The 56416-nt window shown below is 68.8% G+C and carries 59 protein-coding genes and 1 riboswitch (2 of these 60 running past the window's edge); of the genes, 28 read left to right on the top strand and 31 right to left on the bottom strand.

The window, feature by feature from the left end; genetic code table 11:
• The 3 genes in view from EQ874_RS08030 to EQ874_RS08020 are tightly spaced (at most 11 nt apart) and all read left to right on the top strand, a layout consistent with a single transcriptional unit that may run on beyond the window.
• Nucleotides 1-545, top strand: the 3' portion of a protein-coding gene (locus EQ874_RS08030; RefSeq protein WP_129976452.1) for an error-prone DNA polymerase. The gene continues 2707 nt to the left of window position 1, outside the view; 545 of the gene's 3252 nt are visible here — the last part of the coding sequence; its start codon lies off the left edge, out of view; the stop codon is at nt 543-545.
• An 11-nt stretch (nt 546-556) separates the two neighbouring features.
• Nucleotides 557-1414: a DUF4349 domain-containing protein gene (locus EQ874_RS08025; protein WP_129976451.1), complete on the top strand. Its 858-nt coding sequence runs from the start codon at nt 557-559 to the stop codon at nt 1412-1414.
• Nucleotides 1407-1715 (top strand): rhodanese-like domain-containing protein, encoded by a 309-nt coding sequence (locus EQ874_RS08020; protein ID WP_129976450.1) that lies wholly within the window; start codon nt 1407-1409, stop codon nt 1713-1715. The genes EQ874_RS08025 and EQ874_RS08020 overlap by 8 nt, the downstream gene beginning before the upstream one ends.
• Here the strand turns inward: EQ874_RS08020 and EQ874_RS08015 are convergent.
• On the bottom strand, nt 1712-2176 hold the full coding sequence (locus tag EQ874_RS08015; RefSeq protein WP_081494076.1) for a tRNA (cytidine(34)-2'-O)-methyltransferase: 465 nt from the start codon (nt 2174-2176) through the stop codon (nt 1712-1714). The genes EQ874_RS08020 and EQ874_RS08015 overlap by 4 nt on opposite strands.
• A gap of 124 nt (nt 2177-2300) precedes the next feature.
• Here EQ874_RS08015 and EQ874_RS08010 point away from each other — a divergent pair, with 124 nt between their 5' ends.
• Nucleotides 2301-2915, top strand: coding sequence for a maleylpyruvate isomerase N-terminal domain-containing protein (locus EQ874_RS08010; RefSeq protein WP_129976449.1), 615 nt, complete (start codon nt 2301-2303; stop codon nt 2913-2915).
• 10 nt (nt 2916-2925) lie between these two features.
• Here the strand turns inward: EQ874_RS08010 and EQ874_RS08005 are convergent, their stop codons facing one another.
• The gene (locus tag EQ874_RS08005; protein ID WP_129976448.1) at nt 2926-4140 is read right to left on the bottom strand and encodes a glycosyltransferase; all 1215 of its coding nucleotides are present in this window, start codon (nt 4138-4140) and stop codon (nt 2926-2928) included.
• A 120-nt stretch (nt 4141-4260) separates the two neighbouring features.
• On the opposite strand from EQ874_RS08005, the gene EQ874_RS08000 reads away from it, so the two are divergent.
• From EQ874_RS08000 to EQ874_RS07990, 3 genes are read left to right on the top strand one after another with little or no spacing between them, the layout of a single operon-like run.
• On the top strand, nt 4261-5736 hold the full coding sequence (locus EQ874_RS08000; protein ID WP_129976447.1) for a wax ester/triacylglycerol synthase domain-containing protein: 1476 nt from the start codon (nt 4261-4263) through the stop codon (nt 5734-5736).
• Between the two features lie 5 nt (nt 5737-5741).
• The gene (locus EQ874_RS07995; protein ID WP_207213515.1) at nt 5742-6596 is read left to right on the top strand and encodes a bifunctional methylenetetrahydrofolate dehydrogenase/methenyltetrahydrofolate cyclohydrolase; all 855 of its coding nucleotides are present in this window, start codon (nt 5742-5744) and stop codon (nt 6594-6596) included.
• 25 nt (nt 6597-6621) lie between these two features.
• Nucleotides 6622-6906: a DUF3017 domain-containing protein gene (locus EQ874_RS07990; protein ID WP_064063856.1), complete on the top strand. Its 285-nt coding sequence runs from the start codon at nt 6622-6624 to the stop codon at nt 6904-6906.
• On the opposite strand, the gene EQ874_RS07985 is transcribed toward EQ874_RS07990, so the two are convergent.
• Nucleotides 6903-8030, bottom strand: a complete 1128-nt coding sequence (locus EQ874_RS07985) for a homoserine O-acetyltransferase (protein WP_064063857.1) — start codon at nt 8028-8030, stop codon at nt 6903-6905. The genes EQ874_RS07990 and EQ874_RS07985 overlap by 4 nt on opposite strands.
• 134 nt (nt 8031-8164) lie before the next feature.
• Nucleotides 8165-8276: riboswitch (SAM riboswitch) on the bottom strand.
• A gap of 268 nt (nt 8277-8544) precedes the next feature.
• Here EQ874_RS07985 and EQ874_RS07980 point away from each other — a divergent pair.
• From EQ874_RS07980 to EQ874_RS07955, 6 genes are all read left to right on the top strand, one after another.
• Nucleotides 8545-9762, top strand: a complete 1218-nt coding sequence (locus tag EQ874_RS07980) for an NADP-dependent isocitrate dehydrogenase (RefSeq protein ID WP_016933203.1) — start codon at nt 8545-8547, stop codon at nt 9760-9762.
• Between the two features lie 148 nt (nt 9763-9910).
• Nucleotides 9911-11188, top strand: a complete 1278-nt coding sequence (locus EQ874_RS07975) for a hypothetical protein (RefSeq protein WP_129976445.1) — start codon at nt 9911-9913, stop codon at nt 11186-11188.
• A gap of 43 nt (nt 11189-11231) precedes the next feature.
• A complete protein-coding gene (locus EQ874_RS07970; protein ID WP_026003076.1) occupies nt 11232-12035 on the top strand; it encodes an exodeoxyribonuclease III in 804 nt (267 codons plus the stop codon).
• Nucleotides 12036-12110: 75 nt separating this feature from the next.
• Nucleotides 12111-13151, top strand: a complete 1041-nt coding sequence (gene trpS / locus EQ874_RS07965; protein WP_026003075.1) for a tryptophan--tRNA ligase — start codon at nt 12111-12113, stop codon at nt 13149-13151.
• A 16-nt stretch (nt 13152-13167) separates the two neighbouring features.
• Nucleotides 13168-14196, top strand: a complete 1029-nt coding sequence (yhjD, locus tag EQ874_RS07960) for an inner membrane protein YhjD (RefSeq protein WP_064063859.1) — start codon at nt 13168-13170, stop codon at nt 14194-14196.
• Between the two features lie 114 nt (nt 14197-14310).
• A complete protein-coding gene (locus EQ874_RS07955) occupies nt 14311-14496 on the top strand; it encodes a LapA family protein (RefSeq protein ID WP_242496675.1) in 186 nt (61 codons plus the stop codon).
• A gap of 102 nt (nt 14497-14598) precedes the next feature.
• Here EQ874_RS07955 and EQ874_RS07950 read toward each other — a convergent pair whose 3' ends face one another.
• From EQ874_RS07950 to sdhC, 4 genes are read right to left on the bottom strand one after another with little or no spacing between them, the layout of a single operon-like run.
• The gene (locus tag EQ874_RS07950; RefSeq protein WP_064063861.1) at nt 14599-15375 is read right to left on the bottom strand and encodes a succinate dehydrogenase iron-sulfur subunit; all 777 of its coding nucleotides are present in this window, start codon (nt 15373-15375) and stop codon (nt 14599-14601) included.
• Nucleotides 15375-17126, bottom strand: a complete 1752-nt coding sequence (gene sdhA / locus EQ874_RS07945; RefSeq protein WP_016935300.1) for a succinate dehydrogenase flavoprotein subunit — start codon at nt 17124-17126, stop codon at nt 15375-15377. The genes EQ874_RS07950 and sdhA overlap by 1 nt, the downstream gene beginning before the upstream one ends.
• A gap of 15 nt (nt 17127-17141) precedes the next feature.
• Nucleotides 17142-17582, bottom strand: coding sequence for a succinate dehydrogenase hydrophobic membrane anchor subunit (locus EQ874_RS07940; protein WP_016935299.1), 441 nt, complete (start codon nt 17580-17582; stop codon nt 17142-17144).
• A gap of 1 nt (nt 17583) precedes the next feature.
• Nucleotides 17584-17991: a succinate dehydrogenase, cytochrome b556 subunit gene (gene sdhC, locus EQ874_RS07935; protein WP_084421704.1), complete on the bottom strand. Its 408-nt coding sequence runs from the start codon at nt 17989-17991 to the stop codon at nt 17584-17586.
• A 253-nt stretch (nt 17992-18244) separates the two neighbouring features.
• Here sdhC and EQ874_RS07930 point away from each other — a divergent pair, with 253 nt between their 5' ends.
• Genes EQ874_RS07930 through EQ874_RS07920 form a run of 3 tightly spaced genes read left to right on the top strand, consistent with a single transcriptional unit; the run spans nt 18245 to nt 21082 of the window.
• A complete protein-coding gene (locus tag EQ874_RS07930; protein WP_026003522.1) occupies nt 18245-18664 on the top strand; it encodes a cytidine deaminase in 420 nt (139 codons plus the stop codon).
• Nucleotides 18657-19940, top strand: coding sequence for a thymidine phosphorylase (locus tag EQ874_RS07925; protein WP_064063863.1), 1284 nt, complete (start codon nt 18657-18659; stop codon nt 19938-19940). The genes EQ874_RS07930 and EQ874_RS07925 overlap by 8 nt, the downstream gene beginning before the upstream one ends.
• A gap of 56 nt (nt 19941-19996) precedes the next feature.
• Entirely contained in the window at nt 19997-21082 is a 1086-nt protein-coding gene (locus tag EQ874_RS07920) for an adenosine deaminase (RefSeq protein ID WP_064063864.1), read from the top strand.
• Between the two features lie 45 nt (nt 21083-21127).
• On the opposite strand, the gene EQ874_RS07915 is transcribed toward EQ874_RS07920, so the two are convergent.
• From EQ874_RS07915 to EQ874_RS07895, 5 genes are all read right to left on the bottom strand, one after another.
• Nucleotides 21128-22366 (bottom strand): primosomal protein, encoded by a 1239-nt coding sequence (locus EQ874_RS07915; protein ID WP_129976444.1) that lies wholly within the window; start codon nt 22364-22366, stop codon nt 21128-21130.
• Between the two features lie 60 nt (nt 22367-22426).
• Nucleotides 22427-22774, bottom strand: coding sequence for a YbaB/EbfC family nucleoid-associated protein (locus EQ874_RS07910; RefSeq protein ID WP_129976443.1), 348 nt, complete (start codon nt 22772-22774; stop codon nt 22427-22429).
• On the bottom strand, nt 22771-23085 hold the full coding sequence (locus EQ874_RS07905; protein ID WP_016933799.1) for a hypothetical protein: 315 nt from the start codon (nt 23083-23085) through the stop codon (nt 22771-22773). The genes EQ874_RS07910 and EQ874_RS07905 overlap by 4 nt, the downstream gene beginning before the upstream one ends.
• Before the next feature lie 61 nt (nt 23086-23146).
• A complete protein-coding gene (locus EQ874_RS07900) occupies nt 23147-24145 on the bottom strand; it encodes a C40 family peptidase (RefSeq protein ID WP_129976442.1) in 999 nt (332 codons plus the stop codon).
• A complete protein-coding gene (locus tag EQ874_RS07895) occupies nt 24142-24477 on the bottom strand; it encodes a type VII secretion target (protein ID WP_084421706.1) in 336 nt (111 codons plus the stop codon). Before EQ874_RS07895 ends, EQ874_RS07900 begins: the two co-directional genes overlap by 4 nt.
• Before the next feature lie 113 nt (nt 24478-24590).
• Between EQ874_RS07895 and upp the strand changes: the two genes are divergently transcribed.
• On the top strand, nt 24591-25214 hold the full coding sequence (upp, locus tag EQ874_RS07890; protein WP_016933796.1) for a uracil phosphoribosyltransferase: 624 nt from the start codon (nt 24591-24593) through the stop codon (nt 25212-25214).
• A 218-nt stretch (nt 25215-25432) separates the two neighbouring features.
• Nucleotides 25433-26080: an MspA family porin gene (locus tag EQ874_RS07885; protein ID WP_016933795.1), complete on the top strand. Its 648-nt coding sequence runs from the start codon at nt 25433-25435 to the stop codon at nt 26078-26080.
• A 21-nt stretch (nt 26081-26101) separates the two neighbouring features.
• Here EQ874_RS07885 and EQ874_RS07880 read toward each other — a convergent pair whose 3' ends face one another.
• Both EQ874_RS07880 and EQ874_RS07875 read right to left on the bottom strand, forming a co-directional pair.
• Nucleotides 26102-27601, bottom strand: a complete 1500-nt coding sequence (locus EQ874_RS07880; protein WP_064063870.1) for a phospho-sugar mutase — start codon at nt 27599-27601, stop codon at nt 26102-26104.
• The gene (locus EQ874_RS07875) at nt 27598-28410 is read right to left on the bottom strand and encodes a purine-nucleoside phosphorylase (protein ID WP_064063871.1); all 813 of its coding nucleotides are present in this window, start codon (nt 28408-28410) and stop codon (nt 27598-27600) included. Before EQ874_RS07875 ends, EQ874_RS07880 begins: the two co-directional genes overlap by 4 nt.
• Nucleotides 28411-28476: 66 nt before the next feature.
• Here EQ874_RS07875 and EQ874_RS07870 point away from each other — a divergent pair, with 66 nt between their 5' ends.
• The 3 genes from EQ874_RS07870 (at nt 28477) to EQ874_RS07860 (ending at nt 31592) form a co-directional block, all read left to right on the top strand.
• On the top strand, nt 28477-29175 hold the full coding sequence (locus tag EQ874_RS07870) for an enoyl-CoA hydratase/isomerase family protein (protein WP_129976441.1): 699 nt from the start codon (nt 28477-28479) through the stop codon (nt 29173-29175).
• 102 nt (nt 29176-29277) lie between these two features.
• Nucleotides 29278-30438 carry a M20 family metallopeptidase gene (locus EQ874_RS07865; protein WP_064063872.1) on the top strand — a complete coding sequence of 387 codons (1161 nt, stop codon included), beginning with the start codon at nt 29278-29280 and terminating at the stop codon, nt 30436-30438.
• Entirely contained in the window at nt 30435-31592 is a 1158-nt protein-coding gene (locus EQ874_RS07860; RefSeq protein ID WP_016933250.1) for a M20 family metallopeptidase, read from the top strand. The genes EQ874_RS07865 and EQ874_RS07860 overlap by 4 nt, the downstream gene beginning before the upstream one ends.
• 51 nt (nt 31593-31643) lie before the next feature.
• Here EQ874_RS07860 and EQ874_RS07855 read toward each other — a convergent pair whose 3' ends face one another.
• A complete protein-coding gene (locus EQ874_RS07855) occupies nt 31644-32114 on the bottom strand; it encodes a gamma-glutamylcyclotransferase (RefSeq protein WP_016933249.1) in 471 nt (156 codons plus the stop codon).
• Nucleotides 32115-32304: 190 nt separating this feature from the next.
• Here EQ874_RS07855 and EQ874_RS07850 point away from each other — a divergent pair, with 190 nt between their 5' ends.
• Nucleotides 32305-33702 (top strand): NAD(P)H-quinone dehydrogenase, encoded by a 1398-nt coding sequence (locus tag EQ874_RS07850; RefSeq protein WP_129976440.1) that lies wholly within the window; start codon nt 32305-32307, stop codon nt 33700-33702.
• A 39-nt stretch (nt 33703-33741) separates the two neighbouring features.
• On the opposite strand, the gene glpK is transcribed toward EQ874_RS07850, so the two are convergent.
• Nucleotides 33742-35256 (bottom strand): glycerol kinase GlpK, encoded by a 1515-nt coding sequence (gene glpK / locus EQ874_RS07845; protein WP_129976439.1) that lies wholly within the window; start codon nt 35254-35256, stop codon nt 33742-33744.
• A gap of 116 nt (nt 35257-35372) precedes the next feature.
• On the opposite strand from glpK, the gene glpD reads away from it, so the two are divergent.
• Nucleotides 35373-37103 carry a glycerol-3-phosphate dehydrogenase gene (gene glpD, locus EQ874_RS07840; RefSeq protein WP_129976438.1) on the top strand — a complete coding sequence of 577 codons (1731 nt, stop codon included), beginning with the start codon at nt 35373-35375 and terminating at the stop codon, nt 37101-37103.
• A gap of 39 nt (nt 37104-37142) precedes the next feature.
• Here the strand turns inward: glpD and EQ874_RS07835 are convergent, their stop codons facing one another.
• Nucleotides 37143-37664: a hypothetical protein gene (locus tag EQ874_RS07835; RefSeq protein WP_129976437.1), complete on the bottom strand. Its 522-nt coding sequence runs from the start codon at nt 37662-37664 to the stop codon at nt 37143-37145.
• A 54-nt stretch (nt 37665-37718) separates the two neighbouring features.
• A complete protein-coding gene (locus EQ874_RS07830; RefSeq protein ID WP_277986179.1) occupies nt 37719-38735 on the bottom strand; it encodes an oxygenase MpaB family protein in 1017 nt (338 codons plus the stop codon).
• A 52-nt stretch (nt 38736-38787) separates the two neighbouring features.
• On the opposite strand from EQ874_RS07830, the gene EQ874_RS07825 reads away from it, so the two are divergent.
• On the top strand, nt 38788-39429 hold the full coding sequence (locus EQ874_RS07825) for a TetR/AcrR family transcriptional regulator (RefSeq protein ID WP_129976436.1): 642 nt from the start codon (nt 38788-38790) through the stop codon (nt 39427-39429).
• Here the strand turns inward: EQ874_RS07825 and EQ874_RS07820 are convergent.
• From EQ874_RS07820 to EQ874_RS07805, 4 genes are read right to left on the bottom strand one after another with little or no spacing between them, the layout of a single operon-like run.
• Nucleotides 39399-40199, bottom strand: coding sequence for a DNA-formamidopyrimidine glycosylase family protein (locus EQ874_RS07820; protein WP_064065315.1), 801 nt, complete (start codon nt 40197-40199; stop codon nt 39399-39401). The two genes, EQ874_RS07825 and EQ874_RS07820, sit on opposite strands and share 31 nt — an antisense overlap.
• 1 nt (nt 40200) lies before the next feature.
• A complete protein-coding gene (locus tag EQ874_RS07815; protein ID WP_129976435.1) occupies nt 40201-44763 on the bottom strand; it encodes an ATP-dependent helicase in 4563 nt (1520 codons plus the stop codon).
• 28 nt (nt 44764-44791) lie between these two features.
• Nucleotides 44792-45352, bottom strand: coding sequence for a hypothetical protein (locus EQ874_RS07810; protein WP_064065313.1), 561 nt, complete (start codon nt 45350-45352; stop codon nt 44792-44794).
• A gap of 37 nt (nt 45353-45389) precedes the next feature.
• Nucleotides 45390-46760, bottom strand: a complete 1371-nt coding sequence (locus EQ874_RS07805) for an FAD-linked oxidase C-terminal domain-containing protein (RefSeq protein WP_129976434.1) — start codon at nt 46758-46760, stop codon at nt 45390-45392.
• 100 nt (nt 46761-46860) lie between these two features.
• Here EQ874_RS07805 and EQ874_RS07800 point away from each other — a divergent pair, with 100 nt between their 5' ends.
• Nucleotides 46861-47118, top strand: coding sequence for a Rho termination factor N-terminal domain-containing protein (locus EQ874_RS07800; protein ID WP_006550162.1), 258 nt, complete (start codon nt 46861-46863; stop codon nt 47116-47118).
• A gap of 114 nt (nt 47119-47232) precedes the next feature.
• Here EQ874_RS07800 and EQ874_RS07795 read toward each other — a convergent pair whose 3' ends face one another.
• On the bottom strand, nt 47233-48738 hold the full coding sequence (locus EQ874_RS07795; protein ID WP_129976433.1) for an aldehyde dehydrogenase family protein: 1506 nt from the start codon (nt 48736-48738) through the stop codon (nt 47233-47235).
• 36 nt (nt 48739-48774) lie between these two features.
• Between EQ874_RS07795 and EQ874_RS07790 the strand changes: the two genes are divergently transcribed.
• The 3 genes from EQ874_RS07790 to EQ874_RS07780 all read left to right on the top strand — a co-directional run bounded on the left by EQ874_RS07790 (nt 48775) and on the right by EQ874_RS07780 (nt 51520).
• Nucleotides 48775-49239, top strand: a complete 465-nt coding sequence (locus EQ874_RS07790; protein WP_016934244.1) for an Lrp/AsnC family transcriptional regulator — start codon at nt 48775-48777, stop codon at nt 49237-49239.
• Between the two features lie 67 nt (nt 49240-49306).
• A complete protein-coding gene (gene lat, locus EQ874_RS07785; protein WP_129976432.1) occupies nt 49307-50641 on the top strand; it encodes an L-lysine 6-transaminase in 1335 nt (444 codons plus the stop codon).
• Between the two features lie 48 nt (nt 50642-50689).
• Nucleotides 50690-51520 (top strand): tyrosine-protein phosphatase, encoded by an 831-nt coding sequence (locus tag EQ874_RS07780; RefSeq protein WP_129976431.1) that lies wholly within the window; start codon nt 50690-50692, stop codon nt 51518-51520.
• A 3-nt stretch (nt 51521-51523) separates the two neighbouring features.
• Here EQ874_RS07780 and EQ874_RS07775 read toward each other — a convergent pair whose 3' ends face one another.
• The 8 genes from EQ874_RS07775 to EQ874_RS07740 form a co-directional block, all read right to left on the bottom strand.
• Nucleotides 51524-52462 (bottom strand): hypothetical protein, encoded by a 939-nt coding sequence (locus EQ874_RS07775; protein WP_129976430.1) that lies wholly within the window; start codon nt 52460-52462, stop codon nt 51524-51526.
• The gene (locus EQ874_RS07770; protein ID WP_242496674.1) at nt 52449-53585 is read right to left on the bottom strand and encodes a hypothetical protein; all 1137 of its coding nucleotides are present in this window, start codon (nt 53583-53585) and stop codon (nt 52449-52451) included. The genes EQ874_RS07775 and EQ874_RS07770 overlap by 14 nt, the downstream gene beginning before the upstream one ends.
• A gap of 2 nt (nt 53586-53587) precedes the next feature.
• Nucleotides 53588-53869: a hypothetical protein gene (locus EQ874_RS07765; protein ID WP_129976428.1), complete on the bottom strand. Its 282-nt coding sequence runs from the start codon at nt 53867-53869 to the stop codon at nt 53588-53590.
• The gene (locus EQ874_RS07760) at nt 53866-54183 is read right to left on the bottom strand and encodes an SAV_915 family protein (RefSeq protein WP_026003312.1); all 318 of its coding nucleotides are present in this window, start codon (nt 54181-54183) and stop codon (nt 53866-53868) included. The genes EQ874_RS07765 and EQ874_RS07760 overlap by 4 nt, the downstream gene beginning before the upstream one ends.
• A gap of 97 nt (nt 54184-54280) precedes the next feature.
• Complete coding sequence (locus tag EQ874_RS07755; protein ID WP_129976427.1) at nt 54281-54643, bottom strand: VanZ family protein; 363 nt, start codon at nt 54641-54643, stop codon at nt 54281-54283.
• Nucleotides 54644-54646: 3 nt separating this feature from the next.
• Nucleotides 54647-55081 carry a DUF1707 domain-containing protein gene (locus EQ874_RS07750; RefSeq protein ID WP_064065330.1) on the bottom strand — a complete coding sequence of 145 codons (435 nt, stop codon included), beginning with the start codon at nt 55079-55081 and terminating at the stop codon, nt 54647-54649.
• 104 nt (nt 55082-55185) lie between these two features.
• The gene (locus tag EQ874_RS07745) at nt 55186-55566 is read right to left on the bottom strand and encodes a DUF1707 domain-containing protein (protein ID WP_064065304.1); all 381 of its coding nucleotides are present in this window, start codon (nt 55564-55566) and stop codon (nt 55186-55188) included.
• Nucleotides 55567-55701: 135 nt separating this feature from the next.
• A protein-coding gene (locus EQ874_RS07740) for an acetyl/propionyl/methylcrotonyl-CoA carboxylase subunit alpha (protein ID WP_064065303.1) crosses the window boundary here: on the bottom strand, nt 55702-56416 show its end. Its footprint extends 1076 nt past the window's final position; only the last 715 of its 1791 coding nucleotides appear in the window; its start codon lies beyond the right edge, outside the window; its stop codon occupies nt 55702-55704.

The following is a 56416-nucleotide window of genomic DNA, read 5'->3' as shown; positions in this document are numbered from 1 at the left end:
CCACCGCGGGAGCGTTCTCCTCGTTCGGCATCACCCGCCGCGAAGCTCTCTGGGGTGCGGCTCCGGCGGCGGCGCAACGCCCCGGGCGGCTTCCCGGGGTCGGGACGGTGCCGACTCCGGCCCTGCCGGGGATGAGCGCTCTCGAACTCGCCGCCGCCGACGTCTGGGCCACGGGAATCTCGCCCGACAGCTATCCGACGCAATTCCTGCGCAAGAGGCTCGACGAACTCGGGGTGATCCCGGCCGCGGAACTGCCGCAGGTCCCCGACGGGACGCGCATCCTCGTCGGCGGGGCCGTGACCCACCGGCAGCGACCTGCAACCGCCGCCGGTGTCACCTTCCTCAACCTCGAGGACGAGACCGGGATGGTGAACGTGGTGTGCTCGGTGGGGTTGTGGGCGCGCTACCGCACCGTGGCCCACACCGCACCCGCCCTGCTCGTCCGTGGTCGGCTCCAGAACGCCGAAGGGGTGGTCGCCCTCCTCGCCGATCACCTCGATCCCATGGATCTGCGGATGCCGAGCAGATCACGCGATTTTCGTTAGCATCCCCGAGTGTGAAACGCCTGTCGGTGATGTCGTTGGCTCTGTTCGCGTTGGTCGTCACAGGATGCGACGAGGGTGGGGGAGGTGAGGGCTCGTCGGCCTCCGCGCCCGCGATCTCGGCACCCGCGATCACCGACGGCGGCCTCCGGGAGTCGCAACCCGTCGAGGAGCCCGACCGCAAGGAGGTCGTCACCGGCTACCTCCACATGGATGCCGGCGATCCCGTGGCGACGGGCCGCCGGGTCGCGACGGTGGTCGAGGAGGCCGGTGGACGCGTCGACTCCCTCACCGAGCAACCCGAGGCGAGCAGCGTGCTGACCGTGCGGGTGCCAGCCGGCCGGCTCGACGAGGTCGTCGACGAGATCCGCACGCTCGGTCGCATCACGAGCCTGAGTACCACCCGCGACGACGTGACCATGCAGTACACCGACCTCGAAGCGCGGGTGGGTGCGCTGCGGGCCTCGGTCGACCGCCTGCGGGCATTGCTCGAATCGTCGGCGGACGTCGAAGCGCTGATCGCCGCCGAGACCACCCTGGCCGAACGCCAGGCCGAACTCGACAGCCTCGAAGCGCAGCGACGGCAGCTGGGCGACAGGATCGAACTGTCCACGCTCACCGTCGACATCACCACCGATCGCCTTCCCTCGGAGCAGGACAGCTTCTGGGACGGGCTGGTCGCGGGATGGAACAGCCTGTGGGCCGCATTGGGGGCCGCGGTGGTCGGTATCGGCGCCGCGCTACCGTGGGTGGCGTTCCTGTGCGTGTGTGCCGGTGTCCTCTACCTGGTCATCCGGCTCATCACCCGACGGGGACGTTCGTCCGGAACCACCGGGACGCCCGACACCGAGAGGACCGACAGCGATGCGTGAGGTCGACCTGGCCGCACTCGAATCCGCACTCACCGACGGAGCCACCGTCATCGACGTGCGGGAACGCGACGAATACGCCCAGGTACGTGTACCCGGCGTCACGAACATCCCGCTCAGCGAGTTCGTCGCGCGGATCGACGAGATCCCCACCGACGGCACCGTCTACGTCGTCTGCGCCGTGGGTGGCCGCAGCCTGCAGGCCGCGCAGTATCTCGCCGCTCGCGGTGTCGACGCCGTGTCCGTCGCGGGCGGCACCGACGCATGGGCCGGCTCGGGTCGTCCGGTGGAGAGCGACGCCTAGACCGCGCCGGGGAAACCGTGCTGCCGCCACGCCTCGTAGCAGGCGACAGCGGCGGCGTTCGACAGATTCAGTGAACGCCGCCCGGGCAGCATGGGGATGCGGACCTGCTCGGTGACGTGCGGGTCGGCGAGCACCTCGGGCGACAGCCCGGTCGGTTCGGGTCCGAACAGCAGCACGTCGCCCGCCCGGTACTCGATCTCGGCGTAGCTCGACGTGCCGTGCGCGGTGAACGCGAACACCCGCTCGGGGGCAAGCGCCGCCCACGCGGCCGCGAGACTGCTGTGCACGGTGACCGACGCGAGGTCGTGGTAGTCCAGGCCCGCGCGGCGCAGTTTCGGCTCGGACAGGTCGAATCCGAGGGGTTCCACCAGGTGCAGTTCCGCGCCGGTCGCGGCGACCATGCGTATGGCATTGCCGGTGTTGGGGGGAATGCGCGGCTCGTGGAACATCACTCTGAACACTCGATCCAGCTTGCCAGAGGCGCGTCGGCGTCCCGCACGCGCGTAGCGCCGATCTCGGCGTAGTGAGGGCACGCGTGTTTTCATTCTCGTGTCGTGGTTCGACATATCGACCGCTGGGGGATGCATGGAGTCACCGGTAGCGACGTACGTCTCGGCGGTACGCAGCTTCTCGGAGCTTGTCGGTGCCGTGCCGGAGGACCGGTGGGACGGTCCGGGCCTGGGCGAGTGGGACCTCCGATCGTTGATCGGACACACCTCACGCTCGTTGACGACCGTCGCGACGTATCTCGACAGTCCTGCCGACACCGAGGACCTCGCGAGCGCGGAGCAGTACTACGTCCACGTCGAGGAACCGACCTCGGCCCTCGGCGCGGGCGACATCGTCGAACGCGGGCGGCGTGCCGGTGCCGACCTCGGTGACGACCCGGTGGCGACGATCGGTGCCCTGTCGGCTGCGGTGATCGAGCGGCTCGGTACCGGGGAGGATCGTCTGATCCGGGTGATCGGAGGATCGGGGATCCGGCTGCATTCCTACCTCCCGACACGCACCTTCGAACTCGCCGTCCACGGTCTCGACATCGCCGCCGCCGCGGATGTTCCCTACGAACCTCCCGCCGAGGTTCTCGAGCAGGCCACCCTGCTGGCGGCGAGAATCGCGCTGGCACTCGGCGACGGCACGACCGTGCTGCGGGCATTGACCGGTCGGATGGAGTTGCCGAGCGGCTATTCCGTCGTGTGAGCGGAGAGGTTCAGCGCGACCGGGACCGGAACATCGAATCCTCCAGCAGCGCAAGCACGGATGCCGGGGGAGGCAATCGCGCGATCTCGTCGCGCAACCGTTCGGCGCCGGGGCGGAGAGAGCCCGAGGACAACGCATCGAGGGTGATCTCTCCGATCTCCGCCGAGGTTGCGGTGACGGGATCGACCGTGGTCCCTGCGCCCAGCGCGACCAGCCGTCGGGCGTTGAGTTCCTGGTCCGCGCCCATCGGAAGCGCGACGACCGGAACGCCGTGGGCGAGCGCACCGACGACGCTGCCCGATCCGCCGTGGTTGACGACGACATCGACGTGCGGGAGCACGGCCGACTGGGGCACGAACCGCTCGATGCGGACGTTGCCGCCCGGTGACGGCAGGGTGGCCGGGTCGACGTCGCGGCCGACGGTGACGAGCACGCGCGCAGGTAGTCGGTGCAGCCCCCGGAGGAGACGGACGAAGAGATCGCCGGACTCGGTGTTGAAGACGGTGCCCAGCGTGACGTACACGCGGTGGGGCTCCTTGCCGCCACGAAGCCAGTCGACTGCGAGATGTCCGTGGGGCGCGGGTGATGGGCCCGGCCCTGTCGAGACGGCTGTGGCAGGCAACGGGACGTCAGGATCGCGGAACGACGGTGGGAACGGTGAGATGACCAAATCCTGTGTCAGGAAAGAGCACTCGTGATCGGAAGGGAGGTCGTGGGCGGCCCGTAGTCGTCGCAGCGGCTCACGGATGCGGTCGATCCGGACGAGCGCTCCGGAGGCGATCACGTCGACCACCACGCGGGGAACGGCGGCGTGCTCGGCCGCCGTCATCGCACCGAAGTCCATCTCGTCGCAGATCAGCAGATCCGGATGCCAGCGGTCGACGACCTCGCGGACCAGGTCGAATCGTCGCGATGCGAGCACATCGGCGAAGTGGGTGCCGATCACCGAGTACTCGTGGTCGAGATCCGGAGGAGCGAGCGTGCCTATGGACCGGCCGGAAGCGGATGTCGTGTCTCCCTCGGGGAAGTACGCGTCGAAGCCTCGAGTGCCTGCGAGGACGTCCGCGTCCCCACACACGCCGATAGGATGGCCGGCTCCGCGCAGGACGTCGGCGATCGGGAGCATCGGTGCGAGATGGCCGAGGCCGCCTGCGAACGCGAACAGGACGTGACGCGCGGCCCGGCCTCGTGTGCTGCCGGTCGTCGATCCGACTCGGTGTGCCATGGCCGAATTACACCGCGCGAGGCTCGTGTTCGCGAATCGCCGATCGGGTGTGGCCCCGAGCGGTACCTGGTTCAATCGACAGGGCATCAGCAGCGGGCGACCCGGGAGAGAACCATCACGATGACACGCCGACGCGGAATCCGACTGGCCGCGCGGGACGCACTCCACGTCTTCGTGGAGGACGCGGACCCCGAGGCTCCGCCGTCGACCATGGTGAGTGTCTACGTGTTCGACGCCCGAGCGGGCGACGCTCCCATCCGCACCCGTGAGGACGCCGTCACCTGGATCGGACAGCGCCTGCACCGCATACCGGCGCTCACCCGCCGTCTGCACCGGGTGCCGGCGAACCTCGACTTTCCCTTCTGGGTGGAGACGGACGTCGATCCGGACCGTCACGTCCGGTACGAGACGATCGGTCCGACCTCACGCAGCGAGGTGCATCGGCTGCTCGCCTCGATGAAGGAACGCCGTCTCGATCTGTCCGCACCCCCGTGGGAAGTGCACGTCCTGGCCGACATCCGTGGTGTCGACGACCTCCCCGACGGCGCCACCGTCGTCGCGCTGCTCCTCCACCACTCGGTGACCGACGGACTCGGAGCCGTCGATATCGCTCGTGCGTTGTTCGACGATCCTGCGGCCGCCCCTTCGGCCGGAGGACGCGTCGTCGCCGTGCCCGGACCGGTCCGCGCGGCGGTCTCGCTGCCCTTCCGGTACGCGAGGATGCTCCCGGCTCTGGTCGCAGCACGTCGCGCTCGACGAGCACTGGGTGGTCTCACCGCATCGGGGGAGATCACCGCCCCCCGGCCGCAGCGTCCCCGCACCCGCTTCGACACCGACACGAACGGACCCTGCCGGCTCGGCGTCGTCCGTATGCCCCTGCCGGAGGTGCGTGCCGTCGCGCGCGCCACGCAGACCTCGGTGAACGATGTGATCCTGACCGTCGTCTCGGGCGGATTGCGCTCCTACCTCGGTTGCTACGACGAGATTCCGGCGGTCTCGCCGGCGGCGGTCGTTCCGGGATCGCTCCGCGACCGTGTAGGGACGGAGTCGGAGAACAAGGTGACACTCCTGTATATCGACCTGCACATCGATCGGACCGGCCCGCGCGAACGACTCCGCCGTATCCACGAGTCGGCAGCGCTCGAGAAGCACCGGATCCGGCGTCCGGAGTCGGCCGCATCCGTTGCTGCAGTGGATGCAGCGCCCGCGTTCGATCTGGTGATGTCGATCCGACGTGCACACCGCGGACCGGTAGGGCCCAGGGGAGAAGTGGTACCACTGGCCAACACCACGGTGACGAATGTCCCCCGCGGCCCGGTCGAGGGACTCCGATTCGGTGACAGTCCGGCCGTCGAGGCGATCGGTACTCCGATGCTCAACCGGAACTACGGCCTCGTCCATTCCGCGACGTCGCTCGGCGAGGTCCTCACCTTGTCCTTTCTGGCATCGGAATCCTGCATGCCCGACCCGGACGAGTACGAGCGGTATCTCGTCGCCGCCTTCGCGGAACTGTCCCGGGACTGCCTGCCTCCACACGGGCGAGCAGCCGCCGCTACCGGCCGCGCTTCGACGTCGGACGGGCGCCTGGAAGAATGAGCGATGTGACTGCGACGATCCTGGACGGCAAAGCAACCCGCGACGAAATCTTCGAGGACCTGAAGGTCCGCGTGGAAGCACTGAAGGACAAGGGCGTCACGCCCGGCCTCGGGACGATCCTCGTCGGAGACGATCCGGGATCCGCGGCCTACGTGCGCGGCAAGCACAACGACTGCGCGAAGGTCGGCATCACGTCGATCCGCAAGGATCTGCCTGCCGACATCACCCAGGAGCAGCTGTTCGAGGCGATCGACGAGCTCAACGCCGATCCCGCCTGTACCGGCTACATCGTCCAGCTCCCGCTGCCGAAGCATCTCGACGAGAACGCGGCGCTCGAGCGCATGGATCCGGGCAAGGACGCCGACGGTCTGCACCCGGTCAACCTCGGCCGTCTCGTCCTCGGCAAGGAGGCCCCGCTGCCGTGCACGCCGCGCGGCATCCTCCACCTGCTGCGCCGCTACGACGTGGAGATCGCCGGTGCGCACGTGGTGGTGGTCGGCCGTGGCGTCACCGTCGGTCGCCCGATCGGGCTGCTCCTGACCCGTCGTTCGGAGAATGCGACGGTCACCCTCTGCCACACCGGCACCCGCGACCTCGCCGCCGAGGTGCGTCGCGCCGACATCGTCGTCGCGGCCGCGGGTGTTCCCGGCCTCGTGACGGCCGACATGGTCAAGCCCGGCGCTGCGGTGCTGGACGTGGGCGTCTCCCGCACCGAGGACGGACTGCGCGGCGACGTCGCCGCGGATGTGCGTGAGGTCGCGGGCTTCCTGTCCCCGAACCCCGGCGGTGTCGGCCCGCTCACCCGCGCGTTCCTGCTGAGCAACGTCGTGGAGCGGGCCGAGCAGCTCGCCGCCCGGTAACGGGTCGACAACCCCGGGAGACGAGATGGCTCAGGCTCTGCGATTCACGCGTCTGAACCTGCCGCTGCTCGCGGTCACCCTGGTGATCGCGGCAGCGGTGATCCTGGTGCTCGCCGACCGATGGCGACGCGGAGCGTTCGTCTTCGGCGGCGCGACGATCCTCGCCGGTCTGTTCCGCTGGGTTCTCGACGAAGACAAGGTCGGTGTCCTCGCGGTACGCAGCAAGGGATTCGATGTTGCGTCGATGATGATCGTCGGCGGCATCGTGGTGGCGCTCGCCGCGTCGATCGACCCGCTGGGAACCGACTAACCTTCGGCGAGCTTCATGAGTTCGGCGAGGAGCTTGGCGACCTCGTCGGCCTCGGTGAGGAAGCCGTCGTGTCCGTCGCGCGAGACGAGTACTCGCAGTTCACCCGATCCCGGGAGGAGATCGGCGATCTCCTGCTGCAGGCGCAGCGGGTACAGCCGGTCGGAATCGACGCCGGCAACGATCGTCGGAACCGGGGTGGACCCGAGGGCGGCTTCGACACCGCCGCGTCCGCGCCCGACGTCGTGCCGGTTCATCACGTCGGACAACAGCACGTAGGTACCGGGATCGAAGCGCGCGACGAGTTTGCGCGCCTGGTGTTCGAGATAGCTCTGCACGGCGTACCGGCCGCCTCGCCACGGATCCTCACCGTCCTGGGGGAGATTCCCGAAGCGGGTGTCGAGTTCGAACTCGGTTCGGTAGGTGAGGTGCGCGATGGTCCGGGCAATGGCGAGCCCGGCTTCGGGGCGCCGTCCCGTGTCGTAGTAGTCGCCACCCTGCCAGTCGGGGTCGGCCGTGATGGCCGTGATCTGCGCACTCTGGGTGCCGATCTGGTCGGCGGTGGCGCGGGCGCCGGTGGCGAGGACGAGCGACGCCCGTACGCGCTCGGGATGGGTGATGATCCACTCGAGGGTGCGCATGCCGCCCATCGAACCCCCGGTCACGGCCGCGAGAACGTCGATGCCGAGCTTGTCGAGCAGGGACGCTTCGGCGGCTACCTGATCGCGCACGGTGATCAGGGGAAAGCGGGAACCCCACGCCTTGCCGTCGGGTGCGGTGCTGCCGGGGCCGGTGGTTCCGCGGCAACCGCCGAGGATGTTGGTGGAGACGACGCACCAGCGATCGGTGTCGATGGGCGCGCCGGGGCCGACCATGCCCGACCACCAGCCGGGGGACGGATGATTCGGCCCGGCGGGGCCGGTGACGTGCGAGTCGCCGGTGAGGGCGTGTTCGACGAGCACGACGTTGTCGCGAGCGGGGGACAGCTCACCCCATCTCTGCACGGCGACCGTGACGTTCGGCAGTGTCTCACCGCTCTCGAGGACGAGATCTCCGATGTCGATGTTCTCGAGGCGTCCGTCCGCCGGGGGCAGTTCGACACGACGACGCTCGGTGCCCGCCGTCAAGAGGTGACCGCCTCGACGCTCGGGCAGTGGTGGCAGCGCCGGCTGCGGATGTCGGTCATCGTGTCCTTCCGGCGGTGGTGGGAGGGTCGATCGTGGTTTGCGTGCGACAGCACATCATCATGTCCATCCTCCCGACAGCAGGCTTGTCGGCGGGGGCCCGCCGACCGTGTCCTCACCCGGAGCACCCCACCCCGGTCGGAGGGTTGCCGGCCAGCAAGCCGGGGCTTGACGCTGGCGCTCATGACTATCCGGGCAGTCTAGCGACTCTCCGCCGCAGGGTCTTATGCACCCTCTGAACAGGCCTGACCAGCATGAAAGTTACCGACCGGTAAGGCGCAGGGGTGGGGCGGGGCGCTTTGCGGACGCCACGAATAGCAGTACGCTTGTCATGTTTGGCCGGGGTTCAGGACGTGGACACGGCCATGCTCGCGCACAGCGAGCCGACGGCGATCGCACCCACAAAGTGCGGTCGATTGGGGACCACAGAAACGTCCTAGGAGGACACGAAGCGCATATGTCCAAGATCAAGGTTGAGGGTAAGGTCGTCGAGCTCGACGGCGACGAGATGACCCGCATCATCTGGCAGTTCATCAAAGACAAGCTGATCCACCCGTACCTGGACGTGGATCTCGAGTACTACGACCTCGGCGTGGAACACCGCGACGCCACCGACGATCAGGTGACGATCGACGCGGCGAACGCCATCAAGAAGCACAACGTCGGTGTCAAGTGCGCCACCATCACTCCCGACGAAGCGCGTGTCGAAGAGTTCGGTCTGAAGAAGATGTGGCGGTCGCCCAACGGCACCATCCGTAACATCCTCGGCGGCACCATCTTCCGTGCGCCCATCATCATCTCGAACGTGCCGCGTCTGGTACCGGGCTGGACCAAGCCCGTCATCGTCGGCCGCCACGCGTTCGGCGACCAGTACCGCGCCACCGACTTCAAGGTCGACCGCCCGGGCACCGTCACCATCACCTTCACGCCGGAGGACGGCAGCGAGCCGATCCAGCACGAGGTCTGCCGGATCCCCGAGGACGGCGGCGTCGTCATGGGTATGTACAACTACAAGAAGTCCATCCAGGACTTCGCGCGCGCCTCGCTCTCGTACGGCCTGCAGCGCAACTACCCGGTCTACCTGTCGACCAAGAACACGATCCTGAAGGCCTACGACGGCATGTTCAAGGACGAGTTCCAGCGGATCTACGAGGAAGAGTTCAAGGCGGAGTTCGACGCCGCGGGCCTCACCTACGAGCACCGCCTCATCGACGACATGGTCGCGTCGTCCCTCAAGTGGGAGGGCGGCTACGTCTGGGCCTGCAAGAACTACGACGGCGACGTCCAGTCCGACACCGTTGCCCAGGGCTACGGCTCGCTGGGCCTGATGACCTCCGTCCTGATGACCCCGGACGGCAAGACCGTCGAGGCGGAGGCCGCACACGGCACCGTCACGCGGCACTACCGCCAGCATCAGCAGGGCAAGCCGACGTCGACCAACCCGATCGCGTCGATCTTCGCCTGGACCCGCGGCCTCGAGCACCGCGGCAAGCTGGACAACACCCCCGAGGTCATCGAGTTCGCGCAGCAGCTCGAGGACGTCGTCATCAAGACCGTCGAAGCCGGTCAGATGACCAAGGACCTCGCACTGCTCGTCGGCCCGGAGCAGGGCTGGCTGACCACCGAGGAGTTCCTCGGCGCACTCGACGAGAACCTGCAGAAGGCTCGCGCCTGACCTTCGGCTCGTTTCTCGGCAGCACGAACACGGGACGCCCGCACCGGGCGTCCCGTGTCGTGTTTCCCGAGCACTCCGGGCACGGGTTACCGTTCCGTGTACCACTGTCAGTCGCATCACCGCCGTAGTGCCCGGGAGGAGGACGGCCGTGACCACCACTGGTGCCGACTCCGAAGGTCGCGGCGGGGCGCATGCCCGCCGGCACTTCTGGACCCGGGTGTGGACGCTGATGTTCGGCTCGGCGCTGGCCTACCTGCCGGTCGCCCTCGCCCCGAACATGATCCACGCGATCGCCCGCCGAACCGACGAACTGGCCTACGACCGGTCCACGCCGGTGCGCAGCGGCGTGCTCACCACCCTCACGATGGGCGAGGCCGCCGCCGTTCTCGGGGTCCTCGCCGCCCTCGTCATCGCGCTCAATCTCATCGCCTGGTCGCTCGGGCCGGCCGTCACCTCCGACGGTGCGCCCCGCGCGACCGAGGCCCTGCGTCTCGAACACCTGGAACTGTGCGGGTCGGTCTTCGGAGTGGGAGCGACGATGACCTTCGTCGCAGCGCTGCTCGACGGCCTCCCATACTCCGTGGATCTGGCGGCGCTGCTGCTGTTCCCCGCCGTGTTCGTGATCGTGGTGCTCAGCCAGGACCTGTTCCTCGCGACCCAGCGCGGTGTCGGTGCCCGTCGTCTGCTGCGGAGAGAGGCCTCGCTGCTGCGCCGACGCGAGCTGCTCGCCACGGCGGCGAGACTCCGACCGCGCGACCCACGGGCATCCGTCCACCCCTTCGCGGCACTCGCCGTCGAACTCGTCCTGCTGGCCGTCGTCACGGTGGCGACAGGACTGCTCATGATCATGGTGTTCGACGAGGAACGGGGCGCTGGGCCGGCGCTGGACTCCTCCGACGTCGTCTTCGTGGTCGTGACCTCGGCGCTCACGATGTTCACGGCGGTCCTGCTCGTGCTGTGGACGGTCCGCTGCTGGCTGCTCCGCCGGTACGTCGGCGCGGTCCTGGCCGCGGCCCTGGGCGGCATCCTCTACGTCGTGGTCGGAGCGGGAATCGTCTGGGCGGCGCTCGACGAGGACGCCGTCGCCGAAGCGGTCGCGTCCGCCGCCGTCCTGTACGCCTGGATCCTCCTGCCGGCGGCCGTTCTCCTCGTCGGCACGATCGGGATCGGCAGGCGGGGTCGGTTTCCGGGTGTCACCGCCACGCTGCGTGCCGCGCTACTGCGCGAGCGGTACCGGCTACGGCGCGCCGACGGCGACGGTGGCCGGAGGAACGGTCGCGCAGGCGGTTCCGCCCCGACGCTTCGTCATCTGATCGGGCGGGCGCGCACCGTCGCCCGTGCGGCTGCGCGACAGCCGTCCCGGTGCGAGCCGGACACCCGATTCGGGACTGTTCGTTCCGGACGTCGCCCTCGCCGCATCCGGTGACGGCGAACCCGGCCACGTCGCCGATGTCGGTTACGGTGACCCGGTGCCTCTCGTCATCACCACCGTGAACGTCAACGGCGTGCGCGCCGCCGCAGCCAAGGGTCTCGTCGACTGGCTCGCCTCGTCGGCCGCCGACATCGTGTGCCTGCAGGAGGTGCGCGCCACCGAGAAGCAGTTCCACGCCGCCATCGCTCCGGCGATCGAGACCGGCTGGCACTGCGTCGGCGCGGAGTCCTCGGCCAAGGGCCGCGCCGGGGTGGCGATCCTCTCGCGCGCACCCGCGGATGCCGTGCGGGTCGGGTTCGACGTCGACGAGTTCGCGTCGGCCGGTCGCTACATGGAGGCCGACTTCGGCGACGTGACGGTGGGAAGCCTCTACCTGCCGACCGGGGAAGCCCGGACCCCGAAGCAGGACGAGAAGGAACACTTCATGAAGAGCTTTGCGGCCTACCTCGCCGAGCGGTACGCCGCGGTGACGGCCGCCGGTCGCGACATGGTGGTGTGCGGCGACTGGAACATCGCCCCCACCGAGCGGGACATCAAGAATTGGAAGGGCAACGTCAAGAAGTCCGGCTTTCTGCCGGAGGAACGTGCCTGGGTCGGCGACCTGCTCGAGGCGGGCTGGCGCGACGTGGTCCGCGATCTCCACGGCGACGTCGCAGGCCCCTATTCGTGGTGGTCCTACCGCGGCAAGGCATTCGACACCGACGCGGGCTGGCGTATCGACTACCACCTCGCGACCCCGGCTCTGGCGGCCCACGCGACCGAGGCCGGTGTCGAACGCGCGCCGAGCTACGACCGGCGTTGGTCCGACCACGCGCCGGTGACGGTGACCTTCGATCGCTGACCACTTCTGCGGCATGCCGCAGAAGTGCCCACCTCGCTCGCAGGGCGGTGCGGGCTGCGTGGAATCATCGACGGCATGTCGAGCACTGCAGAACAGAACGCCACGAAGCCGAAGGCCCGCCCCCGTGTGCTGTCCGGCATCCAGCCCACCTCGGATTCGTTCCATCTCGGGAACTTCCTCGGGGCGCTGGCGCAGTGGGTTCCGGCGCAGGACGAGAACGACGCCTTCTACTTCATCCCCGATCTGCACGCGATCACCGTTCCACACGAGCCGAAACTGCTGCGCAAGCGCGTGCTCGTCTCCGTGGCGCAGTTGCTCGCCATCGGTATCGATCCCGAGAAGTCCGTCCTGTTCGTGCAGAGCCAGGTGCCCGAGCACGCCGAACTGTCCTGGGTCCTGAGCTGCATCACCGGCTTCGGTGAGGCCAGCCGGATGACGCAGTTCAAGGACAAGGCGGCCAAGCAGGGCACCGAGCACGCCGGTGTCGGCCTGTTCACCTATCCGATCCTCATGGCGGCCGACATCCTGCTCTACCGTGCCAGCCACGTGCCGGTGGGGGAGGACCAGCGTCAGCACCTCGAACTCACGCGAGATCTCGCGCAGCGCTTCAACTCCCGCTTCGGCAAGACCTTCGTCGTCCCCGAACCGATGATCGTGAAGGAGACCGCGAAGATCTACGACCTGCAGGATCCGACGTCGAAGATGAGCAAGTCCGCGGCGACCGACGCGGGTCTGATCAACCTGCTCGACGATCCGAAGGTCTCGGCGAAGAAGATCCGTTCGGCCGTCACCGACAACGAGCGCGAGATCCGCTTCGACCGTGAGAACAAGCCCGGCGTGTCGAACCTGCTCACCATCCAGTCGGCGCTGTCCGGTCGCAGCGTCGACGAACTCGTCGCCGGCTACGAGGGGAAGGGCTACGGCGATCTCAAGGCCGACACCGCCGAGGTGCTCACCGAGTTCGTCACCCCGATCCGCGCGAAGGTCGACGAGTACCTCACCGATCCCGCCGAGCTGAACCGCATCCTCGCGGGCGGCGCGGACCGTGCCCGTGAGGTCGCGTCCCGCACATTGGCGCAGGTCTATGACAAGGTGGGTTTCCTGCCGCGGACATAGACGAAGGAGCACCCGGATGGCCGGCGAACCCGACGAGAAGCCGGGATTTCTCGATCGTCAGCGGGCGGCACATCCGGTGCTCGACCGCATCTTCCGGGCCGGTGTGCGGTACCAGGACAACAAGGGCGACTACTACGCCGCCGGTCTGACCTACTTCACGGTGCTTGCCGTCGTCCCGATCATCATGCTGGTGTTCTCGGTGGCGGGCTTCGTGCTCGCCGGGCGGCCCGAACTGCTCGATCAGATCCAGCAGATCATCGCCGAGAACATCCCGGGCCAGCTCGGCGGCACCGTGCAGAGCCTGATCGACTCGGCGATCGAATCCCGCGGCGCGGTCGGTCTCATCGGTCTGCTCACCGCGTCGTATGCGGGCCTGGGCTGGATCACGAATCTGCGCGAGGCCCTCACGGCCATGTGGGAACATCCGCGCGACAAGGGCAACTTCTTCGTGGTCAAGCTGAGGGACGGCGGGGCTCTGGTGAGTCTCGGGCTCGCTATGGCGGTGTCGTTGGCCCTGTCGGCGCTCAGCAGCGGTTCGGTCGCGCACCGGCTCGTGGAGCTGTTCAACATGGAGAACCTCGTCGGCATCGGCGTGGGGCTACGGGTGCTGGCGTTGGTCATGGCGATCACCGCCTCGAGCCTGGTGTTCACCTGGGTGATCGCGCGCCTGCCGCGCGAGCCGGTCCCGTTCCGCAGTGCGCTCGTCGCGGGGGTGATCGCCGCGATCGGTTTCGAACTGCTCAAGCAGACCGGTTCGCTCTACCTCGAACGCGTGCTCAACGGGCCGGCGGGCGTCGCCTTCGGCCCCATCCTCGGCATCCTCGTGTTCGGGAACCTGACAGCGCGTCTGGTGCTCATCTGTACCGCGTTCGCTGCGACGTCACGGGCGAGCCTGGCACTCGCTCACCATCCCGCCCCCACAGGAGCGGTCATCACGCCCCGCCTCGAAGTGCACGAGGGCCTCGACGCGCGACGCGGCGCCGCTCTCCTGGGTGCCGGTCTGCTCGGTGGTCTCCTGGCCGGACGGCGACTCCGGAGGAAATGAGCGAACTTCCGGGGTGAAAACCCCTGATTCGGGGTGCCGATCCTGCTGCGGACGGACGACGATGGAAGCGTGGGAAAACAGACGCGATCCGGCGCGCCCCGACGCTCGTTCCGTGTGACTCCGCGCAGAGTGCTCGCGGCCGTCCTGGTCTTGCTCGCCGCGCTGTTCGTCCTCCAGAACCGGAACAGTACGAGCATCGATCTCTTCTGGATCTCGCTCCAGGCGCCACTGTGGCTGGTGCTCGTCGTCATCTTTGCGGTCGGGTGGCTGGCCGGCTTCCTGTTCGAGCGCGGCCGCTGAACCCGTTCCGTCGAACGGCGCAGCTCCGCCGGATCCGAGCGGTGAGCACAGACGAGAGCAGGCCCATCCCCGAAGGGACGGGCCTGCTCACGTGCGAGGTGATCAGCGAGCGAACATGAGCGCGCGCTTGACCTCCTGGATCGCCTTCGTCACCTGGATGCCACGGGGGCACGCGTCGGTGCAGTTGAAGGTGGTGCGGCAGCGCCACACACCTTCCTTGTCGTTGAGGATGTCCAGACGCTCCGAAGCACCCTCGTCACGCGAATCGAAGATGAACCGGTGCGCGTTGACGATCGCGGCGGGACCGAAGTAGCTGCCGTCGCTCCAGTACACCGGGCACGACGTGGTGCAGCACGCACACAGGATGCACTTGGTGGTGTCGTCGAACCGGGCACGGTCGGCCTGCGACTGGATACGCTCACGGGTCGGCTCGTTGCCGGTGGTCATGAGGAACGGCTTCACGGCGCGGTACGCGTCGAAGAAGGGTTCCATGTCGACGACGAGGTCCTTCTCGACCGGCAGACCACGGATCGGCTCGATCGTGATCGTGACGTCCTTGCCGTTCTTGTCCAGCAGATCCTTCATGAGGATCTTGCAGGCCAGACGGTTGACGCCGTTGACACGCATCGCGTCCGAGCCGCACACACCGTGAGCGCAGCTGCGACGGAAGGTGAGCGTGCCGTCGAGGTAGCCCTTGACGTAGCCCAGCAGGTTGAGCAGACGGTCGGACGGCAGCGCCGGCACCTGGAACGAATCCCAGTGCTGACCCTTGTCGTCCTCCGGGTTGAACCGAGCGATCTTGAGGGTGACCATCGTCGCGCCCTCGGGCACGGGTGGCAGGGTCGAAGCGCCCGCGTCGGTCTTCTCGATGGTAGTCATCAGTACTTACGCTCCATGGGCTCGTACCGGGTCTGGACCACCGGCTTGTAGTCCAGGCGAATGTCGGAGATCAGGTCCTCGCCCACCTTGTACGCCATGGTGTGCTGGAGGAAGTTCTCGTCGTCGCGCTTCGGGTAGTCCTCGCGGGCATGGCCGCCACGCGATTCCTTGCGGTTCAGAGCGCCGACGACCGTCACCTCGGCCATCTCGAGGAGGAAGCCGAGCTCCACGGCCTCGAGCAGGTCGCTGTTGTAGCGCTTGCCCTTGTCGTGGACGGTGATCTCCTTGTAGCGCTTCTTCAGCTCGTGGATGTCGTTGAGCGCCTGCGTCAACGTCTCCTCGGTGCGGAACACCGACGCGTTGTTGTCCATCGTCTGCTGCAGCTCGGTGCGGATGTCGGCGACCCGCTCCTTACCACCCTGATGCAGGATCAGGTCGAGCCAGTCGTCGACGTACTTCGTCGGCTGCTCCGGCATCTCGACGTGCTTCGTGCTGTTGGCGTACTCCGCAGCGGCGATACCCGCGCGGCGACCGAAGACGTTGATGTCGAGCAGCGAGTTGGTGCCGAGACGGTTCGCGCCGTGCACCGAGACACACGCGCACTCGCCGGCCGCGTACAGGCCGGGCACGACGTTCTCGTTGTCGCGCAGGACCTCGCCGTCGACGTTGGTCGGGATACCGCCCATGACGTAGTGGCAGGTCGGGTACACGGGCACGAGCTCGGTGACGGGATCGACGCCGAGGTAGGTGCGGGAGAACTCGGTGATGTCGGGCAGCTTCTCCTCGAGGACGTCCTCGCCGAGGTGGGTCACGTCGATGTAGACGTAGTCCTTGTTCGGTCCGGCGCCGCGGCCCTCGAGCACCTCGAGCACCATCGACCGGGCGACGATGTCGCGCGGTGCGAGGTCCTTGATGGTGGGGGCGTAGCGTTCCATGAACCGTTCGCCGTCGGCGTTGCGGAGGATACCGCCCTCACCACGCACGGCCTCCGAGATGAGGATGCCGAGACCGGCCAGACCCGTGGGATGGAACTGGTGGAACTCCATGTCCTCGAGCGGCAGGCCCTTGCGGAAGATGATGCCGAGGCCGTCACCGGTGAGGGTGTGGGCGTTCGACGTCGTCTTGTACATACGGCCCGAGCCGCCCGTCGCGAAGACGATCGCCTTGGCGTGGAAGACGTGGATCTCGCCGGTCGCGAGCTCGTACGCGATGACACCCGTCGCGACGGGACCGTTCTCGGTCTCGGTCAAGGTGATGTCGAGCGCGTAGAACTCGTTGAAGAACTCCACGTCGTGCTTGACGCAGTTCTGGTACAGCGTCTGCAGAATCATGTGGCCGGTGCGGTCGGCGGCGTAGCACGCGCGACGGACCGGAGCCTTACCGTGGTCGCGGGTGTGACCACCGAAGCGGCGCTGGTCGATCTTGCCCTCGGGCGTCCGGTTGAACGGAAGGCCCATCTTCTCGAGATCGAGAACGGCGTCGATGGCCTCCTTGGCCATGATCTCCGCGGCGTCCTGGTCGACCAGGTAGTCGCCACCCTTGACGGTGTCGAAGGTGTGCCACTCCCAGTTGTCCTCTTCGACATTCGCGAGGGCGGCGCACATGCCACCCTGAGCGGCGCCGGTGTGGCTGCGGGTGGGGTAGAGCTTCGTGAGCACTGCGGTGCGCGCACGCGGGCCGGCTTCGATGGCCGCACGCATGCCGGCGCCGCCGGCGCCGACGATGACTACGTCGTAACGATGTTCCTGCATGAAGGTTCGGCTCCCCTAGCTCGCCGTGATGTTCGGGTCGAAGGTGAAGATCACGTAGGTGCCCAGGCCCATGATCAGGATCATCGACACGACGAGGATCGTGTTGAGCCAGAACCGGGTGGAGTCCTTACGTGCGTAGTCGGCGATGACGGTGCGCAGACCGTTACCGCCGTGGAGCTGTGCGAGCCACAGCATCGACAGGTCCCAGATCTGCCAGAAGGGGCTGGACCAGCGGCCCGCGACGAACGCGAAGTTGATGCGGTGCACGCCCTCGTCGAGCATCAGCATGATGAACAGGTGACCGAGGACCAGGATGATCAGGGCGAGGCCGGACAGGCGCATGAACAACCAGGCGTAGAGCTCGAAGTTGTTCTTCGCGGCACGTCGCGGCGAACGTGGGTTGTCCAGACCGGCGGGCCGGTCGTATTCCTTACCGAGGGTCTTCGCTTCGGTCATGTCAGTGCCCCGCAAAAGTGTTGAAGAGGATGCGAACGGTCGCGGGAATCATCACCACGAACCAGATCGCAAGGATCGTCCAGAGCATCACGCGCTGGTACTTCGGGCCCTTCGACCAGAAGTCGACGAGCATGACCCGCAGGCCGTTGAGCGCGTGGTACAGGACCATCGCGACCAGGCCGAGCTCCATGAGGCCGACGATCGGATTCTTGTAGGTGTCGATCACCGCGTCGTAGGTCTCGGGGTTGACCCGGACGAGTGCGGTGTCGAGGACGTGGACGAAAAGGAAGAAGAATGTCGCCACGCCGGTGATCCGGTGCAATACCCAGGACCACATGCCGGGGTCTCCCCGGTAAAGCGACCGTGTGCGCCCCGCCTTTGCGGGGGCGGCTTCAGTCGTGCTGCTCATCGAGTGCTGTGCCTCCAACGTCAATGGTGGACGCGTCGAGCTGCTCCTACCTGTGGGGGATTCCGCAGTACGGGCCCGACGTGAACCTGAACCGACTTGGATCGACTCTAGACCCATCCCAAACTCGGGAACTAATCTCCCGCCCCATTCGTACAGCCCCCAAAAGCGAAGTTAGGTTTGCCTTTCCAATTGTGATCTGGCGCGGCAGGGTCCGTCCACCGTCGTCCACGCCACCGTGACAGGATGATCAACCATGCCGGACATCGACTGGAAAATGTTGCGCGCCAAAGCACATGAGGTGATGGAGCGAGCCTACGCGCCCTACTCCGGATTCCCGGTGGGGGCTGCCGCCCTCACTGTCGACGGTCGGACGGTCCTCGGGTGCAATGTGGAAAATGTCTCACACGGACTGGGTCTCTGTGCCGAATGCGTACTTGTCGGTAACTTGTTCGCGCAGGGTGGAGGCCGTCTCCGGGCCGTCGCCGTCTGCGACTCCCGGGGCCACGTCCTGACCCCGTGCGGGCGATGCCGGCAGGTGCTCCTCGAACACGGCGGCCCCGACCTCCAGGTGGACGCCCACGGCGGCCCCCGTCGCCTGTCCGATCTGCTCCCCGACGCGTTCGGCCCCGACGATCTCGCGGCCGTGCGGGAGAACGAGGACCGCCGTGCCTGACATCGTCACCGTCATCCGCCGCAAGCGCGACGGGCACGAGCTCTCCGGCACCGAGATCGATTGGGTCATCGAAGCGTTCACCCACGGCGTGGTCTCCGACGCCCAGATGTCCGCCCTGGCGATGGCCGTCTGGTTCCGCGGTATGAGCCGGGCGGAGACGGCGCGGTGGACCACCGCGATGATCGACTCCGGTCGCCGTCTCGATTTCTCCGCACTCGGTCTGCGCACCGTCGACAAGCACTCGACCGGGGGAGTGGGGGACAAGATCACCTTGCCGCTCGCGCCGCTCGTCGCGGCATGCGGCGTCGCTGTCCCGCAGCTGTCCGGCCGCGGCCTCGGCCACACCGGCGGAACCCTCGACAAGCTCGAGGCGATCCCCGGGTGGAATGCCGACCTGAGCACCGCGGAGATGGCCGAGATCCTCACCGATCCGGCCGTCGGAGCGGTCGTGTGCGCGGCGAGTGCCGACCTCGCTCCCGCCGACCGCAAGCTGTACGCGCTCCGCGACGTCACCGGAACCGTCGAATCGATCCCGCTCATCGCCAGTTCGATCATGAGCAAGAAGATCGCCGAGGGCACCGGAGCTCTGGTCCTCGACGTGAAGGTCGGCAGCGGTGCCTTCATGAAGGAACTCGGCGAGGCCCGCGAGCTGGCACGCACCATGGTCGAGCTCGGTGCCGACGAGGGGTTGCACACCACCGCCCTGCTCACCCGCATGGACAGCCCGCTCGGGCGGACCGCGGGTAACGCACTCGAGGTGCGGGAGGCCGTCGAGGTACTCGCCGGAGGCGGGCCCGACGACGTCGTCGAGCTGACCGTGGCCCTCGCGCGCGAGATGCTCGAGGCCGCCGGTGTCGACGACGTCGATCCCGCCGACCGGCTCCGTGACGGCACCGCGATGGACCGGTGGAACGCGATGATCGCCGCTCAGGGAGGTGACCCCTCGGCGCCCTTGCCGGTCGCGACGCACACCGAGACCGTCCACGCGGACGCGGACGGGGTGCTCTCCGAACTCGACGCGTACGCGGTCGGTATCGCGGCCTGGCGCCTCGGGGCCGGCCGCGAACGGCAGGGGCAGGACGTGCAGCCCGGGGCGGGTGTCGAACTGCACGCGGTCCTGGGAGACCGCATCCGTGCGGGACAACCCGTCGCGACGCTGCACACCGACACTCCGGGACGCATCCCCGACGCGCTCGCCGCCCTCCGCGAGGGTGTCCGCATCTCCGATACGGCACCCGCCCGGCAGCCGCTCGTGATCGAACGCATCCGGGCGTAGAAGCACGGTGGCCGGAGACCGAGCGGAACGGCCCGCCGCCGACTACCGTCCCGATCATGAACGGCCGGCTGACTCCCGAACTCGTCCGCACCGCACCCAAAGTGGTCCTCCACGATCACCTCGACGGCGGTCTCCGTCCGCGGACGGTCCTCGAACTCGCGGACGCGTGCGGCTGGTCGCTGCCGGCGCACACCGAGGCGGACCTCGCGCGCTGGTTCCGCGAGTCCGCCGACAGCGGGTCGCTCGAGCGCTATCTCGAGACGTTCGAGCACACCGTCGCCGTGATGCAGACGGCGCCGGGGCTCGAACGTGTCGCCCGGGAATGCGTCCTCGACCTCGCCGACGACGGCGTGGTGTACGCCGAGGTGCGGTTCGCGCCCGAACAGCACCTCGAGAAGGGGCTGTCGCTCGACGAGGTCGTCGAGCACGTCCTCGAAGGGTTCCGGGCGGGAGAATCGGAGGTGGCGGCGAGCGGCCGGCGCATCCGCGTGCGCTGCCTGCTCACCGCGATGCGGCACGCGGCGCGGTCGTTGGAGATCGCCGAGCTCGCCGTGCGCTTCCGCGACCGCGGAGTGGCGGGCTTCGACATCGCCGGCGCCGAGGCGGGCAACCCGCCCAGCCGTCATCTCGATGCCTTCGAGTACACACGCGCGGCCAACGCCCACTTCACGATCCATGCCGGGGAGGCGTTCGGACTCCCGTCCATTCACGAGGCCGTCGCCTTCTGCGGTACCGACCGGCTCGGCCACGGCGTGCGGATCGTCGACGACATCGAAGTGCACGCCGACGGAACCGCCACTCTCGGACGGCTCGCGAACTACATCCGCGACAAGCGCATCCCGCTCGAACTGTGCCCGTCCTCGAACGTGCAGACCGGCGCGGTGCGTGCCCTGTCGGAGCATCCCTTCGACCTGCTGGCCCGCCTGCGCTTCCGCGTCACCGTCAACACCGACAACCGGCTGATGAGCGACACCACGATGACGCAGGAGATGGTGCGGCTCGTCGACACCTTCGGCTACGGGTGGGTCGACCTCGAACGGTTCACGATCAATGCCATGAAGTCGGCATTCCTCCCGTTCGATCAGCGGCTCGAGCTGATCGACGACGTCATCAAGCCGGGATACGCCGTCCTCGTCGGCTAGAACCCGCCCAGAACCCGCGTCAGTGCCGGCCCGACGCGGCCCGCGTCAGTGCCGGCGCAGTCGCGCTTCGAACTCGCGCTCGAGTTCGCGCCAGGCGAGCGCCTCGGCGTCGAACGGCGGCTTCGGTACCGGGTGCCCCGAATCGGGCTCGATCGCGTAGTTGACGAACGATCCGAGGTCCGTGGACGCGGCGAGAGCGGCGTCGGTCGACTCGTCGTCCGCGAAGTTCGCTGCGTCGACGAACAGTTCGACCGCCAGTTCGAGCTGGTCGGGGTCGACGGCCTCGACACCCTCGGAGATGTCGTCGGCGATTCCGGTGAGCACGTAGACGTTGTCGTCGGTGACCGTCACGTCGAGCGAACCGTCGACGGCCGCGAGCTGGATCTCCGTGTACGGCTCGAGTGTCGCGAGGTCGTGGTCGTGGTTGTCGGCGAGATGGCGGGCCAGCGCGCGTTCGGACGGGAAGACGTCGATCGTGCCGTCGTGACCCAGGAAGACGGCGTCGTCGTTCACGTAGCACCGCAGCGAGTACCAGGTGCCATCGGTGGTGATGATCCGGATGGGGTCGATGCCGACCCTGCCCCAGAACTCGTACCCGTCGTCCTCGTCGTCTCCGTCGATGAACTCGTATTCGTCGTCGGCGTCGACATCTTCGACTGTGTCGTCGGCCTCGACCTCGTTCTCGTCGACCGCGACGAATTCGGATTCGATCTCGGCGACCACCGCGGCGTCGACGTCGGGCGTGGTCATCACCGCGTCGAGGGCGTCGATCACGGCGTCCCAGTCCTGCGCGACCGCCGTCCCGATGCGGTTCCACAGGTCGAGACCCTCACGGGTGCGGAAGGCCGAGACGCCGTGCTGCAGCAGAGTGTCGATCTCTTCGCGTTCGAAGAATTTGGTCACGACGTCGATATCGCAGACGTCGCCGAGGATGCTCACGATGTCGAAGGTGTCCTGCAGTTCGGACACGGAGACCGGATCGGGGTCGTCGGCCACGAGTTCGGGCACGCCGACGAGGTCGTAGGTGTGCGGCTCGGCGGGTTCGAACTCGGAGGCCGCGAGCTTCGAGACGATCGGCCACGCCTCGTGCTCGACGAGATCGTTGTCGGCTCCCGACCGCACGAATGCGACGAGCTCCGGGACCGACGGGAAAGCGTACAGATCATCACCGTGGCCGAGGAATGCCTCCCACTCGTCGTCGCCTTCGCGCCAGCGCGGCGCCCAGAGCGTCACGAGGTTGCCGTCGGTGAGACCGAGCTCGATCGGGACGATGTCTCCAGCCATGGCGCGAAGCCTAGCCATGTCGGCGCCGAGAATATAGCCGGGGGCAGCTCCGCCGGTGGTTCACCGCTGTAGCGGGTGGTCGCCGGCGGCGAGCGGAGTGTCGTCGCCCACAGTGAGGGACGCGCGCAGCTCCTCCATCGCGGTGACGCGCGCGGCCGCGGCGTCCCTGGCGGCCTCGTGCACGGTCGCGAGGATCGCAGCCGCCAGTTCCCGGGCATCGGCACCGCCGATCGGTTCGGACAGCCGGAGCCCTTCGAGCGCTCCCGACCCGTCCACGCGGGCGGTCACGCGCCCGTCGGGACTGCTGGCGATGCCCCGGACGGCGTCGAGCCGCTCGACCGTGCGTTCGAGCGCATCGAGCCGGAGGTGGGCCCGGTCGACGATCGCCTCCACCATCGGTTCGCTCATCGGACGAGCCCTCGCGGCAGCTCGGCCGGCCCGGCTGCCAGGTCGGCGCGGGAGGGGAGCCGCATCCGGTCGAGGATCTCGCGGGGGACACCCTCGGCGGCGAGGCGTTCGCCGCGGATCACCGCTGCCTCGAGGGCGGCCTGCCTGTTCAGGTCGAGAATCCGATCGGCCAGTTGCTGTGCTCCGTAACGCAACTCGTGGGGGTCGATGCGGAGATCCACGGGCAGGCCGCTGTCCGTCGTCCGCACCGAGATCGTCCCGGCCCGGTTGTGGGCGGTGGCCGTGATCGGTTCCGTCGTCGTGCTGTCCATATCGGGTTGGACGCAGCACGGGCACGGCCGGTTCCCGTGTCGTGCGGATTCTCTGCCGGCATCAGCCGGAGGTGGGCCGGTAGACACCCTGGAACGCCATCGCGCCGTTCGTGGTGCGTATCGGCGTCACCGCGACGGGGTCGCCGGCCTCGACCATCATGCCGTTGCCCACCACCATCGCCACGTGCCCGTCCCATACGACGAGGTCTCCGGGCAGGGCAGTTGCAGGATCCACCCGCGTGCCGACGTCCTGTTCCTGGGCCAATCGGGGCAACTCCAGGCCCGCCTGTGCGTAGGCGTACTGCGTCAGGCCGCTGCAGTCGAGTCCGGATCCGGGGGTCGTGCCACCCCAGACGTACGGCGTGCCCTGTTCTGCGAGGGCATGGCGCACGGCTGCCGCGGCGGTCTCGTTCGGCGCCCGGCTGATGCTGCCGTCCGGAAGCCGGACCTCGACGCCGCCGGAGGATCCTCCACCGAAGGTATGCAACGCCCGTGGATCGCCGGCGGCCGATGGATCGGCACTGCGAGGGTCGCCGGGTGCGGTGCCGGGGGACGAGGGGGCCGGCGGGAGGAGCGCGGTCGCCCGATCGGTCAGCTCCGCGAGCGCGCCGGTCACCCGCGTCAGCACGTCCAGCCCGGCGACGAGATGATCGATCGCCACGGCGAGGAGCGCGAGCTGTCCCTGCGGGAGAGCGGTCGCGGGTGCTGCCTGCTCGGCATAGGTGACGAACGAGTCGACGAGACGAGCCAGTTCGGCCGCACCGGTGAGCACCGTGACCGTGGCCTCGAGCGCGATCCCGGCGAGCGCCACACCACGATCGGCCGCCGCGAGCACGTCGGTGAGCACCTGCTCGGCACTCGCGATCGCCTGCGAGGCGGCCGGACCGCACCAGCTCCAGGCGAGCTCCGCGACGGCGTCGCGACCGACCGCGTGCACCTCCTCGGCCCACTGCGCGCCGATACGGATCATCTCGCCCGGGTCGATCCCGGGCGGCACCGCGGTGCCGAACGCCCCGAGCAGGTCGGTCAGCGGCGCGAGGAGCAGGTCACCTGCGATCACAGCTCCTCCGAGAGGGCGCCCAGCCGGGTGGCGGTCTCGGTGGTGGTCCGTTCGTAGGCGTCCGCGGAGGCCGTCGCGGCGTCCCCCATACCGCCGAGCAGGCCGCCGAGCCGGTCGAGATCGCGTGCGTGGGCCGTGTGGGTCGCGGTGAGCGCGGCGAGGACCGGCGCGCCGATCGGTCCCAGTACGGCGCTCAGCGTCGAGGGATCGCCGTGACGCGTCCTGTCGGCGGCGTCGTGGAGGCGCGCGGCCAGAGCCGCAGCCTCGTCACCGAACCTCCTGACAGCGGTCGTGTCGATCCGTATCGCGTCCCTGTCGCAGTACTCGGTCACATCGTCGCCTCTCGCGTCGCTCCTGTGGGATTCGGCACCTCCGGGAGGGTTCCGTCCCTGTCGGGTTCGACGCACCCGCAGGCCGGTCGGTTCCGTCGTTCTATTCTTCGGACATGGATTCGCTCGTCGTCGACCACCCGCTCGCTGCTTCGCTCCTGACCGTTCTCCGCGACGAACGCAGCGACAACGCTGCCTTCCGGCACGCGTTGAGCCGACTCACCCAGATGCTCGTCTACGAGGCGGTGCGCGATGCGCCCATCGCGACGTTCGAGGTCAGGACGCCGGTCGCCGTGACGACCGGAGTGCGGCTGCAGCAGCCGCCGTTGCTCGTCCCGGTCCTGCGCGCCGGCCTCGGCATGGTCGAGCAGGCCCACGCCCTCATTCCTCAGGCCCAGGTCGGTTTCGTCGGACTCGCTCGCGACGAGAAGACCTTCGAGCCGGTGCCCTATCTGGAGTCGCTGCCGGAGGACCTGTCGGGTCTTCCGGTCTTCGTTCTCGATCCGATGCTCGCGACCGGCGGGTCGATGGTGCACACCCTCGACATCCTCGCCCAGCGCGGAGCCACCGATATCACCGCGATCTGTGTGGTCGCGGCGCCGCAGGGGGTGGAGGCTCTCGCCTCGTCGGGTCATCCGGTCCGGTTGGTCACGGCGTCGGTCGACGAAGGTCTCGACGAGGACAGATACATCGTGCCGGGTCTCGGTGATGCGGGGGACAGGCAGTTCGGACCGCGATGACGCCGGGTCGTCCGTTGCCGGTGTGACTGGTGGTACGGATGTGACATCGGACCGCTGTCATCTCGTTATCGAAAAAGAACCCGACGGTCTCGGTTGTTCCATACGCTCGGTGGGCTCCGTGTGAAGTCCACTGTGTAGGTACAGCCAGAGATGGGGTCGGCGGAATGGCAAAGTTTTTCTCTCGCACACTGATTCGTGAAAGTGCCAGGGTCGCTTCGGTGGGCGCGGTGGCCGTGCTCGCCGCGGTGACGAGTCACGGTACGGCTGCGGCCGCCGTCGACAACTCGCGCATCCTCCCGCTGGACGGAGGGCACGCGATCGAAGTGATCCAGGCCGACACCTCGACACAGTCGGTGCCGCCGCTCGACAGCTCACCGCTGAGTGTCGAGTTCTTCCACGACGAGGTTGCGACCGTTCGGATCACCGGTCCGAACGCGGCGAACTTCGCCGGGACGGCGGTGGAGGTCGGTTTCCAGGTCGGCTACCCGGTCGCGCTGCCGGGGGCGACCGTCACCGTCGTCACCCCGAGCCTGTCGTGGGGCGTGGAGAACGGTGCGGCCATCGGCCTCACGCTCGACAGTGAAGGTGGGGCCTCGCTCGATCTCGGCTTGGAGTCGGGGGGTTCGCTCAGCGGCGACATCATCCCGTCCCAGGAGATCGAGATCCCGCTCGAGCCCGGCGGCATCACCTCCGTCCCGATCGTGGAGGACTTCCGGTTCGACGGCAGCTCGACGACCATCCGGATCGCCGGCGTGCACGGTTCGGTCTCGGGAGCCATCGGTCCGGTGATGATCCGGCCGTACCTGAAGGCCGTCACCGCAGACCGGAACACCGTCGTGACCTACGGTGTGCCACAGCAGGTCTGACCGGGCCGGACCGGACGGGGATCAGAGGATCTCGTCACCGAGCGAGGCCGCCCATCCGCGCAGGGCGTCGAGTATCGTCTCCGCGGCCGGGCGGTCCCGCTCCGCGACCACCTCCAGGTAGACCTTGAGCTTCGGTTCGGTGCCCGAGGGGCGCACCACCACGCGCACCCTCGGCCCGTCCGCGACGTCCTCGCGACTCTCGAAGACGAGAGCGTCGGTGTGCATCGGTCCGGGGCTCTCGGCGAGGTCGATCGCGGTCACCGGTAGACCCGCAAGAGTCGCCGGCGGCGCTGATCTCAACCGCGTCATCACGGTGCCGATGTGCCGTAGGTCGTCCACGCGGATCGACACCTGACCGCCGACGTGGACTCCGAGTTCGCGATGCAGGTCGTCGAGTGCGTCGGTGAGGGTCCGGCCGGCCTGCTTCAGCTCCGCGGCGTAGTCGGCGGTCACCACGGCCGTCGCGATGCCGTCCTTGTCGCGCACCGCCTCCGGGTCCACGCAGTGCCCGATCGCTTCCTCGTAGGCGTAGACGAGACCGTCGCCGGCGCGGGCCAGCCATTTGAATCCCGTGAGTGTCTGCGCGTACCGCGCGCCGCGCGCGGCCGCGAGCCGGCCCAGCATGGTCGACGAGACTACGGTGGTCGCGACCAGCGATCCGGGCGGCGACGACGCGAGGATGCGGTCGCCGAGCAGAACTCCGGTCTCGTCGCCGCGAAACATCGTCCACCCCTGCGGGGTCGGGACCCCGACGGCGCACCGGTCGGCGTCGGGATCGAGGGCGAGGGCGAGGTCGGCGTCGACCTCCGCTGCCAGCGCGAGGAGAGCGTCGGTCGCACCGGCTTCCTCGGGGTTGGGAAAGGCGACGGTGGGAAACGCCGGATCCGGCGCGAACTGGGACGGCACCACGTGGATGTCGTCGAATCCCGCGGCGCGCAGCGCCGCGACCGCCGTCTCACCGCCGACACCGTGCAGGGCCGTCAGGGCGATACGCACCGCTCGGTGCGGAGAGCGGGGGAGCGACGCGACCCGGGCGAGATAACGATCGACGAGTTCGTCGCCCGACGGCGCGACCGGCACCCGGGGCACGGTCGCGGCATCACCGATGGCGTCGATCGCCGCTTCGATCTCGCGGTCGGCCGGTGCGGCCAGCTGCGCCCCGTCCGCGAGGTAGACCTTGTAGCCGTTGTCGGCGGCGGGATTGTGCGACGCCGTGATCTGCACTCCTGCAACGGCGCCCAGTGCCCGCACTGCGAAGGCGGTCACCGGGGTGGGGAGCGGCCGCCCGAGTGCGACGACGTCGAAACCGGCTGCGGTGAGGACTTCTGCGGCGGCGGTGTGGAATTCCGCGGAGCCCGTGCGGGCGTCGCGACCGACGACGACGGTGCCGCCGCCCTGTCCGTTCGCCTCGAGCCACGCCGCGAGCCCGGCGGTGGTGCGGACGACGACGGGCACGTTCATACAGTCCGGCCCGTCACCCACCGGGCCGCGCAGACCGGCGGTGCCGAAGCGCAACGTCACAGCCGGGCCGCCAGATCGCGCAGGAGATCGCCCATCCGGGTCGCGGCCGCACGGCCCGCGGCGAGCACCTCGAGGTGGTCGAGGGGAGCGCCGGTGATGCCGGCCGCGGCGTTGGTCACCAGCGAGACCGCGAGCACCCGCGCTCCGGCCGCGCGGGCCGCGATGGTCTCGTGGACCGTGGACATGCCGACGAGGTCGGCGCCGAGCGTGCGCAACATCCGGATCTCCGCCGGTGTCTCGTAGTGGGGGCCGGGAAGACCGGCGTAGATCCCTTCGGCCAGCGACGGATCGATCTCCCGGGCGAGGGCGCGCAGCTCCGTCGAGTAGGCGTCGACGAGATCGACGAACTGGGCGCCGACCAGAGGGGAGCGGCCGGTGAGGTTGAGATGGTCGGAGATGAGAACGGGCTGACCGACGGAGAACTCGGGGTCGATCCCGCCCGCCGCATTGGTGAGGACGACGGTGCGGGCACCCGCCGCGACCGCCGTGCGCACGGGATGGACGACACGGGCGAGGTCGTGTCCCTCGTAGGCGTGGATCCGGCCCGCGAGGACGAGGACCGCGTTGTCGCCGGCGCGCACCGAGTGGATGTTCCCGGCATGTCCTTCCGCCGTCGGCGGCGCGAATCCGGGCAGCTCGCTCATCGGGATCGTGGCGACGGGGATGCCGAAACTCTCGACCGCGGCCCGCCAGCCGGAGCCGAGGACGACGGCGACGGGATGTTCGGCCACTCCCGTCCGTTCGGCGAGTGCGGCGGCTGCGGCATCGGCGGCCGCGGCGGGGTCGAAGACGTGATCGGGTGCTCCCATGGCATCGGACCCTAATCGCTCACCGCATGTTACTCGCGGGTAAGGAGGCGCGGTATGCTGACGTGCATGCCTTACCTCGAACGTGACGGCGACGTCTTCGTCCTGCATCTCGGTGACCGTGACGTGGACGGCTCCGAGAACCGGTTCCACCCGGACCGCCTCGCCGCGATCCACCCCCTCCTCGACGAGGTGGAGGCGCACGACGGTCCCACGGCCCTCGTGACCGCGGCGACCGGCAAGTTCTGGAGCAACGGACTCGACGTCGACTGGGTCGGCGCGAACCTGCCGGACCTGCCGACCTATCTGGACTCGGTCCACGATCTCTACGTGCGGCTCCTCACCTTCCCCGCGGCGACGGTCGCGGCCGTCCAGGGGCACGCCTTCGGTGCCGGTGCGATGCTCGCGCTCGTGCACGACTTCCGGGTGATGCGCGCCGACCGCGGGTTCTGGTGCCTGCCGGAAGTGCAACTGAACATGCCGTTCACCGTCGGGATGTCCGCCCTGATCCGCTCGCGCCTGCCGATCCAGACGGCCGTGGAGGCCATCACCACCGGTCGCCGCTACGGCGGGGACGACGCCGTGACCGCGGGCATCGCCGAGCAGGCCGTGGGCGGCGACGGCGTGCTCGCCGCCGCAGTCGAGCGGGCCGCAGCGCTCACCGCCACCCGCGGGCCGAATCTGGCGGGTATCAAGCGCGGACTGCACGCACCGCTGATCTCGGCACTGGAGATCCGGACCGACCCGTCGAACTTCCGGCTGGGCTGATCGCGGCCGGGGACGCTGCCGAACCGACACGGCCGGGAAGCTGCCGAACCGGTCGCACGCGCCGATCGATCGGGGCGCGGTGAGCATGACAGACTGGTCCCCGTGACGACCGAATACGCCACGGCCATCGAGGCCGCCTCCGACACCCTCGTCGGCCTGTCGCATTCGATCCACGCCGAACCGGAACTCGCCTTCGAGGAACACCGGAGCGCCGCGAAGATCGTCGAGGTGCTGCGCGCCCACGATTTCGATGTGACGACCGGCATCGCCGACCTGCCCACCGCCTTCGACGCGCGGTTCGGGAGCGGCGAACTCGTCCTCGCATTCTGCGCCGAGTACGACGCGCTGCCGGGAATCGGGCACGCGTGCGGCCACAACATCATCGCGGCGTCGGCCGTGGGTGCCGGGATCGGGCTCGCCGCGCTCGCCGACGAACTCGGCGTGACCGTGCGCGTCATCGGAACACCCGCGGAGGAGACCGGTGGCGGCAAGGTCCTCATGCTCGAGCGCGGCGTCTTCGACGGCGTCGGTGCGGCGATGATGGTGCACCCCGGCCCGTTCGACATCACGGGCGCGACGTCGCTCGCCCTCGCCGACATCGCCGTCGAATACGACGGCCGGGAGGCGCACGCCTCCGCCGCGCCCGAGTACGGGCTCAACGCCGCCGATGCGGCGACCGTCGCTCAGGTCGCGGTCGGTCTGCTCCGACAGCACCTGCATCCCGGGCAGCAGATCCACGGGATCGTCGCGCAGGGCGGAACCGCGCCGAACATCGTGCCGAGCCACACCGAACTGCTGTACTACCTGCGAGCGGGCACGAGCGAACTCCTCGACGACCTCGTCGAACGCTCGCGAAACTGCTTCGCCGCCGGTGCGCTGGCCACCGGATGCAACCACCGGATCCGGACCGTGTCGCCGACCTATGCCGAACTCACTCCCGACCCGTGGCTGGTGCAGGCATATCGTGAGGAGATCATCGGTCTCGGGCGCCGGCCGCTGCCCGTCGAGGAGGAAGGAGCGCGCCCCCTGGGCAGTACCGACATGGGAAACGTGACGAACGTGGTGCCGGGAATCCATCCGGTCATCGGACTCGACTCCGGTGGCGCGGTGACACATCAGGCGGCGTTCGCGGCCGCCTGTGTCACCGAGTCCGCCGATCGGGCAGTACTCGACGGAGCGCGCGCGCTCGCAGCGACCGCCGTGCGCGCGGCGACCGATCAGGTCCACCGGGCACGCCTCCTCGAACGGGTCGGGCGCCGATGAACCCGTACGTGGAGAAGTGGTTGGCCCGTCACACCGAGGATCTCTCGCTCTGGCGCCGTCACATCCATGCGAATCCCGAGCTCGCCCGGCAGGAGTACGCCACCACCGAGTTCGTCGCGAAGCACCTGCGCGCGGCAGGACTGGAACCGAAGGTTCTCCCTCGCGGCACCGGCCTGATCTGTGATCTGGGCCCGTCGGACGGACCGCGGATCGCTCTGCGCGCCGATCTGGACGCGCTGCCACTGCAGGAGACCACCGGGCTGCCGTTCGAGTCGACCGTCCCCGGCGTCTCGCACGCGTGCGGGCACGACGCCCACACGACGGTGGTGCTCGGTGCGGGGCTGGCTCTCGCCTCGATGCCCGAACTGCCGGTCGGCGTCCGGCTGATCTTCCAACCCGCGGAGGAGGTCATGCCCGGCGGGGCGATCGACGTCGTCGCGGCCGGCGGTCTCGACGGGGTCTCACGCATCTTCGCCCTGCACTGCGACCCGCGCCTCGAGGCGGGCAAGGTGGGGATGCGGGTCGGGGCGATCACCTCCGCGGCCGACACCGTCGAACTCGTCCTCGACTCGCCCGGGGGGCACACCTCGCGGCCGCACCTGACCGGCGATCTCGTCTACGGTCTCGGCGCCGTCATCACCGGTCTTCCCGGCATGCTCAGCCGCCGCATCGATCCGCGCACCGGCACCGTCATGGTGTGGGGCACGGTCAGCGCCGGAAAGGCCCCCAATGCGATCCCGCGCACCGGCATGCTGGCGGGCACCGTCCGCACCGGCGACCACGACACCTGGCAGCTGCTCGAACCGATGGTCCGCGAAATCGTGCACGGCCTGCTCGCGCCGACCGGTGTCAGCTACGAACTGAACTACCGCCGTGGTGTCCCGCCCGTGGTCAACGACGAGGGGTCGGCGCGCATGTTCGAGGACGCGATCCGCGCGACCGGTCCCGACGCTCTGGCGGATACCCCGCAATCCGGTGGGGGAGAAGACTTCTCGTGGTATCTCGAACACGTCCCCGGCGCGATGGGCCGGCTCGGGGTGTGGCCGGGGGTCGGGCCCGAACTCGACATCCACCAGCCCACCTTCGATCTCGACGAGCGGGCACTCGCCGTGGGCGTGCGGGTGATGACGAATCTGGTGCTGGGCGCAGGGTGAGAGCGCGTCGCGGATGATCCCGGCGCGTACCGCCGGGATCTCCCGTCCCCTCTAGAAGCTGTCGGGTCGTCCCGGTCCGACGTTGCGGCTGTTGCGGGTCCGCAGATCCCGTACGTAGTCGGAGGGAGCTCCGGCGATCTCGGCCGCATCGGCCATCACGCCCAGATAGCGCGCCGACGGCAGCCCGCCCTCGTATCCGTCCACGACGTACAGCCAGGCGAGGACCGGGCCGTCGGCGGTGTCGACGCGCACGCGGATCTTGCGGTGGAACCCGAGTTCGGCTCCCTCCCACCGATCGAGACTGCGCTCGTCGTCCTCCGGCACGTCGTAGAGCACGACGAACACCTTCGAGTCCGAATCCTCGACGACGGTCGCGAGGGCGCCCTCCCAGCCGATGTCGGCGCCGGCGAAGGTCAGCCGCCAACCGTGCAACCAGCCGGTTCCCGCCATCGGCGAATGCGGGCAGCGCGTCAGCATCTGCTCGGGATGCATGTTGGACCCGTAGGCGGCGTAGATCGGCACGAGGATAAGGCTAACCCGTCGTCCGCCGGAGTCGTCGGAGGGGCAGTGGAGCGCCGTTGTGTGCCGGGTCGACCGGTCCCTGTGCGCGAGGCGGGGGCATTGGCATAGCGTTGAGGCCGACGTGTGTGCCCACCAGGCGCTCACGTGCAGCCCGACCCGGCACCCTTCGGAATCGATACAGAGGAGAACAATGACCCGGATCGTGATCATCGGCGGCGGCCCCGCAGGATACGAGGCGGCGCTGGTGGCATCCCAGTACGGCGCGACGGTGTCACTGATCGATTCGGACGGGATCGGCGGCGCCTGCGTGCTCTTCGACTGTGTTCCCTCCAAGACCTTCATCGCCTCGACCGGCGTGCGCACCGACATGCGCCGCGCCGCCGACCTGGGCATCGAACTCGAACGCGCCGAAGTGTCGCTGCCGCAGGTCCACGGCCGTGTGAAGAGCCTGGCCCGCGCGCAGTCCGCCGACATCCGCACCAAGCTCGAGGCCGCGGGGGTCACGCTGTTCTCCGGTTACGGCGAGCTCGTCGACGCGCAGCCCGGCATGGCCGCTCACCAGGTGCGCGCCAAGCTGCTCACCGGAGAGGAGAAGGTGCTCGACGCCGACGTCGTCCTGATCGCGACCGGTGCGAGCCCGCGCATCCTGCCGGGCGCGGAACCGGACGGTGAGCGGATTCTCACCTGGCGTCAGCTCTACGACCTCGAGAAGCTGCCCGAGCACCTCGTCGTGGTCGGGTCGGGTGTCACCGGCGCCGAGTTCGTCTCCGCCTACACCGAGGTCGGAGTGCGGGTCACCGTCGTCTCGAGCCGCGACCGGATCCTGCCGCACGAGGACGAGGACGCGGCCCTCGTGCTCGAGGACGTCCTCACCGAGCGCGGTGTGACCCTCGTCAAGCACGCCCGTGCCGACCGGGTCGAACGCACGGAGGACGGCGTCCGCGTGCTTCTCGCCGACGGTCGGATCGTCGAGGGCAGTCACGTGCTGATGACCGTCGGCTCGGTGCCGAACACCCGGGATCTCGGTCTCGACAAGGTCGGGCTCGAACTCGACCGGGGCGGCTACCTTCCCGTCGACCGGGTCTCCCGCACCGCCGTCCCCGGCATCTACGCCGCGGGCGACTGCACCGGACTGTTGCCGCTCGCGTCGGTCGCGGCCATGCAGGGCCGCATTGCGATCTATCACGCGCTCGGTGAGGGTGTGAGCCCGATCAAAATGAAAACTGTTGCAGCAGCAGTGTTCACGCGTCCCGAGATCGCCGCTGTCGGTGTCAGTCAGGCGACGATCGACAAGGGCGAGGTACCCGCACGCACCGTGATGCTCCCGCTCAACACCAACCCGCGCGCCAAGATGTCCGGTCTGCGGCGCGGTTTCGTGAAGATCTTCTGCCGCCCCGCGACCGGCGTGGTCATCGGCGGCGTGGTGGTCGCACCGACCGCCTCGGAGCTGATCCTGCCCATCGCGCTGGCGGTGCAGAACAACCTGTCGGTCAACGACCTCGCGCAGACCTTCTCGGTCTACCCCTCGCTGAGTGGATCGGTGACCGAGGCCGCCCGTCAGTTGATGCGCCACGACGACCTGGACTAGATGCCGGACGGGGCGGGATCCGTGCGGATCCCGCCCCGGTCAGGCCCAGTCGTAGGTGCGTTCGACCGCCTTGTTCCATTCGCCGAACAGGCGTTCGCGTTCGTCGACGGGCATCGCGGGTTCCCACGTGCGGTCCGCGGCCCAGTTGCGGCGGATCTCCTCCTCGTTCTCCCAGAAACCCACGGCGAGCCCGGCCGCGTAGGCGGCTCCGAGCGCGGTGGTCTCCGCGACCGTGGGCCGCACGACCGGGACGCCGAGGATGTCGGACTGGAACTGCATGAGCAGGTCGTTGGCCACCATGCCGCCGTCGACCTTGAGGGTGCGCAGATCGACACCGGAGTCGGCGTTCATGGCCTCGATGACCTCCCGGGTCTGGTAGGCCGTCGCCTCGAGGGCCGCGCGTGCGAGGTGGCCCTTCTCGACGAAGCGTGTCAGGCCCGCGATGACACCCCGCGCGTCGGGGCGCCAACGTGGCGCGAACAATCCCGAGAAGGCCGGCACGAAATACGCTCCGCCGTTGTCGGGGACGCTCGCGGCGAGGGTTTCGATCTCGCCGGCGGAGCGGATGAGCCCGAGATTGTCGCGCAGCCACTGCACCAGCGAACCGGTCACGGCCACCGAACCTTCGAGGGCGTAGACCGCGGGGGCGTCACCGATGCGATAGCACACGGTGGTGAGCAGGCCGTGTTCGCTGCGGACCGGGGTCGTGCCGGTGTTGAGCAGCAGGAAGTTGCCGGTGCCGTAAGTGTTCTTCGCTTCGCCGGGGGACAGGCAGCCCTGGCCGAAGGTCGCGGCCTGCTGGTCGCCGAGGATGCCTGCGATCGGGACCCCCGCGAGCGGTCCGCGTTCGCGGGCGCGCCCGTACACCTCCGACGAACTGCGGATCTCCGGCAGCATCGACTCCGGGATGCCGAGTTCGGCGCAGATCGCCGGATCCCACTGCTGGGTCTCGAGATTCATCAGCAGTGTCCGGGAGGCATTGGTCACATCGGTGATGTGCAGGCCCGGCGGCTGGTCCTCCTCGCCGACACCGCCGGTGAGATTCCACAGGATCCAGCTGTCGACGGTGCCGAACGCGAGATCGCCGGCCTCGGCGCGTTCGCGGGCACCGTCGACGTTGTCGAGGATCCACCGCACCTTCGGCCCGGCGAAATAGGTCGACAGCGGCAGGCCGGTGATCTCGCGGTAGCGATCGGGCCCGGCGTCGCCGGCGAGTTCCTCGACGAGCGTGTCGGTGCGGGTGTCCTGCCAGACGATCGCGTTGTACACCGGTTTTCCGGTGGTGCGATCCCACACCACAGTGGTCTCGCGCTGGTTCGTCAGACCGATCGCCGCGATGTCGCTGCGTCGCAGATCCGCTTTGGCAAGCGCCGCGGCTCCCACCTCACGGGTGTTGAGCCACAGTTCTTCCGGATCGTGTTCGACCCATCCCGACCGCGGGAAGAACTGTCGGTGTTCCTTCTGCGCGATCGACACGATGCGCCCGTCGTGGTCGAAGATGATGCACCGGCTGGACGTGGTGCCCTGGTCGATCGCCGCGATGAACTGGTTCACAGGTGGTCCTCGGGTGAAGGGGACGGCTCGGGTCGGCAACGCTTCCGCTGCGCGCTGCGTCGCTCAAGCTACTAGCCTTGATCGGGATACGTCGGCGACTCACGGGAGCGGGTGCGGTGACCAACCAATCGGGTGTGCAACTCCTCGGACCTCGGCAACGCGCCGACGCCTGGCGTCGGCTCGCCACCGAACAGTTCGACGTCGTCGTCATCGGCGGAGGTGTCGTCGGGGCGGGAGCAGCTCTCGACGCCGCGACCCGTGGTCTGCGGGTCGCGCTCGTCGAGGCCCGGGACTTCGCGTCGGGCACGTCGAGCAGGTCGTCGAAGATGTTCCACGGTGGTCTGCGCTATCTCGAACAACTCGAATTCGGCCTGGTGCGGGAAGCCTTGCGCGAACGCGAACTTGCCCTGACCACGCTCGCCCCGCACCTGGTCAAGCCGCTCGAGTTCCTGTTCCCGCTCACCCATCGGGTGTGGGAGCGGCCGTACGTGGCGGCGGGGATCTTCCTCTACGACCGGATGGGCGGCGCGAAGTCCGTTCCGCCGCAGAAACACCTGACACGTTCGGGTGCCCTGCGGATGGTTCCCGGTCTCAAGCGGAATTCGCTCGTCGGCGGAATCCGCTACTACGACACGGTCGTCGACGACGCCCGGCACACGATGACGGTCGCCCGGACGGCCGCGCACTACGGTGCGGTGGTGCGCACGTCCACACAGGTCGTCGGTTTCCTGCGCGAGGCGGATCGCGTCTCGGGTGTGCGTGTGCGCGACAGTGAGGACGGGTCGGTCACCGAGGTGCGGGCGCACGCCGTGATCAACGCGACCGGTGTGTGGACCGACGAGATCCAGTCGTTGTCGCGGCAGCGCGGCCGGTTCCGGGTCCGCGCCTCGAAGGGCGTGCACATCGTCGTTCCCCGCGACCGGATCGTGAGCGACTCCGCGATCATCCTGCGGACCGAGAAGTCGGTGCTGTTCGTCATCCCGTGGGGCAACCACTGGATCATCGGCACCACCGACACCGACTGGAATCTCGACCTGGCGCACCCGGCCGCGACGAAGGCCGACATCGACTACATCCTCGACCATGTCAACCGCGTGCTCGTCGTCCCGCTCACCCACGACGACATCGACGGTGTCTACGCCGGTCTGCGGCCGTTGCTGGCGGGGGAGAGCGACGAGACGTCGAAGCTCTCGCGCGAGCATGCTGTCGCGCGGGTGGCGCCGGGACTCGTGGCCATCGCCGGCGGCAAGTACACGACCTACCGGGTCATGGCCGAGGACGCCGTCGATCTCGCGGCCGAGGACATCCCGGCCCGGATCGCGTCGTCGATCACCGAGAAGGTGCCCCTCGTCGGGGCCGACGGGTATTTCGCGCTGGTCAACCAGACCATGCATCTCGCCGAGCAGTACGGTCTGCATCCCTATCGCGTCAAGCATCTGCTCGACCGCTACGGCTCCCTCGTCGAGGACGTGCTGAGCCTCGCGAAGGGCCGGCCCGAATTGCTCGAACCGCTGACCGATGCTCCCCAGTACCTGCAGGTCGAGATGGTCTACGGCGCGGCGGCCGAAGGAGCCCTGCACCTCGAGGATCTCCTGGCGCGCCGGACCCGGATCTCGATCGAGTACCCGCACCGCGGGCTGCACTGTGCGGAGCAGACGGCCCGACTGGTTGCTCCGGTCCTGGGCTGGGACGACGCGGCCGTCGACCGGGAGGTCGCGACGTACCGGGCGCGGGTCGAGGCCGAGATCGAGTCGCAGAGCCGTCTCGACGACGAGTCCGCGGATGCGCTCAGAGCGGCGGCGCCCGAGGCTCGGCCGGAAATCCTCGAACCGGTGCCGATCAAGTAGCCGAGGCGGCGCGCGACGGGTCTCGGTGTGCGACGGGTCTCAGTGCGTGAGCACGACCTTCACGACGACCACGATCGTCGCGATCAGAGCCACTCCCACCGCGGCCACCACGGTCCGGTGGTTCGGTCTGCGGTTCTGCAGCCGGCGCACGACGAACACGGTCGAGCCGATACGGATCAGCACGGCGACCTCGGCGAGGATGTGTGCCGTGCGGGGCTCGAGCCAGCCGATCCAGGCCGTGGCGAGCACGAGACAGGGCAGCACCGCCGACGACAGGATGGGAACCGAGTCGCGAAGTTCCTCGATGCGTTCGCTACGTGAGAGTTGTTCACCCGAACGAACGGACTGGGCGACCGACTCCGCGAAGACATGGGCGATGAACGTCGAAAGCGCGGTGCCGATCACGATCGCGATCCCGATGTACTCGGGTGAGCGCGTGATGGGGACGAGCGCGGCCAGCACCAGGATGTTGCCGTAGACGTAGGCGCTGATGCGGGAGGCCGCCGACTCCGGGGACAGAGGGCGGCGCCGTCCGGACGACAGGTACGAAGGCGTGGACACCTCGATAGCGTGACACAGACCGGGCTCGCCGACCTCGGTGTCGGGCGGGATGTGTCAGGGTGAAACGGCGGTGGGGCGGTGCCGGTTCGCCACGTCCGGGCTGTAGTGCACCGGTGAGTCGCGGCGGTCGAGGGGCGGAAGGTTGCGCCCGGGTGTCTCGAGCAGACCGGTATCGGCCGGGATCCGCCCGCATGCTCGGTCCCAACCGGCACGGGCCCGCGGGTGGTAGCGGTACCGCCACGGCACGAGCTTCGTGCCGAATCCGATCGTGCGGCCGACGAGTGCGTGCAGTGTCTGCTCCGGCCGGCTCCACCGGTAACCGAGCAGCTCGCGCACCGGCGGGTCGTACAACCCGATGGTGAGCCACAGGAAACCGGCGGTCACCGGCGGGCGGATCAGCTTCCAGACCCCTTCGGGGAACCACCGCAGGAAGGGCGGGTGCCCGAGATTCGACAGGTCGAGCACGTCGCGGGTTGCCTTGTTGTCCTCGAGCACGGTGCGGCACATGCGGTCCCAGTACGCGAGGAAGTCCTCCCAGGACTCGGGGACCGGGTGCATCGGCATGCCGTACAGCCGGTACCACTGCACGTGCTCGTCGAACAGCCGGTGCTTCTGCTCGACGGTGAGCGGTCCGTCGAACCACTCGATGGAGACGACGAGACTGTAGAAGAAGGTCGCGTGCGCCCAATAGAAGGTGCCGGGATCGAGCGCGTGGTACCTGCGGCCGTGCTTGTCGACTCCCTTGACGGTGTTGTGGTAGCCGCGCACCTTCGCCGCGGTCTCCGGGGCGCGGGCACCGTCGAAGACGACCCCGTAGATCGGGTACAGCGACCGGTAGAGGCGTTCCCATCGTTCGTCGAAGAACGTCGAGTGTTCCTCGACACCGGCCCCGAGCCCGGGATGCATGTTCTGCATCGACCCCGCCCAGGGTCCGAAGAGCATTCCCCGCCACCCGCCGAAATATCTCCACGTCAGCGACTCGGTCCCCAACGGTTCCGGGGGCGCCGGTCGTGGTGTCGCGGCCTGCGACGACTCGGCGGTGCCGGACCCGGCGGAACCCTGACCACACATGTTGTCAGAGTAGGATTCGGCGGGCATGCAGTCAACGACGGGACGAAACAGAGTGGACACCACGCGCCGCAGCTGGGCGGGCGTCGGCATCGACGAACGCCGTCGGCTGCGCAGAAAACGTCTCCTCGCCGTGGGTGTCGAACTGCTCGGAGCGCCGGACGGCGCGGCAGCGAACGTCCGGGCCGTGTGCCGTGCCGCCGAACTCACCGAACGGTATTTCTACGAGAGCTTCGCCGACCGCGACACCTTCGTCCGCGAGGTCTACGCCCACGTGGCCGACCGCGCCCACGACGCACTGACCGACGCTCTGATCTCCGCGCAGGCCACCGGGCGGGCCGAGGCCGCTGTGCGGGCGTTCATGGAACTCATGGTCGACGATCCCGCGAAGGGACGCGTTCTCCTCCTCGCTCCGCTGCGCGAACCCGCGATCGGCCGGCGCGGCATCGAACTCGCACCGACCTTCGTCGCACTCGTGCGCGACCAGCTGCCCCCGGGCGGCGACGACGGTCATCGCCACATGGTCGCCGTGGGGGTCGTCGGGGCCCTCACCAGCCTGTTCATGGGGTACCTCGAAGGAGATCTCGCGGTCTCGCGCGAGGCCCTCGTCCGGCACTGCGTCGCGCTCGTCGAACAGAGCGGTCGGGCGGGATGCCTGCAGGACGATCAGACGGCGGAACCGCCCGGGCGCGGCTGACATCGCGGGCACCGGTAGACCACCCGTTCGGGGTCGGTCGCGGTGCCGATCTCTCCGGACCGGATCGGGGTCCGGCAGCGACGGCACGGCTTCCCCCGACGCCCGTAGACCCACAGAGTGCGACCGGGACGCCGGTCGCCGGTGGTGATGCGCGTGGTCCGGTCGCGGTTGGCGACCAGCAGCCTGTGCGCGAGGTCGATCCACGCCGCCGGGTCGCCGGCCCGCGCAACCGGCGTCCACGGATCGACGCCCCGCAGGAAGCACAGTTCGGAGCGGTACACGTTGCCGACGCCCGCCATGATGCGCTGATCGAGCAGCGCCACCCCGATCGGGCGGTCCGGATCGCGCGCGAGATTCGCCGCTGCGCGCTCGGGATCCCAGTCGGGACCGAGCAGATCCGGTCCGAGATGCCCCACGGCGTCGTCCTCCCGGTCGCGGGCGAGTACCTCGACGATGCCGAGTTCGAACCCCACCGCCTGGACGTCCTCGGTGCCGAGCACGATGCGGGCCTTGTATCCGGGCTTGCGCCAACGAGTTCCACGCGGGTACACGTGCCATTCACCTTCCATCTTCAGGTGCGAATGGATCGAGACGTCGGCGACCCGGATCAGCAGGTGCTTACCGCGGGAGAGGACCTCGTCGACCGTGTGCCCGGTGAAATCGGCGGTGGCGAAACGCGGCACGCGGAAGTCCGTCTCCGTGAGCACCTGTCCTTCCAGAGCCGTACGGAGGCGGTGCGCGGCGCGGAACACGGTGTCTCCTTCGGGCACGTCAGAACCTCAGCCGGTAACCGCGCGGCGTCGCCGAGAATCCTGCCTCGGCAAGGAAATCGGCGAACTCGTGCCCGTGGATCGAGGCGCCGTCGACCTTCTCGACGACGATCTTGTCGACACCTCCGCGTTTGACGGTCGCGGCGAGGGACGCGCACGCGGTGCGCAACCGGCCCGGGTCGTCGTCGAAGGTGAGCAGGGTGCGACCCCCTCGTTCGACGAACAGCACGAGCGCACCGTCGGCGAGTACCACGAGACCACCGGCCTTGCGGCCCGGCCGGTGCCGCGGGGCGTCGTCGTCGGCGGACGACGACGGCCACGGGAGTGCCGCGCCGTACGGATTGGCCGGATCGCAGGCCGCGAGCGTGACGGCCGCGGTCTCCGAGTGCCGGCCCTCGATCGAATCCGAGAACGAACGCAGGCGGTCGACGACCGACGGCGTCGAGAACTGGGCCCCGCCGAGCGAGTCGACGAAATAGCCCCGGCGGCACCGGCCCGTCTCCTCGAAGCGGCTGAGCACCTTGTACATCGTCGCGAAACCGCCGGGTACTCCCTCGCCGACGACGACGCCGCGGGTGACCACGCCGTACCGCTCGAGCAGCAGTTCGGCGGTGGTGTGCGCGCGGACCGTCGCGTCGGTCTCGCGGTCCGGCACCATCGACCAGCGCCCGCTCACCGTCGGCGGTCCGGTACGGCTCGGCAGTGTGGGCCGTGCCCGGTACATCCGGGCCCGCGGTGCCCGGCGCGGGGTGCGGTGGGCGGGCTTGGCGCGGGAGGTGTCGCCGATCAGGGCGCGCAGCGGGGCGAGGGTGTCGCCCGTGACGTGCCCGCTCCACACCAGTTCCCACAGCGCGTCGGCGACCGTCGTGTCGCTCGCCGTGGTGTGGAGTGCGGTGACCGCGTCGGCAAGTTGCCGGAAGAAATAGGCACCCCCGCCGGACAGCGAGTCGAGGATCGCCTGATGCACCGGACCGAGTTCGATGTCGTCGACCGGTGCCAGGCTCACCGGCGCCAGATCCGCCGGATGCAACGCCACCCACCCGTCCTTCCCCGAGATCGATCCTGTCCCCGACCACAGGACCTCGCCGGTCGTGGTGAGCTCGTCGAGCATCGTCGGTGTGTAGTCCCGCACTCGGGGAGCAAGGATCAGCGGTTCGAGGGCGCTCGCGGGCACCGGCACGCCGGCGAGTTGTTCGACGACGGTGAGAACACCGTCGAGGCCGTAGAGCGCACTCGTACCCGGCCCGGTACCGAGGTGATGCCAGTCGGGGAGGAACCGTCCCAGAGTCGTGGTGCTGACCGGCTCGACGTCCTGCCGGGCGGCTGCCAGCGACCGGCGCCGCAACCTCCGCAACACCTCGGTGTCGCACCATTCCGATCCGGTTGCGCCCGGACGGAATTCGCCTGCAGTGACGCGCTTCTCGGCGGCGAGCCGGTCGAGGACGGACTCGACGACCGCCGTGCCCAGCCCGAACCGGGCGGCGGCCTGCGCGGTGGTGAACGGGCCGTGGGTGCGGGCGTGCCGGGCGATCAGATCGCCGAGCGGATCGGAGACCGGCTCGACGAAGACGGTCGGCACCCCGATCGGCAGAGGAACACCCAGCGCGTCGCGCAGGCGGGAGGCGTCCTCGATCGCCGCCCACCGGTGCTCACCCGCATACGACACGCGCAGTGCGCGTCGCTGTGCCACGAGATCGTCGATCCACGCGCTCGGATCGTCGGTGGTGCGCTCGCGCAGTTCGGTGTCGGTGAGCGGACCGAGCAGCCTCAGCAGGTCGGCGACACCCTCGGCGTCGCGTGCGCGTCGCTCCGGAGTCAGCCGTTGCAGTTCGTGTTCGGCCTCGGTGATGACGTCGGCGTCGAGCAGTTCGCGCAACTCCACCCGGCCGAGCAGTTCGGCGAGCAGCGTCGAGTCGAGCGACAGTGCCGCGGCCCGGCGCTCGGCGAGTGGACTGTCGCCCTCGTAGAGGAACTCGCCGACATAGGAGAACAGCAGTGACGTCGCGAACGGTGAGGCCGTCGGAGTCTCCACCTCCACCAGACGGAGTTTGCGCTGGGCGATGCTGCCGAGCAGGTCGCGCAGAGCGGGCAGGTCGTAGACGTCCTGCAGGCACTCCCGGACCGTCTCCAGCAGGATCGGGAAGTCCGGATAACGACGAGCGACGTCGAGCAACTGCGCGGAGCGCTGACGCTGCTGCCACAGCGGGGCGCGCTTGCCGGGATTTCGGCGGGGCAGCAGCAGTGCCCGCGCCGCGCATTCCCGGAAGCGGGAGGCGAACAGTGCCGAGCCGCCGACCTGTTCGGTGACGATGTCGTCGATCTCGTCGGTGTCGAAGACGAAGATCTCCGAGCCCGGTGGGGCATCGTCGGTATCGGGCAGGCGGACGATGATGCCGTCGTCGGACGCGGTGGGATGCGATTCGACACCGTAGCGCTCGATCAGACGTGCCCCCACCGCAAGGGCCCACGGCGCGTGTACCCGTAAACCGAACGGCGAGTGCAGTACCAGACGCCAGTCGCCGAGCTCGTCGCGGAACCGTTCGACGACGAGCGTGCGGTCGGTGGGCAGGTGCCCGGTGGCCGTGCGCTGCTCGTCGAGCAACCGGATCAGATTCCCCGTCGCATAGTCGTCGAGACCGCCCTTGCGACAGCGGGTCTCGGCATCCTCCGGTGAGGCGTGCCCCATCTCGCGCAGGAATGCGCCGAGCGCGGCGCCGAGTTCGGCGGGGCGCCCCTGACTGTCGCCGTGCCAGAACGGCAATCGGCCGGGCCGGCCGTAAGCGGGGGAGACCAGCACCCGGTCGAAAGTGATCTCCTCGATCCGCCAGCTCGTCGCGCCGAGCGCGAAGACGTCGCCCACCCGCGACTCGTAGACCATCTCCTCGTCGAGTTCGCCCACGCGCGTGTTCTTCTCGCCCACCATGTACACGGTGAACAGACCGCGGTCGGGGATCGTGCCGCCGGACGTGACGGCGAGTCGCTGGGCGCCGGGCCTGCCGGTGAGGATGCCCGCCGTGCGGTCCCACACGACCCGGGGGCGCAGCTCGGCGAACTCGTCGGACGGATAGCGGCCGGCGAGCAGGTCGAGCACCGATTCGTAGACCCCGCGGGACAGGCTCGCGAACGACCCGCTGCGCCGGACCGTGTCGAACCAGTCGTCGACGTCGACGGGTTCGAGGGCCGTGGCCGCGACCGTCTGCTGGGCGAGCACGTCGAGCGGATTCGCCGGGACCTGCAGGGCCTCGATGTGACCCTCGACCATCCGCTCGACGGTCACCGCGCAGTGCACGAGATCGGTGCGGTGCTTGGGGAACAGCACCCCGCGCGAGGTCTCGCCCACCTGATGTCCGGCGCGGCCGACGCGTTGCAGACCGCTGGCCACCGACGGCGGGGCCTCGACCTGGATCACCAGATCGACCGCGCCCATGTCGATGCCGAGTTCGAGACTCGACGTCGCCACCACACACCGCAGCCGACCCGACTTGAGGTCGTCCTCGATCAGCGCGCGCCGGTCCTTGCTCACCGACCCGTGATGGGCGCGCGCGAGGACCGGTTCGGCCCCCGCGGACGTGTCGGTCGGCGACCCGAGCTGCGAGGGCGGTGCGCCCTCGTCGTCGACCGGATTTCCCGAGCGGTCGGCATGGATCTCGTTGAGCCGGGCGGTGAGGCGTTCGGACAGGCGCCGGGAGTTGGCGAACACGATCGTCGACCGGTGCTCGGTGATGAGATCGACGATCTGTTCCTCGACGTGCGGCCAGATCGATCCGGCCTGGGGAGTGGGGGACAGTGACTCCTCGTCGGGCTCGGAGACCCCGAGCTCGGTCATGTCCTCGACCGGTACGCGGACCGTGAGATCCCACGTCTTCGCCGACGGGGGCGCGACGATCCGGATGGGGGCGGAGCCGGTGAGGAATCGGCCGACCTCCTCGTGCGGCCGCACGGTGGCCGACAACCCGATGCGTTGGGCCGGGGCGCGCAGCAGCCGGTCGAGCCGCTCGAGCGACAGCGCGAGATGCGCCCCGCGTTTCGTGCCTGCCACCGCGTGGACCTCGTCGACGATCACCGTCTCGACCCCCACGAGGTTCTCCCGTGCGGACGAGGTGAGCATGAGGAAGAGGGACTCGGGAGTCGTGATGAGGATGTCCGGTGGTGTGCGGGCCAGGGCGCGACGATCGGCTGGGGAGGTGTCGCCGGAGCGCACGCCGACGGTGATGTCGGGTGGCGTCAGCCCCAGCCGTTTCGCGGTCTGCGTGATGCCGACCAGCGGGGAGCGCAGATTGCGCTCGACGTCGACGGCGAGGGCCTTGAGCGGTGAGACGTACAGCACGCGGGTGCGGTGTTCGCGTGCTGCGTGCTCGTCCGCCGGGGTGGACGCGAGCCGGTCGAGCGACCACAGGAACGCCGACAGGGTCTTGCCCGAGCCGGTGGGGGCGACGACGAGCGTGTGGGCTCCCGAGGAGATCGCCTCCCACGCGCCGAGCTGGGCCGGGGTCGGGGACTCGAATGCCCCCGCGAACCACGCTCGGGTCGGCGCGGAGAAACGATCGAGGATGTCGGTCACCATCCCATCGTCTACCCGCCGACCGACACACTCAGTCGTCGTACGCGAACCGGGCGATCTGACGGCAGTGGTCGTCGGCCCGGGAGTTGCGTCCGTCGCGCATCAACTCCGAGACGAGCGCCCGAGCCGGGGCACGCCACGGCAGAGCCGCGAACTGCTCCCGGGCGGCGGGTTCGTCGCTCCACACCACGCACACGACGGCACCCTCGTCGACGAAGGTGAGGGCGGGCGAGTCCGCCGCGAGCTGCTCACGTGTCGAGCCCGAGGCCTGCTCGAGTTCGGTTCCCGACACGCGGACGTAACCGGCGAGGCTCCGCTGTCCGCCGGAGAGGTCGAGGAACACCCCCGCGACCGCCAGGTCGCCGGCGTGCACCGACACCAGCGGCTTCCGGGGGTCGGTCGGCTCCTCGGGGGGAAGACACACGACGGACCAGTACTCGCATTCGCTCATGCGGGCGTTCGGCACGATCGACGACACGACGTCTCGAAGCCAGGCCGTGACGGACCCGAACTCCGGATACTGCTCGAGTTCGCGGTACTTGGTCTCGCGCAGTGGCAGGGCGGCCGTCGACGGGGGCACACGGGTGTTCACGCGACGATTATGACCGCTGCCGGTGTGGTGTGGGTCATCAGATCACCACTCCGGGATTCAGGATCGAGTTCGGGTCGAGTGCGGCCTTGATCCGCTCGGTCAACGCCATGACGTCCGGCCCCACCTGATCCGGCAGCCAGGCCTTCTTGAGCCGGCCGACGCCGTGCTCGCCGGTGATGGTGCCGCCGAGTTCGATGGCCAGATCCATGATTTTCCCGAACACCGCCTGTGCCCGCGCCGTCATGTCCCCGTCGGCGGGGTCGTAGACGATCAGCGGGTGGGTGTTGCCGTCGCCGGCGTGTGCGATCACGGCGACGGTGACGTCGTGTTCGGCGGCGAGCTCGGCGATCCCGCTCACCAGCGCGGGCAGGGCGGGGATCGGTACCCCGACGTCCTCGAGCAGCAGACTGCCGGTGCGTTCGACGGCCGGGATGGCCATGCGGCGGGCCACCGTGAACGCCTCGCCCTCCTCCGGATCGTCGGTCGCGAAGACGTCGTCGGCCCCGGCCTCGCGGCAGGCCCGCACCATGATCTCGATCTCCTCGGCGGCCGCCGCGCCCGGCGCGTCGGAACGGGCGATGAGCATCGCCTCGGTGCTGCGTTCGAGTCCCATCCGCAGCATGTCCTCCACGGCCCCGACGGTGGCCCGGTCCATGAATTCGAGCATGGCCGGTCGCAGCACGGCGGTGATGGCGACGACCGCGTCGGCGGCGGCCTGCACCGACGAGAACGTCGCGACCATCGTGGATCCGGGTGGCGGTGGTGGGACGAGACGCAGGGTCACCTCGGTGATGACGCCGAGCGTCCCTTCGCTTCCGACGAACAGTTTCGTCAGCGACAGGCCCGCGACGTCCTTGACCCGTGGCCCGCCGAGCCGCACCGCGGTGCCGTCGGCGAGGACCACCTCGAGTCCGAGCACGTAGTCGGTCGTCACCCCGTACTTCACGCAGCACAGGCCACCGGCGTTGGTGGCCGCGTTCCCGCCGATCGTGCAGATCTCGAACGACGACGGATCGGGCGGATACCACAGGCCTTGTTCGGCAGCCGCCTTCTTCACCTCGACGTTGAGCAGACCGGGCTGGGCGACCGCGGTGCGTGTCGCGGTGTCGACGGTGATCGCGCGCATCTTCTCGGTGCTCAGCACGATGCCGTCGGCGAGCCCGCCCGACCCGCCGGACAGGCTCGTGCCGGCACCCCGGGGTACCACCGGCACCTTGTGGGTGTTCGCCCACCGCAGCGTCGCCTGTACGTCGGCGGTGGATGTGGCCCGTACGAGCGCGAGGGGAACCGCGGCGTCCGGGTCCTGCGCCCGGTCCTGCCGGTAGCCGGCGAGGATGTCGGGATCGATGATCAGTGCGCCGGCGGGCAGTTGCCCGCGGAGTTCGTCGAGCAGGTTCCCTGGATACACGACCCAGGTCTACCACAGGATGTGTCACAGGCCACAGATCCTCTGATTGGGTGAAGTGTCGTCGGGTACCCCTTCCGCAGGACACGGAAAGGAGAAGACGATGCCGAATCCGTCGATCAAGAACGAGAAGATGTACGAGGACCTGCGCGAGGACGGTGCCTCCAAGGAGAAGGCGGCCCGGATCTCCAACGCGGCTGCGAACGAGGGTAAGTCGCAGGTCGGGAAGAAGGGTGGCAAGTCCGGCTCCTACGACGACTGGACGGTCGACGACCTGAAGAAGCGTGCGAAGGAACTGGGCATGACCGGTTACTCCGACATGAAGAAGGACGAACTGATCGACGCACTGCGCAACCACTAGCCGCCCGGAACCCGAGTTCGCGCGCCGAAACGAGCTTCGCCCCTGTTGTGGGGGCGGCGAGGCTCGTTCAGGCGCGCGAACGTCGTCGTTCAGGCGTACGAACGTCGTTCGGGATCAGCCGAACTCGACACCCTGGGCGAGCGGCAGCTCCGTCGAGTAGTTGACGGTGTTCGTCGCCCGCCGCATGTACGCCTTCCACGCATCCGATCCGGATTCGCGCCCGCCGCCGGTGTGCTTCTCCCCGCCGAAGGCGCCGCCGATCTCGGCCCCCGAGGTGCCGATGTTGACATTCGCGATGCCGCAGTCGGATCGGGCGAGGAACAATTCGGCCTCGCGCTGGTCGAGGGTGAAGATCGACGACGAGAGTCCTTGCGGGACACCGTTGTGCAATGCGATCGCCTCGTCGAGGTCGTCGTAGTCGAGGACGTACAGGATCGGGGCGAAGGTCTCCTCGCGCACCACCTCGCTCTGTGCGGGCATCCGGACCAGCGCGGGGGAGACGTACACACCGCCACCCGCGACGTCCACTCGCTCACCGCCGACGACGAGTGTGCCTCCGTCGGTCTGCGCGCGGTCGAGCGCCGCGGTCATCGCCTCGTAGGACCGTTCGGAGATGAGCGGACCCACGAGCACACCCTCGTCGAGCGGATTCCCCACTCGCAGATGCGAGTACGCCTTCGCGATCCGCTCGACGACTTCGTCGGCGATCGATCGGTGCACGATCAGCCGGCGCAGGCTGGTGCAGCGCTGGCCCGCCGTGCCGGCCGCGGCGAACACGACGCCCCGGACGGCGAGGTCCTGATCGGCGGACGGAGCGACGATCGCCGCGTTGTTGCCGCCGAGTTCGAGCAGGCAGCGACCGAACCTCGCCGCGACCCGCGGCCCGACGATCCGCCCCATCCGGGTGGAGCCGGTCGCACTCACCAGGGCGATACGGGGATCGTCGACGAGCGCCTCACCCACCCTGTGGTCGCCGAGGAGCAGGTGATGGAGACCGCCGGGGGCGCCGACGTCGGCGGCGGCGCGGCGCAGCAGCGCGTCGCAGGCGAGGGCGGTGAGCGGGGTGGTCTCCGACGGTTTCCACACCACCGGGTCGCCGCACACCAGCGCGATCGCGGTGTTCCACGACCACACCGCCACGGGAAAGTTGAACGCGGAGATCACGCCCACCACGCCGAGCGGATGCCAGATCTCCATGAGCCGGTGTCCGGGCCGCTCGGACGGCATCGTCCGCCCGTAGAGCTGTCGCGACAGACCGACGGCGAACTCACAGACGTCGATCATCTCCTGCACCTCGCCCGCGGCCTCCGACGGGATCTTCCCCGCCTCCAGGGTGACGAGCTCGGCGAGATGCCGCTTGTGCTCGACGAGCAGTTCGCCGAGCCGTCGCACCACGCGGCCGCGCACCGGGGCGGGGACGTGGCGCCACTGCTCGAAGGCCCGTACCGCCGCGGTGATCGTCGCATCGACCTCGGTGGCCGAGTGGACGGGTACGTGCCCGAGCACGCTGCCGTCGATCGGGCTGGTCACCGCGAGTGCCGCGTCATCGGGCAGGGCGTCGACACCGCACTGCCTCAGAGCGGTCGCCGCGCGGTCGGCGAGATCGGTGGTCGCATTCATCGGTGAGCTCCTTTGCTGCTCGGATACCCTGCGCTGGTGCCCGAATCCTCGAGAAACGACTCGTCGAAGGAGTCGCTGGACGACATCGATCGGATGTTGCTGCGCGAACTGGTCGCCGACGGTCGCGCGACGCTCGCGGCGCTCGCCGAGAAGGCGGGACTGTCCGTCTCGGCCGTGCAGTCGCGGGTGCGCCGACTCGAGGCGCGCAGCGTGATCCGCGGATACAGTGCGCGCGTCGATCCCGAAGCGCTCGGGCTGATGTTGTCGGCGTTCGTGGCGATCACCCCTCTCGACCCGTCGCAACCCGACGACGCACCGGCCCGCCTCCGGCACATCTCCGCGATCGAATCGTGTCACTCGGTGGCGGGCGACGAAAGCTACATTCTCCTCGTGCGTGTCGAGTCTCCTCGCGCTCTCGAGCGGTTGCTGCAGGAGATCCGGGCGACCGCCGATGTCGCCACCCGCAGCACCGTCGTTCTGCAAACATTTTACGAACGATAGGCTCCTGCGCCGTAAGTGTTGCTGTGATACCGGGTTTCTCCCGTTGATTCTCGCGTACGGTAGGGTTATGAGCACTGCATTCCGAAACCCGGACGGTGCCGAGAACCTCGCCCCCGACCGGGTACACGGCATCCTCGGCCGGCACATGCTCGCCGACGGTTTCGGCCTCGTCCTCGATCTCGACCGTTCCCGCGGAGTCCGCCTCGTCGACGCCCGGGACGGAACCACGTGGCTCGACATGTTCGGGTTCTTCGCGTCGTCCACGCTCGGAATGAATCATCCTGCACTGACCGATCCGGAGGCAGCGCACGAACTCGGCGCCGTCGCGGCGAACAAGCCCAGCAACTCCGACATCTACACCGTGCCCATGACGCGCTTCGTCGAGACCTTCGTGCGCGTCCTCGGCGACCCGGCGCTCCCGCACCTGTTCTTCGTCGACGGCGGCGGGCTCGCCGTGGAGAACGCGCTCAAGGTCGCGTTCGACTGGAAGAGCCGTCTCAACGAATCCCGCGGTCTGCCCGCCCACCTGGGCGGATCGGTACTGCACCTGACCGAGGCCTTCCACGGCCGCACCGGATACACGCTGTCGCTGACCAACACCGATCCGGTCAAGACCGACCGGTTCCCCAAGTTCGACTGGCCGCGGATCGACGCGCCCTATCTCGCAGACGGACGCGACGTCGCCGTGGCCGAGGAGAAGGCCCTCGAGCAGGCCCGCCGAGCCTTCGCCGAACGTCCCCACGACATCGCGTGCTTCATCGCCGAACCAATCCAGGGCGAAGGCGGCGACCACCACTTCCGTCCCGAGTTCTTCCGGGCGATCGCGCAGTTGTGCCGCGAGAACGACGCTCTGCTGATCTTCGACGAGGTGCAGACCGGCGCCGGCACGACCGGCACCGCGTGGGCCTACCAGCAGCTCGGCGTCACCCCCGACATCGTCGCCTTCGGCAAGAAGACGCAGGTGTGCGGGATCATGGCCGGCGAACGCATCGACGAGGTGCCCGACAACGTGTTCACCGTGAGCTCGCGGATCAACTCGACGTGGGGCGGCAACCTCACCGACATGGTGCGGGCCCGCCGCATCCTCGAGGTCGTCGAGCACGACCGGCTGATCGACCGTGCACGGTTGAGTGGGGCGCACCTGCTGTCGGGGTTGCAGCAGCTCGCCGCGCGACGACCGGTCGTCACCGAGCCGCGCGGACGCGGACTGATGTGCGCCGTCGACCTCCCGACTCCGGAGATCCGCGACGAGGTGCTGCGACGGCTGTACCGCGACGAGCACGTCCTCGTGATCGGGACGGGCACGCGCGGCATCCGCTTCCGGCCGCCGCTGATCGTCACCACCCACGAGCTCGACGAGGCCCTCGACGCGCTCGACAGGGTGACCTCGCAGTACGAATGACGGGGCGGGTCCCCCTGTTCGGGGCCGCACGGCGGTAGCTTGTCGGATATGGCCGATGCACTGGACGAGACCGTGACCGGCGGCGAGTCCTTCGCGATTCCGTCGCTCGCCAACCTGAGGGACATCGGCGGTTGCCGTAGTTCGTTCGGCGGCGTGGTCCGCACCGGGGTGGTCTTCCGCTCCACCGACCTCAGCCGCCTGACCGACACCGACCTCGAGACCCTCGATGCCCTGAGTATTGCGACGGTCTTCGACCTGCGCACGCTCGAGGAGCAGCAGGCCCGTCCCGATCGCGTCCCCCACGGCGCCCGGCACCTCGGCCTCGACGTCCTCGCTGATCGTGAAGGCGGATCGATCGCGGCGGCGCTGCCGCAACTCGTGTCGAATCCGGAGTTGGTGTCGCAGATACTCGGGGACGGTCGCGCCACCGACTACCTACGTCAGAGCTACCGCGATTTCGTCACTCTTCCGAGCGCAGTGGCATCGTACCGGACCCTGGCCGACACCGTCGCGCACGGCGACGTTCCGGGGCTCGTGCACTGCAGTGCCGGCAAGGACCGCACCGGGTGGGCGGCGGCGTCGCTGCTCCTGTTCGCCGGCGCCGACCAGGAGGCCGTGTTCACCGACTATCTCCGCACCAACGACGAACTGCTCCCGCACTTCGACGACTTCTTCGCCCGGTTCGCATCGCTCGGCGGTGACCCGGATCTGCTCACGCCCCTGCTCGGGGTGCGCCGCGAGTACCTCGAGGTGGCGATCGACGAGGCGCTGTCACGCTACGGAACCATCGAGCAGTACTTCGCCGCCGGACTCGGTCTCGACGACGACACCCTGCAGGCCCTGCGGACCCGGCTCGTCGATCCGGACGCGACCGCCTGACCGTCACCTCGGCGCCGGCGTGCTCAGGGTCGGCACGGGGACCGGACCGTAGCGTCGCCACCGCGGTCCGGGTGCGTAGGAGCGCAGCTCGTCGACTCGGCGTGCGACAGCGTCGGGATCGGCGAGTTCGGCGCGAGCGTCGGGGTCGCGGAGATAGTGGTCGAGCACGGCGTCGAGGAGTTCGGGTGCGATCTCGAACCGGCGCCGGTCGATGCGGGCAGTGTGCCCGGGGCGGCGCCGGGATGAGGGACGTAGGTCGCCGTCCTTGCGATCGTCGATGATCCGCCACGGCAATGGAACCCGCGAACTCGTGGTGGCGCCACGCGCCGGTCGAGCGACGACCACGACGTAGAGCGGGTCGGCCAGTACTCCGGACGTCGATGCTTCCCAGGGGATCCAGGTGTCCGTGGCGTGATCACTGAAGCGGATTCCCTCGGCGGAGAGTGCGATGTAACCGGGGCGCAGTGTGTGTCGGACGATGAAGAAGCAGTAGCCGACCTGCCATGAGCAGGCGAGGACGGTGAGAACGATGTCCTCACGCAGTCGCTGTTCGTCGGGCTCGCCGGTCAGCCAGATGAGACCGAGGAGCATGAGCGTGAATGCTCCGATCTGGACGAAAGCGATCCGGAACACCCAGGACGATTGCCGCAGAGCCAGCGCCGGTGCCGTGGAGTCGGTCTCCGCCGTGATGTGGTCCGCCTTCGTGCGAGGGCTGTACATGAAGTACCCGAGCACCGGATACATGAGAATCGTGGCGCTCAGAGCCAGGATCACTGACGAACCCCTGGGCAACTCGAGGGGAAGCCCTTGCACTGCCTGCTCGATCAGCACTCCCACGACGAATAGCAAGAAGAGAAGACCGACGATTCCGGTCCCGAGAATGACGACATCGGCACGCGAGTCGCCGTAGGTGCGGAGATCGTAGTCGTCAGAGGATGGCATCGAGTGTTCCTCGTCCCAGACGTGCCAATCCTCCGATGGAGGCACCGGCGAGTTCCTTGGTTGCGCTTGCAGCACTTCCGAGTTCGGACAACCCTGCAGTGAATGCCCCGCCGAACGATTTCGCGCTCGACTCGTAGAGGTTGTCGACCGCACCGGACGTGAAGATTCCGGCAACTGTGCCTGCCCCGGCGCCGAGCACGGCACCGAGGGCAGTACCCGCACCCGGAAGAATCGACCCGATAGCGCTCCCCACCGCCGCGCCGGTTGCTATCGAGGCTCCGAGGCCGAGTCCGTTGGAGACCACGGCTTGCTCGAGGGACTCACCACCAGCGAAATAGTCGAGCCCGACACCGGCGACGAGACCTATGGTCCCCGCGGCCCGGCCGGCTGTCCGGGACATCGATGCCATGTCGTCGAGGCGACCGGTGGTCGTCACCAGATCGTCGAGTGGTTTCCGCGCAGAACCGAACGTACGTCGTAGCTCGTCGTACGGTGTGTCCGGCGAAAGCGAGAGAAATCGCTCCATCTCACGGATCGCCTCGGTCCGGAGTTGTTGCTGCACGGCGAGGAGGCCCGCGATCTTGCCCTGCAGGTTCTTGTCGACGTAGTCGAGCGCGGTGCTCCCGAGGAAGGACGCTGACCACGGATGTCCCGTCCAGGTGTTCACGGCGCCGGCAATCGCCACCGACCAGCGAGCGTGCACCGCCTCGGCGACGTCATTGGCCTCCTGATATGCCGAGGCCCTTCGGAAAGCGACTTCGTCGTCACCCGGGGGAGGATCACCGATCGTGTTGCCCACGACCGGCAGTCCCGCGGCCGCGGCGCGAGCCCGGATGCCGGCCATGTCGGACAGGGCACGCGACAGTTCGCCCGCCAGGCCCGCGAAGACATCGGCGGTCCTCGATGTCCGCTCGTGGAAATCGTCGACGGCGTGGACGTGTTCGCTCGACCTGTCGAGGTAGGTCTCGGAAGCGTCGCCCTCCCAGGCGTCGTCGGCGATGCGACGCGCCCGGGCTGCGGCGTCGGCGACGTTCCCGATCGTGGTGCCCAGCGTCGTGCGGATCCAGTCCTCGACCCGTCGGATATCGGTGGGGTTGCCGGCGATGAAGGTGTCGATCGGCACGGTCACTCCGACCAGGTCCGGACGAGCGCGGCGGCGGCCTCGTCGTCGGCTTCCCGGTACGTCTGCGCTGTGGTCGTCAGCAGGCCACCCGTTCCGCCGAGCACCTCGACCGTGCCGGCGAGGTCGGTGACGATCTGCGCAAGCATGCCGGTGAGTGGGCCGGTCGCAAGACCCGCGTCCACGCTCGTGGGGCAGGTGCCGACGAGATCCGCGGTATCCGCGGCCGCACCCGTGTAGACGCCCGCGGCCCGATCGAGTTCGTCGGGGTCGACGTACAGGCTCATCGCGCGTCCCCGTCCGCCGGGCGTCTGCGTTCCGATTCGGGTATCGGGACGTCGAGCAGCAGAGAGTCCCACGGCTGTGCCTCACGCAGTCGCGGGAGCACGTGCGTGGGCAGCACCAGCCAGGGTTGCCCGGCGCCGCAACAGGAGTGGAGACGGTCGAGCGCCGTGTAGGCGAGCAGCGCGATGCGGCCGTCGCCGAGATACCGATAGTCGACGACGGCGTCGGCCGGATCCGGGACCGCGTCCGCGCACGGTAGATAGAGATACGGCGGAAGCACCGTCGGTAGTGCGTCCGCGACCTGTTCCTGCGACATTCGTTCCCCCGTGAGCAGCCTGTCCGATCCCCCGTCGGACTGTCGGCGCGGAGGAGGCTACCAGCGGCAGGTCTTGTGACGAATCACGGGTTGCTGCTTACGGTCTCGATCGCGTGCGGGAACGCGAGCCGATGGCGGCCGCGACGGCGAGGCCGATCGCGACGCCGGCGAGATCGGCGCACCAGTCCCAGAACGACCCGGAGCGCCGGACCGCGACGGTGGCCTGGAGGATCTCCGTCAGCACGCCGTAGAGACCCAGCCACACCACGGTGACGACGGGGGAGATCCGTGCGTAGCGGGAACACAGCGCGAGGGCCACGAACATCAACGCGTGCGTGACCTTGTCGGCATGGGGAGGACCGCTCGGCACGGTACCGCCGGGAGAGAGCAGCATCGCGGTGATGACGACGACCGCGAGGATCAGGGGCAGAGCGCGGTGCCGGAGGAGCGTGGACGGCACGGTTCAGGCGTTCTTCTTCTCACCACGGTGGGTGTCGGCGTCGTCGGTGCTGTGCCCGTCCCGGTCGCGACCGGCGAACAGGACGATGCCCACGGCGGGGATCAGGAGGAAGAACAGCCACGTGTCGAAGGTGAAGAACAGCACGAGCGCGACCAGCGGCGTCAGGCCCATCACGACCTCGCGCCACCGCTCGGGATCCTTCTTCGGGATGATCACCGGAAGGTCGTCCCGGGTCGTGGCCGAGCTATCGGTGAGGTGGGCGGGCAGGTCGGTGAACAGCACGTCGAGATCACCGCGCGTCCCGGCCGCCGACGCCTTCGCGCTGCGTTCGTCGAATTCCGACAGTGTCAGCCGGCCGAGCGCGAAGTGTTCGCCGAGCAGGTCGAGCGCCTCACTGCGTTCGGCGTTGCCGATCCGGATGTCGGGGTGTTCGGGCATGCCGGTCACCCTAACCTGTGGCGTCGGAGCGGCGACAGACACGGGCATCTCCCGGGATGCTGTGATTTCCGCGACAGCAGAAAGGGCGGCCGGGCACCGGACGGTCAGGACGGGCCGCGTCCTTCACCGAGCAGCCGGTAGGCACGGCGACCCGCGACGAACAACACCCCGAAGGCGATGAGCAGCGCGATCGGATGCCGGAGGACGACGATCACGAGCAACGCGACGAGCACGAACGGCACCAGGGTGAGCAGTTGTTCCGCGAGATCGCGGGGTCCGGGGGAGGGGGCCACCACGGCCGGCGCCGAAGGCAGATCGGCGAAGAGGGGAACCAGATCGCCGCGCACTGTGGCCTGCGTCGCGAGCGCGACCCGCTCGTCGAACTCCGCCAGGCCGAGGCGCCCCGCGGCGAAGTGCTCACCGAGCAGCGCTACGGCTTCCTCACGCTCGGCGGTGCCGATGCGGATCTCGGGACGGTCGGCCATGTCTCCAGGCTAATAGCTTTCACGCGCGGAAGCCGGACCGTGACGCCGGATGACACCCGGATACAGCGACGGTCCCCCGCATCGTGAGCGATGCGGGGGACCGTCGGGGATCTGCTGTGTTACTCGATCGCCGTATTACTTGATCTCGGTGAGGACGGTGCCCTGGGTGACCGCGGCACCCGGCTCGACCGCGAGGCCGGTGACGACGCCCGCCTTGTGGGCGTTGACCGGGTTCTCCATCTTCATGGCCTCGAGCACGGCGATGAGTTCGCCCTCGGCGACCTCCTGGCCTTCGGCGACCGCGACCTTGACGACGGTGCCCTGCATGGGGGCGGTCACCGCATCGCCCGACGCCTTGCCGGCGCCGCCGCCGCCGCGCTTGCGGGGCTTCGGCTTCTTGCGGATCACGCCGGCGCCGCCGCCGTTACCGCCGAGCGAGAACTGGCCGGGCAGCGACACCTCGACGCGGCGTCCGCCGACCTCGACGACGACGTTCTGACGCGGCAGTGCCTCGTCCTCGTCCTCGATCGGGGCACCACCGGTGTACGGCTCGATGGTGTTGTCCCACTCGTTCTCGATCCACTTGGTGTAGACGTCGAACTTCTCGCCGTCGCCGACGAAGGCCGGGTTCTCGACGATGTGGCGGTGGAACGGGATGACCGTGGCCAGACCGTCGACCTCGAACTCCGCCAGCGCGCGGGCGGCGCGCTGCAGCGCCTGCTCGCGGGTCTCACCGGTGACGATCAGCTTGGCGAGCATCGAGTCGAACTGGCCGCCGATGACGTCGCCCTGGACGACACCCGAGTCGACGCGCACACCGGGGCCCGTGGGCTCCTTGTAGACGGTGATC

This window comes from Rhodococcus sp. Q1 (assembly GCF_004153645.1).
Classification (GTDB): Bacteria; Actinomycetota; Actinomycetes; order Mycobacteriales; family Mycobacteriaceae; genus Rhodococcus; species Rhodococcus gordoniae.
This window is presented reverse-complemented; position numbering and strand designations above follow the sequence as displayed.

Excerpts from the sequence above, each read along its gene's own strand:
- yhjD (WP_064063859.1), top strand. The coding sequence starts at position 13,168 with ATGGCCGGCGAACCCGACGAGAAGCCGGGATTTCTCGATCGTCAGCGG.
- EQ874_RS08010 (WP_129976449.1), top strand. The coding sequence starts at position 2,301 with ATGGAGTCACCGGTAGCGACGTACGTCTCGGCGGTACGCAGCTTCTCG.
- trpS (WP_026003075.1), top strand. The coding sequence starts at position 12,111 with ATGTCGAGCACTGCAGAACAGAACGCCACGAAGCCGAAGGCCCGCCCC.
- upp (WP_016933796.1), top strand. The coding sequence starts at position 24,591 with ATGGATTCGCTCGTCGTCGACCACCCGCTCGCTGCTTCGCTCCTGACC.
- EQ874_RS07870 (WP_129976441.1), top strand. The coding sequence starts at position 28,477 with ATGCCTTACCTCGAACGTGACGGCGACGTCTTCGTCCTGCATCTCGGT.
- EQ874_RS07860 (WP_016933250.1), top strand. The coding sequence starts at position 30,435 with ATGAACCCGTACGTGGAGAAGTGGTTGGCCCGTCACACCGAGGATCTC.
- sdhC (WP_084421704.1), bottom strand. The coding sequence starts at position 17,991 with ATGAGCAGCACGACTGAAGCCGCCCCCGCAAAGGCGGGGCGCACACGG.
- EQ874_RS07780 (WP_129976431.1), top strand. The coding sequence starts at position 50,690 with ATGGCCGATGCACTGGACGAGACCGTGACCGGCGGCGAGTCCTTCGCG.
- EQ874_RS07920 (WP_064063864.1), top strand. The coding sequence starts at position 19,997 with ATGAACGGCCGGCTGACTCCCGAACTCGTCCGCACCGCACCCAAAGTG.
- EQ874_RS07815 (WP_129976435.1), bottom strand. The coding sequence starts at position 44,763 with ATGGTGACCGACATCCTCGATCGTTTCTCCGCGCCGACCCGAGCGTGG.
- EQ874_RS08000 (WP_129976447.1), top strand. The coding sequence starts at position 4,261 with ATGACACGCCGACGCGGAATCCGACTGGCCGCGCGGGACGCACTCCAC.
- EQ874_RS07760 (WP_026003312.1), bottom strand. The coding sequence starts at position 54,183 with ATGTCGCAGGAACAGGTCGCGGACGCACTACCGACGGTGCTTCCGCCG.
- EQ874_RS07875 (WP_064063871.1), bottom strand. The coding sequence starts at position 28,410 with ATGGGAGCACCCGATCACGTCTTCGACCCCGCCGCGGCCGCCGATGCC.
- EQ874_RS07830 (WP_277986179.1), bottom strand. The coding sequence starts at position 38,735 with ATGTGTGGTCAGGGTTCCGCCGGGTCCGGCACCGCCGAGTCGTCGCAG.
- EQ874_RS07910 (WP_129976443.1), bottom strand. The coding sequence starts at position 22,774 with ATGAGCGAACCGATGGTGGAGGCGATCGTCGACCGGGCCCACCTCCGG.
- EQ874_RS08005 (WP_129976448.1), bottom strand. The coding sequence starts at position 4,140 with ATGGCACACCGAGTCGGATCGACGACCGGCAGCACACGAGGCCGGGCC.
- EQ874_RS07750 (WP_064065330.1), bottom strand. The coding sequence starts at position 55,081 with ATGCCCGAACACCCCGACATCCGGATCGGCAACGCCGAACGCAGTGAG.
- EQ874_RS07800 (WP_006550162.1), top strand. The coding sequence starts at position 46,861 with ATGCCGAATCCGTCGATCAAGAACGAGAAGATGTACGAGGACCTGCGC.
- EQ874_RS07795 (WP_129976433.1), bottom strand. The coding sequence starts at position 48,738 with ATGAATGCGACCACCGATCTCGCCGACCGCGCGGCGACCGCTCTGAGG.
- EQ874_RS07905 (WP_016933799.1), bottom strand. The coding sequence starts at position 23,085 with ATGGACAGCACGACGACGGAACCGATCACGGCCACCGCCCACAACCGG.
- EQ874_RS07775 (WP_129976430.1), bottom strand. The coding sequence starts at position 52,462 with ATGCCATCCTCTGACGACTACGATCTCCGCACCTACGGCGACTCGCGT.
- sdhA (WP_016935300.1), bottom strand. The coding sequence starts at position 17,126 with ATGCAGGAACATCGTTACGACGTAGTCATCGTCGGCGCCGGCGGCGCC.
- EQ874_RS08020 (WP_129976450.1), top strand. The coding sequence starts at position 1,407 with ATGCGTGAGGTCGACCTGGCCGCACTCGAATCCGCACTCACCGACGGA.
- EQ874_RS07930 (WP_026003522.1), top strand. The coding sequence starts at position 18,245 with ATGCCGGACATCGACTGGAAAATGTTGCGCGCCAAAGCACATGAGGTG.
- lat (WP_129976432.1), top strand. The coding sequence starts at position 49,307 with ATGAGCACTGCATTCCGAAACCCGGACGGTGCCGAGAACCTCGCCCCC.
- EQ874_RS07765 (WP_129976428.1), bottom strand. The coding sequence starts at position 53,869 with ATGAGCCTGTACGTCGACCCCGACGAACTCGATCGGGCCGCGGGCGTC.
- EQ874_RS07950 (WP_064063861.1), bottom strand. The coding sequence starts at position 15,375 with ATGACTACCATCGAGAAGACCGACGCGGGCGCTTCGACCCTGCCACCC.
- EQ874_RS07745 (WP_064065304.1), bottom strand. The coding sequence starts at position 55,566 with ATGGCCGACCGTCCCGAGATCCGCATCGGCACCGCCGAGCGTGAGGAA.
- EQ874_RS07980 (WP_016933203.1), top strand. The coding sequence starts at position 8,545 with ATGTCCAAGATCAAGGTTGAGGGTAAGGTCGTCGAGCTCGACGGCGAC.
- EQ874_RS07990 (WP_064063856.1), top strand. The coding sequence starts at position 6,622 with ATGGCTCAGGCTCTGCGATTCACGCGTCTGAACCTGCCGCTGCTCGCG.
- EQ874_RS07940 (WP_016935299.1), bottom strand. The coding sequence starts at position 17,582 with ATGACCGAAGCGAAGACCCTCGGTAAGGAATACGACCGGCCCGCCGGT.
- EQ874_RS07850 (WP_129976440.1), top strand. The coding sequence starts at position 32,305 with ATGACCCGGATCGTGATCATCGGCGGCGGCCCCGCAGGATACGAGGCG.
- EQ874_RS07915 (WP_129976444.1), bottom strand. The coding sequence starts at position 22,366 with ATGGCTGGAGACATCGTCCCGATCGAGCTCGGTCTCACCGACGGCAAC.